Here is a 57,671-nt window from a genome sequence, read left to right on the forward strand (position 1 = left end):
CAAGGTACTCTTGCCTGCGCCTGAATGACCGATAATTCCGTATATTTCACCAGCCTGAATCTGGAGGTCGATATGTTCTAATGCCAGCAGCCCTGCTTCCCCTTTGCGAGGACTGGGATAGCGCTTGGACAACTCTTTAATGTGTATCATGCTCTAGCACATTCCTTTCTACTTTCGTGATAACTTACATCATGATCATCGTGATATATCAGTAAGAGAACATCATTATTCTTGGCGAAACTCTCCATCATAATGCCAAAAAGCCCCTCTCAGCAGATGCCAAGAGGGGCTTCATATCTATACCGTTCAACATAAATAGGCGGCACATATAAACCCTTCTCTCATCTGCCAGAATGCTGTTATGCATCCTGAAGGAATTAGCACCATAGACATCATGCAACTATTCGCCGTAGCGAAACTTACTGGGTTGCATGATCGGTTGCCGGGCTTCATCGGGCCTGTCCCTCCGCCTCTCTTGATGAGATCAGTCTTGATTCGTTCTTTGTACAGAAACGAGATCAAGTTGATTATGATTATCACATCGATCTTATGAAGTTATTGCCAAAGTATAAAGCAGTCTATCAGGCAAGTCAACAGCCAATAATTTACAACAAACACAGATCGAATCGAGGTATACGTTTATTTGAAATGATGGAGCTGTTCAAACACCGCCGTTAATACGTGACACACCATGAGATAGCCCTCACGCAGATCATCTACATTGTTCTTAATGTTCTCCAGCTTGATCTTCTCATTCAAGCTGCGATGCCGCTGCCACAGATCATCCTGCATCTCTGTGTTCATATGGTGAATCTCCGTATTACGGCGTTTGCGCAGACGCTGCAGGGCATCACTATGCTGCTCCTTCAATTCGATCAAACGATTCGTCAATTGCGGTGTGACACCCTTCGACCGCATCTGGCGCACTACGGTATAGAAAGAGAAGCGGCTCTTCACCTTATCAGTCTCTAGATTCAGCGCTTCATTAAGCAGCGTCCCCAGTTTATCCAGCACGGAAAAAACTCGTATGAAGCCGTCCTTGTAGAAATACACATGACGATAATAATCGTCCAACTCGGATTCATTCATCTCTTCTTGATACTGCTTCGTCACGCGCTCCGCGAATCGTTCTGACGCATAGACGCTCTGCTCCAGCTCATCAAGTGACGTCTTGAGACCAACGGTCCACACTTCATATTTGCACCAATCTTGCTTCGGATCCCCGTGCTTTACCATCTGAGAACGAACCATTTGTACATATTGATCCATGGCGTCCATCGCCTGCTTGATTTCACCATCGTCCACACGAGGCGGTTCGCCGAACAGTATTCGGAGCATGCTAAGCCCTCCATTCACCATTGATATGACATCGCCAATATCCCATGTAATGGTTTAGAATTCCTCAGATAAACAACTCTTAACCGTCATCATCCTCTTATACCTATAGATAACGACACTTTCAGCGCTTATCAGACAGGTGACAACAATGTAAGGCGAACGTAAGTCAGCGCAATGGCTAGCCTCAGCCTCGAGATGTACAATGAACTCAACAAGCAAGCGAACAGACGCTTACACATCATTTTTCAATAGGGGGAACATTCAGATGAATGCACAAGCAAAGAACACATTTACAGTATCAAATAATGACAAGCAGCATATGGAGCTCAAACCGAGCATTAGTTGGAATGTGCGATGGGTAGAGGCCGTTAAAGCTACAGCTTGCGTCTTGTTTCTAGGGACAAGCATCGATGAGCAGCAGCGCACTGTCATGAAAAGCGCATAATCATGCTGACAGCTCCTGCTGCTTCTGCTCTCTCAACTGCCATACTCTTACGCTCATATAGCACAGAACACTAAACATACCGCAAATGAACACTGTATGAAGCAAGCTCGAAAACAGCAGCAGATTCTCATCCATGATCGTGAACACGACGAGTGCCCCGGTCAATATTTGCCCTAAGCAGAGCACTAACGTCCAGATGCCGCATAATTGAATCTCGCGATTATTCTTATGATGATGGTAGGCAAAATGGGCCATTGTCGCGACTACAACAAACAGCAGCGCTGCTGCCACACGATGCATGAATGCGATCAGCGTCCCGCCCGTTAGATCGGGAATGAGCTCGCCATTGCAGAGCGGCCATCCGCTGCAACCACCTGCAGATTGGGTATGACGGACAAACGCGCCTACGTAGATGACGATATAAGTGTACAGCAATGTAAACCATACGCCATAACGAAACACATCCTTTACAAGCTGTTGGCCGTTGGATGGCTGCGGCTTCAATCCTATAGAATAGTTGCGCAATGACAGACTTAATAAGAATGAAGAGGCGAATGCAATTAGCGAGAAGCCGAAATGCAGGGCCATTACAGCTGCATTTTGTTGATAAACAACTGCAAGTGCGCCCATCATAGCCTGAACAACAGTGAAGATTAGCGTTAACCCCCCGTATATCCTGCTGTCTCGCAGGTCTCGAGCATATTTCCAGAGTAAGATAAACATCAATAGTACGAGCAAACCTACAACCCCGGTTACGAGGCGATGCGAATATTCAATCAAGGATTCGATCGTATAGGCGGGTATAAACTTTCCGTTGCATAACGGCCAATCCGTTCCACAGCCTCTACCAGAACCCGTTTTCGTTACTACCGCCCCATTGAGCACAACGATAAACATCCCAATGCATACGGTATAGGCAAGCCTCTTCATTTTAAGCAATAGGTTTGTATCCAAACGTTTCACCTGACCTATAATTCAGAATCTGCACACCAAGTACCAACTTGTTCCAGTCGACATCATTATACTAGAAAAGGCAATTCTGTGAACAACCAAATTGTGACAATTGTAACACCAATATCATCCAATCACATAAGTATTTTTGTGTGTTGCTTCAACCGTTCCAGATTGACGAAAAAAACCGCTCCCTGACGGGAACGGCTGCTAGCAGGTGAATTATTTCATTGCATTGCTGACGGCGATCGCTCGTTCCACAAACTGCTCGATCTCCGGACGAGTCTTGCGTAATTTATTAACGAAACGGATAACTTCTTTACCGCCCTTGAAGGCGACAAAGCTCGGGATACCGAGAATGTGATTGCGCTCTGCAACCGACAGAAGCGCTTCCGCATCAACCTCTATGAAGGTAACCTCTGGATTAGCGCTTTCGATGTCAGGCATGAATGGATCGATGAAATGACAATCCGGGCACCAAGTTGTTTTGAACACTGCTATCGTCAACGCAGGCTCGTGGATTATCGCTTCAAAGCGCTCTTCTGATTGTATCTTTTCCATATTGGAACCCTCCTAACTTTTGTTCACTTCAACATATACCATCACTTTTCCGCTGTCAAATTAACTTTAGGTTACAATCCGCTGAAATACGGGCATAATGGATAACATTTCAACAAATATGGGAAGGGATGCGGTTATTCCGTGACTTCAGCTAATTCTCCCCGTTGGGTCACGCTGCTTAAGCTTATTCAGCAGCTTACCAGGACTGCTTACAATACAGCGCGCCAGCAGATGAATACGTTGCTCGCTATGTGGAGATCGCCCAGATCGGGAATGCTGGAATGGAATCCCGCTCAAGCACAGCGTGTAGAGGAACGAGTTCGTCGAAGCATTGCGGAACAGGATGCGAATCGTCCTATTCAGAAAAAGGCTGATCCAAACAAGGGCAAGCCCCTAGTAAAAGAAGAACGTGAAATCGTGCGCCACATCGAGCGGTCAGTGCGCAATATGAACCGCAGCAATATTACCCGAACACATGCCTACGCGAGTATCTATCAAGCTTATCCCGAATTGCATTGGGCCATGCTTGCGCATATGGTATCCCGCAACGGCGGATGGAATATGACCGATCTGCAAGGCAATGTGCTGCCTGCCATCATGGATAGCGAGCGTCGATTATGGATGTATCGCACGCTGGAGCGGTGCAACGCGCTTATCTTTCAAGACGCCTATCCGCAGCTATTGCTGTATGCCGCCAGCAGGCGATTGGGGCGAAGCTTGTTTCATCTGCTGCCGATCTTCCACGTCTCCTCTTTCATGTCACCGTTCTGGGAGTCGTTCTGGATTCAACCGAACAGCCCTCTGCTTACGACTGCACTGATTATTAATGAGCAGCACGTTATTGAAGGCCGTGTTGTGCGCAGCGAGGAATATGTGAAGCATGTCATAGGACGAACAGACTTCTCGCTTCATGGAATCGTACAGATGAATCAAGTCGTATTTCCGGTCGGCACACCGAACATAGCCGCTCCTATGCCGCTGTATGGCTTGACATTGGAGAAATTCGACAGCATCAAAGAACGCATTTCTTTTGGCAAGCAATTGTACACCCTGCTGTTTGATGTACCTGAAGTGAATGCTGGGGCGCATCGCTTCATGCAAACCGTTCCGCACACGGCTTCACGCTCAGATTATTGGCCTCACCGCTTTACCAGTCGACGTCCATCGACTAGCAACTCTAGACATGAGCAGAAGGTAAATCACGATCTGCTCATCTACAGTCCTAAGCTTAATGACGCTTGGAAAGACGATCGACACGCACCGATCGAGCCAGGGGACTGGCTTCGAAGAGACGATGTGCTGCAGGAATTGTTTCTTCCGCCAACTCCAGCAGCGCGTGCCGCATATATGTCGGACTTGCACGAATTGATGTGGGATGAATTGATCGACATCGCCCAATTGGCGCAAGAATAAACCGTGATTGGCCACCCCTCCAGGGACATAGCCGATCACGGTTTATTTTTTGTTACCTATGATCCTATAAACAGCTCGCTATTCATCAGCTTCAGCGAATCTGAGATTAGCGGTCGTACTGTCATATGAGCCAAAATGTCTTCTTCAAGCCGCACTCCTGGCGCAATCTCGGTTAAGAGCAGCCTTCCCTCTAAGAGCTCGAATACCGCTCGTTCCGTCACATACAAGACTTCAACGCCTTTGCTAGCGGCGTATGCAGCCGGAAAGGTCAGATGCTCTACCTGTCCTACGAATTTACGGAGACGGCCTTCCGCGGCGATATGAAGCTTGCGCTCTCTTAGCTCGGTCTTTAAGCCGCCCGTTGTGAACGTTGAGCAGAATACGACCTTGCGGGCATTCTGACTAATGTTGATGAAGCCTCCGCAGCCCGTTAATTTCCCGCCGTATCGGCTTACATTCACATTGCCCGCTGCATCGGCCTCCGCCATTCCTAAGCAAGCCACATCGATCCCGCCGCCGTCAAAAAAGTCAAACTGAGAAGGCTGATCCAGTATCGCCTCGGCTCCTGCTGAAGCACCGAAGCTTAAGCCGCGAGCAGGTATTCCTCCGATCGGCCCCGATTCCAGCAACAGCGTCATATCGGATCTTCCCGCTTCAGATGCCGCGTGGCCTACCCCTTCCGGCAGGCCGATACCAAGGTTAACGACCTGATGCGGTCCGATCTCCGCCAAGGCACGGCGAGCGATAACTAGCCGTTCTGCTTCCACGATCTGCATGGAAGCGGCAGGCGCAGCTTCTCGATCTGCAAGCTCATGACCCGCGTAGGCTGCATTATAACGCTCAGCGAAGGTCATTGCATGCTCGTCTTCATCCGCTACGACGATAGCATCCACCAGTATTCCCGGCACTACCACGTGCCGCGGTGGAATAGACCCTGCAGGCACGATCCGCTGGACCTGCGCGATCACGATGCCGCCGCAGTTGCGGGCGGCTTGTGCCAACGCCAGCATCTCCAGTGTGACCGCCTCTCGCTCCATCGAGATATTGCCGCGCGTATCAGCCGTTGTACCGCGGATGAATGAACAATGAATCGGGAACGAGCGATAGAACAGGCGCTCTATCCCGCCGATGGTGACGACCTCGACCAAGTCCTCGGTCGTCCGTTCATTCAGCCTGCCGCCATCAAGACGTGGATCGACAAATGTCTGCAAGCCCACATGCGTCAGCGTTCCCGGCCTGCCGGCGGCAATATCGCGGTACAGGTGGTTAATGACACCCTGCGGCAGATTGTACGCTTCGATGCGATTCTCCATCGCAAGCGCCCCCATCTTGGGCGCGAGGCCCCAATGCCCGCCGATCACCCGCCGCACCATGCCTTCGTGCGCCAGATGATTCACGCCGCGCGTCGCGCCGTCGCCCTGCCCAGCGGCGTAGACGACGCTGAGCTCAGTCGGCGCTCCTTCCGCGAGGAAGCGCCGCTCCAGGGCGGCGGTCAGCGCCTCCGGATGGGCGCAGCCGACGAAGCCGCCGACAGCCAGCGTCGCACGGCTCGGCAGGAGACGCACGGCTTCGTCCGCTGTCATCACGCGGGCTGGCTGTCGCATTGGCAGTTGCTCACGCGGCATCAGATCGACAGCCCTCCGTTCACTTCCAGCACCGTGCCGTTCACATAGCTCGCCGATTCCGATGCCAAGAACAGATACGCCTCCGCCACATCTTCAGGCTGTCCCAGACGGCGCAGCGGCACCTTATCCACCATCGCGCTCACGATCTTCTCCGGCATCTTCGCCACCATCTCCGTCTTGATGAAGCCTGGCGCTACGGCGTTCACGCATACGCCCTTGAATCCAAGCTCACGCGCCCACGTCTTCGTCATCCCGATAACTCCGGCCTTGGCAGCCGCATAGTTCGTCTGCCCCAGATTTCCTTGTACACCGACGATTGAGCTGGTGTTGATGATCCTGCCGTAGCCCTTCGCCGTCATATGCGGCGCGGCATGCTTCGTGCAGTAATATACACCGCTAAGATTGACGTCAAGCACCTGCTTCCACTGCTCCGTCGTCATCTTGGACAGCATCGCGTCGCGCGTGATGCCCGCATTATTGATCAGAATATCGATAGCGCCAAACTGCGCGATCGTCGTCTCCATCAAACGCTGAACACTCGCTTCATCCGATACATCGGTCTGTATGAAACGTGCACGTCGCTGCTCTTCTTCTCCAAGTGAAGCAATCGCTCTAGCGCCCGCCTCCTCGTTGTAATCAGCCACAACGACAAATGCGCCATTTTCGATAAACAGCTTTACAGCAGCTAAACCAATTCCTGAGGCTCCGCCGGTAATAATCGCTGTCTTCCCCTGCAGCTTCATGTTAACCTCTCCCTTGCAGAAATGACTCAACGGCCTTCAGCAATTGAGCGCTGTCATCAATCAACGGAGAGTGTCCGCAATCCGTCAGCGTTATTCCTTCAGCACGTCCATTGAAATCTTCGAGTGTTTCCTTATACATCTCCTTACTGATGACCCAGTCTCGATCCCCGCGCAGAACTAACGTCGGAGCAACAATTCGATCCACCATGCCGGTGCCTTCACTTGCACCGTAATGCCCATGGCTAATATTGAACGCATTCAATGCTGTGTAAATGTCCATCAGATTGCGCTGCGTCAGGATATCATCCAGATACATCTCATATCTGGTCTCATCCGGCTGATTCTTATCATAGATGACCGAATTGTACAAAGAACGCATGAACTCCTTATTGCGTTGTACATTTGCAGCCTCTACCATCTGATTTCTTGCCACTGCGCGAATTCCTTCAGCAGTCGTGATCCGTTTGGTTAGATTCGGCATTCCGTCTTCGCCATCCTCATAGAATGGATAGCCGCGCGTGGACACAGACGCCAGCAAGATAAGCTCACTGACTCGTTCAGGATAACGCGAAGCCAGCTCCATTGCGATTCCGCCGCCGGTTGACCAACCCATCACAGCACAGGAGTCTAGATCGATCGCATCCATAAACATGCGTACATCTTCAGCATAGATGTCCAAGCTGGCAGCAGGAGTATTATAGGTTGATATCCCGAAACCTCTAAGATCGACAGCATAAATCTTATATTGCGGATCCATCTGCTCCAGCACCACATCCCAGTGTGCGGAAGAGTTCATATTGCCATGAATGAGTAATAGCTTCTTGTTGCCGCCTTCTCGTTCCCGGTAACCTAAACGTTCTCCATTAGGAAGCTCTACAGATTTCATTTCCATGGACATTGCATATCCCCCCATCTCAATGTTAATCCTCCCCATGCATACCCTATTCCAGCTGCTGCCAGTACGACGACTGCTTGAGGAAACATCATTCCTTGCTTGCTGATGAGTTCTAGATGAATGATCGGATCAAACTGCCCCATATGCCCGTATTGCTCCAAATATATTCCCTTATCCTCTGGAATCCCCAATGTACGAAGAACATATTGATGCGCCGATCGCTTCATATGAAGCAGCCCCATATAATCGATCTCGTCGACTTCGTATCCGCTGTTGTGAACAGCCTGTTCAACGACCTGCACGAATCTTGCCATCGACAGCCGATCCAACCTCTCCTTCATCCCTTCCGCATCCGTAACCCTGAACTTCGGTTCACCTGCGGCGATAAGCTCCGCATTCAGCGGCTGCTTTGTCCCGCCTGCGCGAATAATCACATCTTCGCTGAACGATCCGTCTGTCATCAGCGATGCCTCCAGCACTTCGGGGTACGCGTTGCCCACGCCCCTCCGCAATATCATGGCCCCGCCTCCGGCAGCTAGATTGACCATGAAGCGCGTTCCTGGATCACTCATGTCAATCAAGTCGCCATTGCGGTAGCCGCCTGCCAGCAGCACCGTGCGAATGCTGGAATCGCCCTGCATCATCGCCTTGGCTGTCTTCACAGCCGCGATCGCCGTGCAGCAGCGAAGCGCCATGTCGAAGCCATATGCTCGCTTCGCTCCGATCTCTTCCTGCAGCTTTAAGGCAGCTGTCCATACCGGATATTCCTTGTGTTCCTCACCGATATAGATGACCAGGTCAATCTCCATCGGATCAAGCGAGATTCGCTCTATCGCCTGTTTAGCCGCATATATCCCCATCGCGCAGGTGTCATCCCCTGGCCCTGGAATCGGCTTCCGCATAATCCCCAGCTTCGTTTCTACAATTTCCCGGGGAATACCAGCAGTTTCAGCAATTTCTGAGCTCGTCATATAGGTAGACGGTACATATAGCCCAACGGATACGAGTCGGATTGTTGGATCCAAAGCATGCATTTTTTCCGACGCGGCTGTACTATGCTCCATCTGTGCTTGCTTCTTCATGCTGTCTCTGCCCCCGATCCATCATCGTCCTCATATACACCACAGCCTCCTCAAGAGAGGACATGGTCAACTCTTCTTGCTCTTGCACATGCGTTACGCGAATACGCCAACCGCTTGAGCTCTCGCAAGGTGTACACCTAAGGACGAACGAGCATACCGCAGTCCGATCCTCTATCATGAAGCTTCCTCCTCTCCAGCAGCAGATGCACCAGATCGCTTCAGCTTCCACGCATGAAGCCATTTGCGGCACGTACCCACGAGTCCCGCTGGAAATACGAGCACGACCACGATATACAGAAGTCCAAAGAAGATAATCCACCGTTCAAATATAGGATGGAACTTCGCGAGCTCCGTCAGAAAATGATGGGCCCATTCGATAATCGCCGAACCTAGAATAGCCCCAAACAATGTACCCACACCGCCGATGATCGTCATCAGCAGCGCGTTAAGCGTCATATCCATCGAGAATACGGTTGTGTTCACGAAGCGCAGGGTCAATACATAGAAAGAACCCGCTACGCTGGCGGCCATCCCCGCAGCAATCGTTGCGATAACCTTGTAGTGCACGACTTCATAGCCTAGAGACTCCGCACGCTGTTCATTTTCACGAATCGCCTGCAGCACTCTGCCTAGTGGAGAGGTCGTAAATCGACGCAAGACCAGGTAGACGATGACCATGACAGCTAAGACTGACCAATATAATACAGCCCGATCTTTGAGCACATCTGGTATATGAAATGTAAATCCGTCATTGCCTTTCGTTAAGGAGCGCCATTTCTCGGCCGCTACGAGCAGAAGCCCAGCAAAGGCCATCGTCAGCATCGCATAAAAATGACTTTTTAACCGGAGCGAGAGCATTCCAACTATATAGCTTAACAGTGCCGCGAGAATGACCCCTACGACAATCGACAGAAGCAGAACAGGTATAGTAGCTCCGACACGATCCATAAACAAGCCGGTAGAATAAGCTCCAAGCCCAAAGAACATGGCATGACCAAAGGATACGATTCCGGTATAGCCAAGCAGCAGATCATAGCTCATCGCGAAGATGGCGAATATGAATATTTGCGTCATGAGAATAAATAAACTGCGTGAATCTGAAATAAAAGGTATAACAGCAAGTGCGGCGGTCAGCGCGATGCCAAGCCACATCTGCAGCCGGCTAGAGGCGTTATATGAAAGGACTGGGCTGGATCCGATTAGGCGTTTCTGGAGTCTCGCGTTGTTATTCTGACGAACAGAAGCGTTGGAATCAGCGCCATTAGGTCCAGAATTCAAGTTGCTCATGCGCCTCCTCCCTTCACCCTAAACAGCCCGGATGGTCTAACCAAGAGCACGACTACCATCAGCAGCATATTGGCAGCAAGCGATAGGTCCGGCACATAATAGGCCATCAGCGCGCCGGACAACCCGACAAGCATGGAAGCAAGCGCAGAGCCCTGAATACTGCCCATACCGCCGATCACGACGACAATGAATGAGAGAATGGCGAATTGCATGCCCATCTCGGCAAAGATAACCCCCGAATACGGAGCCAGCAATGCTCCACCGAGTGCAGCAAGTCCGGCGCCAAACATAAACACGAGAGTAAAGATAATACGAATATTAATACCGAGCGACTGCACCATCTCTGGATTCTGAACTCCAGCGCGCACGATGAGCCCGATCTTTGTTTTCTTTAAAATGAGCAGCAGACCAAGATACATAAGTGCGCCAACCACAATGATAAATAGACGATACTTAATTAAGATAACGCCGCCGATTTCCCAGCTTCCGTTCAATAACGGCGGCACATCCGACTTGAGCGGATTCGGACTGAATACAACCTTCAGCATCTCGCTTAGCACGAGCATGACTCCGAGCGTGACCAATATCTGCTGGACGTGATTGCCGTAGACCGGTCTAATGACAACACGCTCCATAACAAGACCGAGCAGCATACCGATAACAACCGCTCCTATTACAGCAATGATAAATGAGCCGCTCGCCGCATACAGCCATACACCGCTGTACGCCCCCCATGCGAACAAGCCGCCGTGAGCGAAATTCAGTACACTCATTAGGCCAAATATTAACGTCAACCCTGCCGCCAACAAGAATACGAGCATCCCCGTAGCCAGGCCGTTGACGATGAGGTTCAACAGTTGATTCACACCGGCTTCCTCCTTCGTTGCTCAGGCGTCAGGCAATGCCTAAGTATTTGCGGCGCAGGGCTTCATCCTGCTGCAGCGATTCCATCGTGCCGCTGCTGACGATAGTCCCTTCGTCCATCAGGTAGTACATATCACCAATAGCGCTTGCCATCATGAAATTCTGCTCGACGAGAAGCACCGTAGTTCGTCCCTTCATCTGCTTAATCGCGTCGATCAGCTTCTCGACCATAATCGGGGCAAGCCCCTTGCTCGGCTCGTCGATCAGCAGCAGCTCACTATTGTTCACATAAGCTCGCGTGATCGCCAGCATCTGCTTCTGGCCTCCGCTCAGCAGACCGCTCTTGCGGTCGCGGAACGTCGCTAGATCCGGAAACAGCTCCAGCATCCATTCTAATCTCGCTTCGGCCGCTGCGTCCTTATGCTTTAAGGCGATCCGCAGTGTCTCCGCTACCGTCAGATCCGCGAATATGCCCTGATCCTCCGGGACATAACCGATTCCACGGCGCGCAATCTTGTGAGTCAGCATCGCCTCCACGGATTCGCCCTTGAACCGGATCGTTCCGCGCGACGCCGGATTCAAGCCCATGATCGTTCGCAGCGTAGTCGTCTTGCCCGCGCCATTGCGACCGAGCAGCACCGTCGTCTGCCCCGCCTCCATCTGCATCGTCACCCCTTGAAGGATATGGTACTGTCCGATATGCGTCTCAACTGATTCCAATTGCAGCAGTGTCATCGTACAATCCTCCCAAGTACGCAGCCTGTACCGTATTGTTGTTCATAATGTCAGCAGGTGTTCCGTCAGCCAATAAGCGCCCATTAAACAAGACAGCGATGCTGTCGGACAAGTCGAGCACCATTTCCATCTTATGTTCGATTAAGACAATCGTCCGATCGCCTCTGTCCTTTAGACTGCGAATAACTTCCAATATGGCTGGCACTTCTTCCACCGATATGCCGGCAGTCGGCTCATCGAGCAGCAGCAGCTCGGGATTGAGCGCCATCAGCATGGCGATCTCCAGCTTGCGTTTCTCTCCATGCGCCAAGTGCTGAGCCGTCGCATACCGTTTATTCTCCAGCCGCACGAGCTGCAGCAGAGCCAATGCCTCTTCTTCCAGCCTGCTGTACTTGCGGAGCGAATCAAACAGTCGATAGCGAATGCCCTCTCGAGATTGAACCGCCAGTCGCACATTTTCCAGCACCGTTAAATTAGGAAATACATTCGTGATCTGAAAAGAACGGCCCATACCGAGTCGAGTTCGTTCAAAAGGAGGCAAGTTCGTGATGTCCTTCCCATTGAATCGAATGTTCCCAGCCGTAGGCCGCAGTTGGCCGCTGAGCAGATTGAAGAAGGTTGTCTTCCCTGCTCCGTTCGGACCGATAATCGATTTAAATGTATGCCGTTTTACCGATAGACTGACCTCGTGTACAGCCAGATGTCCGCCGAATGCGATGGACAAGCCATCTGTCGCGAGGATAGTTTCTTCCTGTGTGGAAGATGTCGGATGATCGGCAGTTCCCGCAAACCGATTCGCCATGCACACAGCACCTCTCCATCACGTAGTTTTGCGGTAAATCCAGCAGAGCGAGGGTTCGCCCTGCTGGAATCTCAAATTATCGCTTATTGCGAATAGGCGGAGAAGTCTCTTCCGGCTTAAGCTCGCGCATCAGCACTGGAACAGGATAATCTACGCCATCCTTCTTCTCCAGCTTAATCGCGTACAAGGATTGCAGTGCTTGATGGTCTTCAGGACGGAACGTCATCTTGCCTTTCGGCGTTTCGAAGGACATGCCTTCCATCGCGGCAATGACTTTATCTGTGTCGGATACGTCACCGTTCATTTTCTTGATCGTCTCCACAATCGCTATTGCTGCGGACATTCCACCTGGTGTAAACAGATCTGGCACTTCACCGTTGAAGCGCTTCTTGTGCTCATCCACAAGCCATGTGTTGATGTCATTGTCAGGCAAAGTGTGATAATAGACGGAGAAGCCTTCCATACCGATCAGAGCTTCCATTGTCTTCAAGGCAGGAATATCTGGAGCACCTGTCGATATCTTGATGCCTTGATCCTGTACCTTCATATCCTGCAGCTGTTTCCACGGAGAGTTGGCTCCCGCCCATACGACGAACAAGTAATCCGGCTTCGCGTTCACGATCTTCTGAATATTAGCTGTGAAGTCAGTTGCGGTCGCATCCGCATACTGCTCTTCTACGATCTCCGCGCCAAGCTTAAGCGCCGCTTCTTTGAATGCGGTGATACCGTCACGTCCAAACGCGCTGTCCGGAGCAAATGTCGCGATCTTCACGCCCTGCTTCGCGATCGCAGCGGCTCCTGCCACAGCATCCTGCGAGGAGTTGCGCCCAGTGCGGAATACGTATTTATTCCATTGGTCGCCAGTGATGCTGTCCGCAACCGCAGGCTCAACAATCATGACCTTCTTATATTCCTCAGCGAGCGGCAGCACAGCAAGCGTGTCGCCAGAGCTGGAAGAGCCTACAAGAAAGTCAACCTTGTCAGTCTCAAGCAGCTTCGTTGCTTTCTTAACCGCCACATCCGGCTTCGTCTCGGTGTCTTCAAATACGAATTCAATCTTATTTCCATTTACTTCACGAGTACCGTTCGTTGCATAATCGATGCCGAGTTCGAAGCCTCTGGAGGTTTGCTTGCCGTAGCTTTCAAGCGCTCCAGTCAAGGACGCGAGTACGCCGATCTTGATCGTCTTGCCTACGACTTGAGGCGCGGGCTCCTTATCTTTTGTTTCCTGCTTCACAGGCTGCTGTTCTTGCGGCTTCGTTCCACCGTTATTCGCTTCATTCTTTGTTCCGCCGCCTCCGGAGCATGCGGCAGTAAACATAAGCACCATCGTCAGTAAAGACATTGCGCACAATCTAGCCCAACCTTTTCCATGCTTCTTCATTATGGACACAAAAATAACCCCCCTACGACTCTTGATTCTCGTTCATCATAAGAGGGTATGGTTGCAAATGAGTTGCACGCTGACTCCCTCCATAGAATCAGCCTGATTCCTCATTGCAACGTCTATATAGTTCTCGAATCGCTGCCATCGGCTCGACACCGAGTTCCTCCTCCAACACGCTGACCGCGCGATGATACCATTTCAGCGCTTGATGACGGTTATTCAGATGCAGATTGCACTCCATTAACAAGCGATATGCTTCTTCCCAACAGCGATCCTTCACCAGCATGGCTTCAGCCCAGCGCATCGCCTTATCGTAAGCCCCCTGATTGGTGCAGATCTGCGCCAATCGCTCAGAACCGCGCATATATAATACCTGCAGCCGCTCACGTTCTTCGATGCACCAATCCTCGTAACGGCGATCGGGCATGTAATCTCCATGATATAAGGACAATGCTTGCTCCAGCAAAGCTAAGGACAAGTCTCGATCATCGGTTTCCAGCCCCTGCACAATAACCATCTCGAATTGAACCGCATCCAACTGCCAGCTGGCATGAGGATTCAAGCGGTAGGTTTGACCATCACGTATGACGAAATAAGGATCGCTTCTCACACGACGATGCGGTTCAAGTGCTGAATGAAGTGCATTGAGCGCTACCTTGAAGTCGCGGTTCGCCGCTTTCTCATCCGCATCCGGGAATAGATAGATTAGCAGCTCATCCTTGCTGATTGGAGCGCGACGCTTCGTCACGAGCAATTGAAACAGCTCCTTCGCCTTGCCTCGCTGCCAATCCTTCTCGACCAACGCTGTGGTGCCCAGCTTGACACGGAATGAACCTAATGTCTCGATATAGAGCGTATACCCGGGATGATGCTTAAGCTTATCCATATTCAACTCGGTCAGGATCGAAGCTGGATAACTTCCGCCGATTCCTAGTCTCACTGCTTCCAGCAGCAGCGGAATTAACTGCTGCGGATCTGCAGGTCCTAACAAAGTTCGTGAGCTGAACAGAAATGCATATCCATGCTGATCTGCATGGTGAAGAAATCGTTCCATGCAATCCGCAAAGCGACCGTCCTGCTCTTGGCGGTAAGCGGTCAGGGACAACCATAGCTCGCTAAGTGTCAGCCCCAGCGCATCTCCGCACGCTTCATATCGTCCCTTCGTCTCTATAAACACGCGTTCAGCCTCCAGCAGCCTATCACTCTCGTACAAGGCAATGCCCATGCTGAGGCGAATCAACGATGAAAGCCAGCCGTCATTGGCTTGCTCTGTATCCTGCAGCGCCGCTTGCCCGTAGCGCAGGGCTGTATCGCAGTTTCGATCCCGGCCATGCAGCAGGCAGAGCCCCATATTCGGCTCTGCCGTGCCGCGAGCTACTTCCAGCCGCTCCATAATCGACAACGCCGCATGATAACAATCAGTGGCAACCGTCGCATCATAAGCTCCGGACAGCTGCGCCGCATGACCCATGCGCATCCAGCCGCAAGATTCAACATAAGGAGCCTTGAGACGGATGCCGTGCATCATTCCCGCTTCTGCTGCCCGCTTCGCGCTAAGCGGCTCACCGCATAAGCTGTCGATCAGCGATTGCAGCAGATCCATGTCGCGGTGCGAGCGCGACAGCGTCTTGCTGTTATAGCTGTTGCCGCGGAACAAGCCGCCTGCTTCGGATTCCAGCTTCTGCGCCCGTTCCAGCAGATGGCGCGCCTCCTTGAGCCTTCCCGTGCGAAGCGCCAGACGCGCCTCCAGCAGCAGGTCCCGGCTGTCGCCATCCAGCTCCAGCGTACGCGCATACCATTGTCCTGCTTCCGCTCCTTGTCCGCGATTCAGCTTATTCTCCGCCATGAGCGCATACAGCCGCGCCAGGCGCAGACGATCACGATTGGGCTCATATCCGTATGCGCCATATGAGCGCATTCCCGCCGTATCCGGCTCGTAGGCAGTGGCAGATATCGCGATCGGCTCCGCTAGGGCAATCGCCCTCATCAGCAGCGGTTCGGCTTGACCAGGCTGAATCGTATCCAGATAGAACATGGCCTGCCCCTCCAGCGCTAAGCCATGCACCACGGCGTTTCCCGCGTCGCTTGCATAGCGCTCCGCCTTGCGGTAGCTCACCATCGCAGCTTCATAGTTGCAGCGATAGCGCAGAATGTCACCTTCGAGCACGTATAAGTAAGGCATCCGGATCTTTACCCGGTCAGGTATAGGTACAAGGCAGCTGAGCACAGCCTCAAGATGGCCGCCGCGCACTAGCTGAGAGCCCCCTGAGACCAATAGCTGCGCCATCTCCTCAGGGTCGTTCAACTCAGCAGCATGCCGAAGCGCCAGCTCCATGCGTCCTCTCGCTGCCAGCACATGCACGGCCTGGCGATGCAGAGACAAGCGCCAATCCGGTTGTCGGCGCAGTTGATCCTGCAGGAATTGACGAAATAAGGAATGATAGCGGAATTGCCTGTCATCTATCGCTGTCAGAAACCCGTTTTGACACAGCGCCAGCAGCAGAGCATGCGAGCCGTGGCGTCCGCAGACTGCGTCGCACCACTCGCCTGTCAATTCGTCAAAGATGCTCGTCTCCAGCATGAAGGTTCGCATCGCGGAAGGCTGCTTCTGAAACAGCTCTGCGGCTAGAAATTGAAACAGTCCTTCCAATGATTCGCGCGGAGCCTGCAGCACAGCATCAAGCGACTCCTTGGTTGTCGTTAGGCGCTGCCATATTAACTGAATCGCGATGATCCAGCCTTCCGTAAAACGATAGACAGCTTCCGCTTGAGCGATCGTCAGCGGGTATCCATAGTAATCCGCAAACAGCACCTCGATATCTTCCGCTGAAAATGCAAGTTCCGATCGTGACAGCTCCAGCACTTCACCTCGAACACGCATCGCGGTCAATACTTCCCAGGCTGGACGAGTACGGGATGAGATAACGACCCGCAGCTTATCGCAATCTGGCAAATAGCCGATTACATACTGCATCCAAGCCTCAATCCATTCGCTGTGCTCCACGGTATGATAGTCGTCCAGACATAGAATGATCGATTTCGATAGATTCATAGCTTCATTAAGAAACAGATCCGCTAACGCATATACATCATCCACGCTTCCGATTCGCGCTCCTCCTAATTCCAGCAGCAGCGTTTCTCCGAAAGCCGGATCCGATTCTCGAAGGGTAGAGGTTAAATGCATCAGAAACGGAAGCAGATCATGGTCTTGTGTAGAAATGCTGTACCACGCATAGTCGACAGCGGATTGCCGCACATAGGCCGATAACGCTGTTGTCTTCCCGAATCCAGGTCCCGATGCGATGATCGTAAGCGGCATATCCGGAATTCGATGCAGACGCTTCATCAGATCAGGACGATGCAGGAGATGCTTCTTAATGGGAGGAGGAATTAGTTTCATCTTCAATACCCGACTTCCCTTCATACGCAGCCTCCTATTTCCAATATTATCCTCTAATTGTAGCATAGGGACATTTGATTTGACAGCGTATCCAACGGATTAGCCAGAACCCGACACATCCTAAAATGCACGCTGAAAAGAGCAGTCCAGCCGTGATTGCCACGGTTCTAAACTGCTCCTCATGCTCAAGGCAGTCCAGGCAACTTACTCCTCCGCAAACAAGGGGAGCAGCGCCTTCTTATCTAATTTTCCAACGACTGTCTTAGGAAGTTCCACTACAGCCATGATTCGCTTCGGCACCTTGTACTTGGCAACATGCTCGCGGCAGTAAGCTTGCAGCGCTTCAGGATCGAGCATACGACCCGCTCGCAGTACAACTGCCGCCGCAACAATCTCTCCCCACTTCTGATCGGATACGCCAATTACCGCTGCCGCAACGATATCCGGATGCTGTTCCAAGCGATGCTCTATTTCCAGCGGATATACGTTTTCACCGCCCGTGATAATCATATCCTTCTTCCGTCCAACGATGTAGTAGTATCCTTCTTCATCTCGCTTAGCCAGATCGCCGGTTAGAAACCAGCCATCCTTCAGCACTTCCTCTGTAGCAGCTTCGTTGTTCCAATAGCGATCGAACAGATGCCGCCCTCGCAGCGCCAGTTCACCGACATCATTTGCTTGCTCTATATCACCGCTATCTCCAACGAGCTTTACGTCGTTGAACAGCATCGGCAAGCCCACTGAACCCTGCTTCCTAAGTGCGGCCTCAGGGGTAATAACGAAATTGTTCGGACCCGACTCTGTCGCGCCGTAGCCCTCCTTGAACGGCAATCCTCGTTCCGCAAATGCGGCATAAACCGCCATCTGACAAGGCGCGCCGCCGGATATAAAGGCGCGAATCGAATGAAATGCCGCTTCCTTAAATAAAGGACTTTGCACCAACAGATGGTACATCGTCGGTACGAGCAGCACGACCGTGCATCGTTCTTGTTCCAGCGAGTGAACCATTCGCTCAGCTTCAAAGGATTGGATGCAAACTACCGTACCGCCGCACATGAGGATGGGCAGCGTAAGCGCATTTAAGCCGCCGGTATGAAACATCGGCATGACCGTCAGTGTCACGTCAGCTTCAGTCAGCTGCCATGTTGCCACTGTGTTGACCGCGTTCCAATACACAGAGCGATCTGTTAGCACAACGCCTTTGGGTTTACCGGTCGTTCCTCCTGTATAGATCATGATCCAAGGCGCATCCGAATCATCTTCTCTTGCGCCCTCAGCCATTTCTGCAACGATAGCTGATGGGTGCTCTTCTTCCACTTCAAGGCTTTCTATTGCCAGCCACCGCCAAGGCTGGTCGCCTTCTCCCTGCAGGGTCTCCGCTAGATCTTCCGCGCCTGCATGGTAAAGAACGAGCGTTGGTGTACAGTCCTCCATAATGAGCTGGAGCTCTGCTGGATGAAGCCGCCAATTGAACGGCACCATGATCGCGCCTAGACGGCGGCAAGCAAAGAGCGCGACCAGCATAAGGCTGTCGTTGGGCGACAGAATGCCAACTCGATCACCGCTCCGCACCCCGCGCTGCGCGAGGAGCCGCACTGCTCGTTTCACGCGTTCCGCAAGCTCACGATACGTGCTAGACTTTCCAGTTGTGTCATCCTTCACGGCGACACGGTCTGCTGATAGCTTGCACCGGCGTTCGAACCAGCCGTCCGGTCGCAGCTTCAGCGGTGGCTGCGCAGCAATCACTGCTTGCCCCGAAGCCTCTTGGTTATGTGCGTTCGACGATAACTGCGACACCATGACCGCCTCCCACACATAATGCGGCTGCTCCATATCGCAGCTGCTGGCGCTTCAGCTCGTGCACGAGCGTCACAAGCACCCGTGTGCCGCTAGCTCCAATCGGATGTCCGAGCGCGATCGCTCCGCCGTTCACATTCACGCGGTCTGAAGTGATGCCCAGCTCCTTCATGCAAGCAAGCGCCTGTGACGCGAACGCTTCGTTTATTTCGAACAGATCGATATCGTCGATCGTCAGATTAGCCTTCGTGAGCGCCTTGCGAATAGCTGGAACGGGGCCAAGCCCCATCCATTCCGGCTCCAAGCCGACTGTCGCCCAGGCACGAACTTTGCCAAGCGCCTCTAAGCCAAGTCGTTCCGCTTCGTCCAGCGAAGTCAGCATAACGGCTGCAGCGCCGTCATTCATGCCGGAGGCGTTTCCAGCTGTTACAGTCCCGCCCGCTTCAAATGCCGGCTTGAGCCGCGCGAGTCCCTCCATTGTCGTGCCAGAACGAGGATGTTCGTCGCGATCGACCAAATGCACTCCCGAGCGGTCGCGAACCTCCACAGGCACGATCTCGTCAGCGAAGCGGCCGCTCGTAATAGCGGCTTCCGCTCGCTGCTGGCTAGCCGCTGCGAATGCATCCTGCTCTTCGCGGCTTATGCTGTACCGCTCGGCAAGCCGCTCAGCGGTGATGCCCATTGCTTGGCGCGATATAGCGCACGTTAAGCCATCATTGGCGATGGAGTCAAGCAGACTCGCCCCGCCATACTTCACTCCTCCGCGCATTGCAGGCAATACATGCGGGGCTTGGCTCATATTCTCCATCCCGCCTGCAAGCATCCATTCCGCTTCGCCGCTCTTTATCGCTTGGGCAGCCAACATAACTGTCTGCAAGCCGGAGCCGCAGACCAGATTCACCGACGATGCAGGCACACTTACGGGCAGACCTGCGGCGAGCGCAGCCTGACGCGCCGGGTTCATGCCGAGCCCCGCCTGCAGCACATGTCCCATCCACACATGGTCCACCTGTTCTGGTGAGATCGGTGCCCGCTGGCAGGCTTCCTTCATAACCGCCGCCCCCAGCTCCACAGCCGTCACTCGTCCGAATTGTCCCTGAAAGGCGCCGATCGGCGTCCGTACGGCACTCACAATCACTGCTTCTCTCATGTCGCCCACCTCTTGTTTATCGTGTGATCTCAACCCACTTGATTTGAGAACAGTTAACACGACATCGGTTGCAAATGAGTTGCAGTGCTCCTCCCATACCAAAAAGGAGTGCCGCAACTGTCACCAGTCCGCACTCCTCTTAACATTTCCTATTGTTATCTAGCAGCGATTCCTATCGGCTTCTTGCAGGTTGGGAAGAACGCTGCAGACGCATCAATGGGCGTAGCACCTTCTGCACCATCCGCGGATAGCTGCCCAGCTCGTCCTTGCGAATGACGCGGAACACAACAAGCCCAACGATAAAGGTGATCAGAACGACTATGCTCACGCAGCCCGCTGTCACCATGAACCCGAATTTCTGTCCGGCAGTAGCCATAACCGTAGAGGGTTGTCCAAGCTCAATCATCGAAGAGGTGATACCGACGAGATGCTCACCCACACGCTCAACCACGAAGCCAAGTCCGCCTGACAGCAATGTCGCGAGTATGAATCCAGGCCAACGCTTGCCCATCACATCGAATGGCACAACTTTCTTCATGACACGCAGATTGAGGTAAGTGATGACAAGGAACGTAATCATCGTAGCCGCAATAATACCGTAAATGCCAAAGATCTTTGCCAACACGAAGTTGAAGATAAGCTTGAGAATAATACCGAATGTAACACTAATCATCGCGATGTACGGCTTGCCCAAACCGATCAGAATTGAGCTCGACGTCATCATCGTAATCTGTAATATCGAACAGAATGTCAGCAACGCGATAATGCCAGCACCGTCTAACGAGCTGAATACTAAGCCGTTGATGGAAAATGCCGAAACACCTAGAGCAAGCACAATCGGCATGCCGCTTAATACTGAGATTCGCATGGCCAGCGATATCTGGCGCTGCAGATGGTTCATTTCCCGCTTCGCGTAGGCTGCCGATATGATTGGGATAATCGAGGTGCTTAACGCAATGGCCAGAATCGGAGGTATACCCGCGATAGACTGGGCGCGCTGACCTAACACACCGTACATATGCATAGCGGCAGTTTCACCTACAGACGGCGTCAGCAGGCTAACCGTGAAGGTCGAATCAATAAAGTTAACCAATGGCACTGCTAGCGAAGCCAATACGATCGGAATGGATAAGGTGAAGATCGATGCAAAGATCGTCTTTAACGGTACATGCGGTGTATTGGCACTGCGAGCGCGAACGCCTGATTCTCTGTCCAAGCGGCGAATCTTGCGAATGTAGTATACCATGACAACAAAGGCACCGATGCTTCCCAGCACGCCGCCGAACGAAGCTCCTGCCGCGATCCATGCTTGAGACGAACCGCTGTTAAGCAGCACGTACGCTAAACCAATAGCTGTAGCGACACGAAGAATCTGTTCGACGATCTGCGAGATGCCGCTCGCCTGCATCATGTTGCGCCCTTGGGTATAGCCGCGCATCATCGCGAGCATCGGGAACAACAGCAGCGCGGGAGCAAGCGCACGGATAGCTGGCACCGCTTCAGGCTGCTTCGCAAATTGTGCATACGCAGGGGCTAACACAATCAACAGCGTTGTTGTTACGATACCAGAAATGATACCGAACAGCAGCGCTGCTGAATAGATTCGCTCCGCCTCACGAGCCTGGTTGAGCGCATATCGTTCTGAAACCATTTTACTGAGCGTACTCGGAATACCTGCGGTAGCTACAGCTAATATCATTAAATATAAGTTTTGTGAGGTTATGAATGCCGCGTTACCAACGGTACCGAGCATATGCTCTAGAGGCACCCGTTGAAATAATCCTAATAATCTCGTCACAAAGGTCGCAGCCGCGATGATGAGCGTGCCTTTTATAAATGATTCTTTCGCCAAGCAATTCCCTTCTTTCTGTCAATGACGATGAAGGCAGACACGTTCATGCCATACCTTCATGTCAATTAGACGACAATAATCCATATTACGAACAACACGATCATCACGAGCTGTAATATGAATTTCATGACCAAACTTGTAAACAGACCTACAATAGCTCCGATCGACGCTTTAAATGAACGGTTCAAGTCAGCGCCCGACAATAGCTCGCCAATTAGCGCACCGACAAACGGTCCAATGAGAAGACCGAATGCCGGGATTACAAACGGGCCTATAATGACGCCGATTGTACTGCCGATGATCGAGCCCCTTGAACCGCCATATCGCTTGACCCCCCACGCACTGACCGCATAATCAGCTACAAATAACAGCACGATAATCAGGGTCTGAATGGTCCAGAACCAAAAGCCGAACGATTCGAAGGTGAAAAATAGGCCGTACACGAAAAACGCAGCATAAATCGCTAGAGCTCCAGGCAGCACCGGTAATAGGGCTCCCGCCATGCCGATAACAAACAATGCGATAATCAGTATCCAACCCAAGATATCCATTGCCATGATGAATCTCTCCTTTAGATAGGATTCGAGTTCATATTACAGCATGTAACGACGAATGACCTCCACGATACCATCTTCGTTGTTCGATGATACGACAGCATCCGCGGCGGCCTTCACTTCGTCTTGCGCGTTGCCCATCGCTACGCCTAAACCAGCTTCACGAATAACAGCTATGTCATTCAAGCTGTCGCCGACAGCTACAACCGACGACATCGAGATACCTAACATATCGCATACCACCCCTACACCTGAAGCCTTATTAATGCCAAGGGGGTTTATTTCGATATTATGCGGCGAGGAGTTGGTCAATTCCAATCCGCCTAACGCCTGAAGCTCTATTAGAATCTTTCCTCGAATATCGTCATCTTCAGTAGTAAATCCAAATTTAAGCCAGTCCTCCGTATCGATATCCGCATTCCAATTAGTTCGATTATACAACCCCTTAGTGGAATATGCCCAGAACCAGCAATCATATTTTTCAGATAATTCATGCATCTTGCGCACTTTGTCACGATCCAGCAAAAAGCGAGCGTGGAGCTCGTTCAGATTACTCCATATCTCGCCGCCGTTAACTGTAACGAACGGTCCCTCTAAGCCCAGCTCCTTCGCATAAGGCACCGCGTCAACATAATTTCGACCTGTTGATAAGATGACTGTTATTCCTGCTTGTCTTGCCTCATGAATCGCGAGCGCTGTTTCTTTGCTGATCCGATGATCGTCAGTAAGCAGCGTCCCATCCATATCGAGAGCCAATAATGCATATTTACCCAATGTCAGTTCACTCCAGTCCAGCGGTGTCGTTTGTATGCGTCTTTTGTCTCAAAAGGTCATATGCTAATGATACAAACGCCCTGCTGTCTATTTGCATAACGACATTGTATCACATCGTTATGCCGTGACCAACATGGCTTATCATAGGAACAGCACAGTAATGACCAATCGTTTCAAGGCAGCGTTCCATTTCATCGTCTTGATCGTGTTCTTCTTCATAGCATCCACACGCTCCCGTTCACTGAGAATTGTAAAGCCTTGCTTCACAAATAGACATCAATCATCGTAATACGAGCTAAGTTTATCGTATGGCAATAAAGTTTCCTAGATGCAACTTTTACCGTAAAAAAAGACTTTGCAGCATCTTATGCAGTTAGCCCCTCTATCGTGACTATCCGCTCTGATGTGCAAAGTCATAAGCAACAGCTATTATTGCTGGTCCGAGCCTGGTTTCGGTTCCAGTTCAGATCCTTGTTCAACTTGGATAACCGGCTTGCGCGGCGTCCCCGTCAAACCATATACTTCGTCATATGCATCGAAGATTTGACGAGCTATCGGGGCTGCACCGTAGGAGCCGTATCCGCCTTCCGGAACAACGACAGCCACTGCAAGCTTCGGCTTCTCCGCTGGTGCATATGCGATAAACACGGCATTCTCCAGTTTCTGTCCGCCCACGCTCTGCTCAGATGTTCCGGTCTTGCGATAGAAGTTGTACGGGAAGCCTTCAAAGCCTTGGACTCCAACCTTCAGCATTGCTTTCTCTACCACTTGCCAGTATTCTTCATCAAACTTCGTTTCGTTAAGAACTTCGCGTTCAAATTTCTTCACGACACGTCCGTTGCCATTCTCAATACGGCTGACTAGCTGCGGCTTCACACGTACACCGTGATTAGCCAAAGTAGCCGCATACTGCGCTAATTGAAGGGCCGTATACTTGCCCTGCTGACCGAAAGAAGCGTAAACCAATGCGGATTGCGCATTGTTGTTCTCCGCTTCAGCCATATAATCCTTTAAGCCGGCAGACTCACGAGGCAGACCGCTGCCCGTCTCGACTCCGAGACCGAATGCCTCCAGATACTCGTCCCAGATCTGCAAGCCGTCCTTGCCATCCTTCTTCGGCATGCTGTACAGCTTCTTGCCAATCATATCAACCATGAAGGCATTCGACGATTTCTCTAACGCTGTGGCCGGACCTAAGCGACCCCAGGCACGATTGCTTGCATTCCATACCTTTGTCTCATATCCGCTGCGCCCGAACTCTGCATATCCTCTATCCGAGTATGTCGTATAGGGGGTAAACAAGCCCTCCTGCAGGCCGATCAACACAGACAGCGGCTTCATCGTTGAGCCTAAGTATACGAGTGAACTTGCGCGCTTATTGCGGATCTCCGGATCCTCGAACGGTGCTGGAGCATCACGAATAGCGCCATTGTTCATATAGAAGCTATACTTATCATAATTCTCAGGGGTGATGGAACCATTCTTCCATACATTCGTGTCATAGTCCGGCATGCTGGCGATGCTGACCACATTGCCAGTATCCACTTCCATAGCAACGGCAAACCCAGTATTCGCATTTGGAGCAAACTCATTCTTATTCGTCGAATGGCGAAGCTTCTCTAGATGTTTCATAATTGCATCTTCTGTTCGAAGCTGTATTTCTTTATGTATCGTCAAATGAAGGTCGTTTCCGCGTTCAGGCTTCGTCACCTGCATAGGTCCGATGATGTTGCCTGCCACGTTAACAGGGAAGTCCTTCACGCCATTTAATCCGCGAAGCTCACTCTGATACATAAACTCGATGCCGTCCATACCTACATCCTCAAACTCCAAGTACTGTTCCTGCGTCGGCAACCGATCGTTCTCCTCCGAGATCCTCTGATAGAATGGAACATTATTGCGTACGCCCTTGAATTTCTTCAAGTAGCCGATCGTCTGCGCAGCTACCGTATCCTTATCATAGTTGCGCACACTGTCATCGATGATCTCAATACCCTTGAATTCCGGCTTGTGCTCAAGGAAGTAAGCCACTTCCTCTTGCGTCAGTCCTGTCTTGATCAGCCTCGGCACCCAGACAAAGTCTACTTTACCTGATAGATCCATAAGATCATTATAGATCTTCTCTGCTGAAATCGGCTTAGCGTTCGGATTCCCCTTCTCTTCGAACACCGCTGCTAATCGTATCGATAGATCCATTGCTTCCTCACGGTTCTTCTCCTGCGCCTTCGTCAACTTCTTCATCGGATCGCCATACGTCTTCTCCACATTAAAGTAAAGCGATTGCGTTGCAGTCGAGTAAGCAAGCTTCTGACCGGAAGCATCGTATATCGTCCCCCGAAGCGGTGAGATCGGAGCATTTCTCGACTTCAGCTGATCTAACTCCTGCTTATAATTAGGTCCCTGCACAAACTGTACAATCGCTAGCTGCACAATAATAATCGTGAATAATAGAAATGTAACAAAGAAAAATAAATTCATACGCACGGCCATCCGGCGTTTATTTTGAATCTCACGTTTCTGCGGATCATCTTTATGTGGATGATTCAATCGTGCATCACCCTTTCACTCATTCCATATTATTCTATATTTTAGCACATATTGTGCAGAACAACTAAGAAATATTGATGATATTTCATCATTTACATCCTTCAACACATGCAAAAGAGCCTGCTAAGCGTCGTCAACATTGACAACACTTAACAAGCTCTATATCGCATGCTTATTCTTCAACAGTTGGCTTCGCCGCAGGCTTGCGCGGCGTACCGGTTAAACCGTAAACCTCATCGTAGGCGTCAAACATAGCTCGTGCGATCGGCGCCGCACTATAGGAGCCATAGCCTCCTTCTGGTACAACGACCGCAACCGCAAGCTTTGGTTTATCAGCCGGAGCATAAGCGATGAACACACCATTCTCCAGCATCTTGCCCGCTACTTGTTGCTGAGAAGTACCTGTCTTCCGATAGAAATCATACGGGAAGCCTTCGAAGCCATGAACATTAACATTGCTCATGCCTTTCTCAACCATTTCCCAATTCTCTTCATCAATTTTTACTTCATTCAGTACCTCTGGCTCGAATTCCTTCACGACCTTGCCGTCACCATCCGTGATCTTGCTGACGAACTGCGGCTTCATTCGCTTGCCGTGGCTAGCCAGTGTAGCCGCATACTGCGCCAGCTGCAGCGTCGTATATTTACCCTGCTGTCCGAACGACGCATACGCCAACGCGGATTGAGCGTTGTTGTTTTCAGCCTCTGACATATAATCCTTCAAGCCGGCAGATTCATATGGCAATCCGCTGCCTGTCTTAACACCGAGACCGAACATTTCCATATACTTATCCCATGTTTCCAGTCCGTTTATATTCGTGCTGGAATACAGCGGTTTACCGATCATATCGACCATGAAGGCATTAGATGACACTTCCAATGCGCGAGCGGCATCCATGTAGCCGAATGATTTATGGTTCGAGTTCCACACCTTTGTCTCGTAGCCTTTGCGACCAAACTCAGCATAACCTTGGTCATAGTACGTGTCGTTTAGGTCGAACAGATTCTCCTGCAGGCCGATCAGAACAGAGAGCGGCTTCATCGTTGAACCGAGATACACGAGCGAGGTCGGATGCTTCGCCCGCTCCTTATCATCATTATAAGGCGCGTATACCTCGCGAATCGTTCCGTTGCCCATATAGAACTTATACTTGTCATAGTCATCGCTGCTAATCTGACCGTTGCGCCATACATTCGGATCATAGTCTGGGTAGCTGGCCATCGATATAATATTGCCCGTGTCTACTTCCATAGCGACAGCGTAGCCCGTAGTTGCATTCTCGGCGCGTTCCAGCGAATTCGACGAAGTACGAATCTTCTTCAGCGTATCTTCAATCGCCTTTTCCGTCTCCAATTGAACATGTCGGTCAATCGTAAGGTGCAGATTATTCCCGCGCTCCGGCTTCGTCACTTCCATTTCTCCAATGACCCTGCCCGCGACGTTAACCGGGAACTTCTTCAAGCCGTTCTTCCCGCGCAGTTCTTCTTGGTACATATACTCCAGACCGTCCACACCTACATCCTCATAATCAAGGTATTGCAGTTCATCTGGACGATCATTACGATTCACATAAATATCCTTATAATAATCATATGATTCACGAACGCCTTTGAATTTCTTGAGGTAACCAGTAAGCTGTACGGCTACGCCTTCCTTATCATAATTGCGCACACTGTCTTCTAGAATTTCCAACCCTGGGAATTCAGGCTTATGCTCTAGGAAATAAGCAACTTCTTCTTTCGTCAGATTTGTTTTAATTAATCGCGGGACGAAAGGATAATTCATCTTACCTGCGAGGTCCATGCTCTTCAAGATCTCTTCTTTAGTCGGCTGTACCTCATTCTTGTCGCCGAGTTCCTTGAATATTTGCTCAAGCTTTGCAGCCAAGGCCTCTGCTTCGGCTATGTTTTCTTCCTTGGTATAATTCTTCTCAATATTAAAGTATAAGGACTGAGTTGCAGTCGAGTACGCGATTGGTTCACCCGATGCATCAAATATGGTGCCTCTAAGCGGAGGAATAGCTGTTGTCTTGTAACCGAGCTGTGTCTCCTTTTCTTTCAATCCTGGACCTTCAACGAACTGCAGTATCGCCAGCTGAACAATCAGCACGGAGAACGCAGCAAAAGTGATAAAGAAAAAAATATTTAATCGAAATGAAAATTGACGGCGATTCGTCAACTCGCGCTTCTGCGCATCGTCCGAGTTTGGATGACCCAACTCCATCATCCTCCTAGCTGTAATTTCTCCGGACAAGTTGTCCATTTGTATAGTTTATCACATTCGACAGAGGCACTCAAAGGCTAGAAGCTTATATCAAATATTGTCATTATTTCAGATCGGGCACATGCGACGCGTCGAAATTCGGCGGATTGAACCAATCTCCTGTACTTGCCCAGGTTGTGTCGAGCGGAATCCATTCATCTGGTCCTATTTTCACTATGTTCCAGGCATGCGGTCCGTACCCGCCATTGCCAACGTATCCTGTTCCTGTCACTACCTTCACTTCCAAGCCCACTGAGCGACCCATCATAGCATATAAGCGCGCATAATCGATACATACCCCAGTCCGCGATTGAAAGGTATCCTGCGGTGTCTGTTCCTTCCATTCCCCTGTTTCGATATATGTGTTTGCTTTATCCCAATCGTATCTCACCCTGCTGCCTACCCAGTCATACAGCTTGCGCGCCTTCTCTTCATCCGTCTTCGCATCTTTAGTCACTGCCAACGCAGCTTGTTCAATATCAGCAGGTACTAGGTGGTCAATCACTTCATACTTGCGCTGCATCAGCTCACTAAGCTGCTTCTCAACGGAGGCTGTGAAGATCGGCACTTGCTCCGTGACCCATTCGCCCATGAGCGGCTCTACTAATTGTGCGACAGCATATTGATAGACATTCGAGGCTTGCACCTCTTGACTGATCTTGCCGTCTGGCTGCAACGTAACGAATATAAACAGCAGCGCCACTACGATGACAACTCGCACGATGCCTGTGACCAGGCCGATCAAGCCCCCTACTAGGCGGCTGAATACTTGTCTAAACCGCTTGCTTACAGCTTCACCTGATATGGTGTTAATATCGCGAGCGCCGGTTATGCCTGTCCACATATAGATATAGCTTGCTATCCAACCGATCAAGATACGAATAGGCACATAGCTTACCAGCATCAGTGTTGCGAATCGCATCAACGACATATCACGCAAACTGGTGATGAACGTATAGTACATATTCTCCCACCACGCGAGCTCGCGATTCGGAATCGTGATATCAAGCTTATGAAGCCAGTCGGCAAGCGAAGGAGACAGCCCCAGTGCGACTTGAGAGGCAATATACAGGGAAAGAATCGTCAAGCCTGCCTCGGCTACAATAAACAAGAGGTGGCGCATCGACCCCGAAGCGCCTCTGCCCACCCCTTGCCACAAGCTGTACAGTACGATCAACGCCAACACAATCGTTACGATGTTCCACTGCACATACGTTGTCAACGAATCTATCATTTACTCTTAGCCTCGTTAACAAACTGCTTAATCGTATCGTCCATTTCCCACTCGCCTAACGACACCCCGTGGAAAGAAATGTTTACCTTCGTGCTGTTTTTGGAACCCTTCACCTCAAGATTAGGCGATTTAATCGTATACGAACCGTCAGACTCCTCTTCGAACGTCGCTTTCTTAGCCTCGCTAATCATGGCGTCCATCGCTTGACCCTTCAACTGTTGTACGGTTTCATCTTTAACAGTAGTAACGGCTTGGTCAATATCCGACCACGTAATTCCGCTGTACACCGCTACCACTGCCACGATAATGATGACAAACGCCCACTTGACCATAGTCTTCACAAAGCTGACAATGATGAACAACACGATGAGTGCGATCAGGAAGACGAGCCAATTCTGCTTAATAAACTCAAACAAAACATCCATATCCATTATTTTCATCACCCTTTCCAAATTGTATTATACAGCATTGACGGATCAGTAGTAAGATCATACATCTTCCCTAAACAGGTCATAAGTTTGTCCGTTATGACGTACAAGTAATAACATAGCAACTAGCGGAGGTGGAGTCATTTGCGTTCGGTCGTGTGGCTGTATTTATTTTTGTTTGTCGCATTTTTCGATTTGCATGCCCAATATCCTATCCTGACCCCATATGCAGTCTCATTGGGCGCTGCTCCTTCATTTATTGGACTGATGATGGGCATGTACTCCTTCACTCATCTGCCTGGAAATTTGTTGGCCGGCTATGGCGTGGATCGCTTCGGCAGCCGCATCTTCATCGTCTTCAGCTTGATCGGAGCTGGTATTCTACTCGTTCTGCAGGCCCATGTATCCGATCCGTGGGAGCTGTTAATCGTCCGTTCCATCAGCGGCTTCGTGCTGGCATTCCTATCCCCAGCCTGTCTAGCGCTGCTTGCCCGCTTCGCGCAAAATCAAGTACAGCAAAGCAAGCTGATGGCAGGCAATGGACTTGTCCATACGCTCGCATCCGTCGTCTCACCGGCAGCAGGTGCATTTCTTGTCGCCAAGCTGGGGTTCGCAGCTTCCTTTCAGGCACTCGGGATCGGGCTCATTGCAACCGGCATTCTGTCTACATTCTTCATACGTTCTCCCCAACATACCGTACAGCTGCTGGAAAGCGAGCAGCAGAATTCTATATCTGCGGATGTACAAGCAGATAAGCCGCAACGAGTGCCTTGGACGTTCTATATTCTACCGCTTGCTATCTCTTGTTCGCAAGGTATCCTATTCTTCGAGCTGCCGTTCGTAGGCAATGCCCTGCAATCAATCATGCATTCCGGCATCCTGTTCACCGCCGTCAGCTTAGGCGCCTTATGCACATTGAGCATGCTGTTCCTTAATTATTATCCTGCTAAGACCCGCACTTGGTCAGGCTCAATAGCGCTAGCTCTGCTGTTCTTCATTCTATCGGTCAAATGGCCGATTCCGATGCTCGTCATTCTCTTTGGCATCGGCATGACGAAAGGAATCGTGCTTCCCGCTATGTCCGCCTACCTGCTGCAGCTTAGCGGCGGTGTAAGATTTGGACGCATTTTCTCTTATCTATCGATCGCATCCTCGATTGGTTCCTTTTTGGGACCATTGATTGCGGGTCAACTGCGCGGTATCATATCGCCGTTCTTTATCGCGTTCATTGTGCTTATGGGTGCGGTTATGCTAGTACCGATGAACAAACCGCTCATTACGGCTCCACCCAAGAAACAAACGTTCCATAGAACTACAGGGTAACTCCAAACGGCATATGCCTATATTTTAGACGCACTGGGTGTTCGCACAGTGCACGATCACCCTAAAGACATAGTATACATTGTGGCTTCTGACTTGACATCAGAAAGAGGGGTGAATCGAATGTCACATTGCGTAGAACCTTGTGGCGGTCTAGTTAGTCCTGCCTTTGGCGCTGGATGCGGCCCTTTTGGGTCCGGGAATTGCCTTGGAGTAGTTCTCGTACTATTTATTCTATTGGTTATTATCCTGCGTGTATGTATTTTCTAGTACTGTGTCTCGCTCTCTCCTCATGCGGCTTGCTTCGGCAGCAAGCCGTTCGTTTCTAACCACCGATGGACAACCCTTCGCTGCTGTAGTTGTTGAACGAGAACATAATATTCCTCCCGATTGTGGTACACTAAATGAACGATATGTCTATACAAATGACCGCATAAGAGGAGGATGCCACATGGAACTCGCAATTATTGTTGAAGGTAAAAATGACAAAAGCCGCTTACGCCGCCTACTCACAGATGATGTCATGCTGTTATGCACATATGGCACCTTGAATACGAATCGAATGGAAGCTTTGCGCAAGCAAGCCGGTGATCGGCCAGTTTATTTATTTATGGATAATGATGCTTCTGGCAAGAAAATTCGCGGTGTGCTGCGCGAAGTGTTTCCAGATGCGGAGCATATATATACGAGGCGCGGATATGCCGGTGTTGAAGGAACTCCAGAAGAATATCTCATCCAGCAGATGGAAAAAGCGGGGCTGGAGGAGTACATTCTGTACCCGGATCCAGCCCCGTTTATGGGGTAGTTATTTTACTAGCGACATGACGTCCTTGGCGATAATTTCTGCAGTGATGTCTAGATCATTCGCATTGTAGAACTTCCGTATCTTGCCTTCTTGGTCAACCAGGATAACCAGATTCGAGTGTGAGAAATTGCCGTCCTTATCCTTAATAACGATGGATTGAAACTGCTTCATCAGCTCTGCAGTACCCGCTTCATCACCGCGAAGGAAGTACCAGCCGCTCAAGTCCGCCTTGTTCTTATTCGTTGCCCAATCCATCAGTACCTCACGCGAATCCCGCTCTGGATCGAAGGTGATGGACATCAGGTTAGCATCGGTCCCGAATACTCCCTTGTCCTTCAACAGATCCTGCACTTCGTTCAGCATATAAGTCGTCGGCGGACATACATCCGGACAGCTTGCGAAGAAGAAATATACAAGTCTAACCTTTCCATTCGTACCGGACATGCTGACCGTTTTCCCGTCTACATTTTCAAGTGTAAAGTCTGGAGCTTGACCTTCAATCGGCAGCTGTTCACCCTTAGGCCAGTATAACCAGGCTGCCGCAATAGCAAATATAAGTACGAGTGCAAATAAGAAGATTTGAAGTGAATAACGCTTCATCGTTTGAGCCATCGCCAAGCTCCCCCAGTTCCGTTAGTCGCAATTAGATACTTCCAACCGTGTCCACGATCAACATAATCATATGCAGCATAAGGGCGTTAACCGATAGAACAAAGCTTTTCTTCGCCCACTTTTCGTCATCCTTGGCCTTAAAGCCAGTTAGATTGACATAGAGCCATACCGCATTTATAAGCGTACCTAATACTACATAAATGATTCCCGTGTAACCAAAATGGTAGAATAGCCAAGGCAATGGCAACATCAGCAGCACGTAAGGGATCATCTGCCACTTGGTACGTTCAATACCTTTCACTACTGGAAGAAGCGGATAACCCGCAGCTCGATATTCCTCTACACGGCGAATGCCGAGCGCCCAGAAATGAGGCGGCTGCCACAGGAACAGAAGCGCAAACATGAGGATTGCTCCTATGTCAAACGTATTCGTAACCGCGACGTAGCCAATTACAGGCGGCATTGCGCCAGATATCGCTCCAACCGAAGTGCTCCAGGTCGAAGTACGCTTTAACCATAACGTATAAATTACCGCATAAATGAACATACCAATGATTCCGAATAACATGGCCAGCTTATTTACGAATAAAAATAACGTTGCCAATCCTGCAACTCCGAGTACGATGGCATACCACAAAACGAAGTTTGGCTTCAGCCTGCCTGTCGGCAGCGCGCGATTGCGGGTACGCTCCATCTTCATATCGAAGTCACGATCAAAGTAATTATTGAATACGCAGGAAGATGCCATGACAAGCGCAGTGCCCAAGAGTGTCCACATGAGCGTAAGCCAAGGGATATCCCACTTCGCCGCTACCCAGAAGCCAGCAAGTGCCGCCATTAAATTAGAACGGATTATCCCCGGTTTAATTAATAGATATAACTCTTTCCATATACCAGCTCGCATCGGCTCAGGCGAGAGCACGACTGGTTCGGAAGAAGCGTTATAAGTCATTATTTTTTCCACGCGCGATCCTCCTTGTTGATTCCAACCAAGCAGATATTAATATATCATGCTGTAATTTTTATCATAGCAAAAATGCCCATACCAGACAATGTATCAACAAATCGTTCATCAATTTGACAACAGATTGATCGGTATTTTTTACAAGCCCCGATTCTTTTGTATAAACTCCCATATATGAAGCTTGTCGCGTCCGCCAATAATACAATCTGTGACCTCATCCCATTCACTCTGTCCCTCAAGCCGCAATTGCTTCATCTGAGCGTACTGCTCTGGCGTCGTATGATAGTACTGTTCAACAAATACGTTCGGTTGGTCTGAGCCTTCATAGAGGATGCAGTCTCGTTGATTCTTTAATAATTGATCCATTAATTGCATATATTGTTCCCGCTTATCCGGGTTGATTCGATATTCTACAAATATAATACGTTCCACTTATATCCTCCTTTTCCCATAAATTCTATTGTGCAACAACATGCAACACAATACAATACCGTTTATTAACCGAATTAGTAACTTATAGAATCATGTCTTTCCGAAGCTCAGACAATTATGATACATTGAGCATATAAGAAATAAGCCGCCCCGCGCGCAGGGCAGCTTATCATGTTACGGAATAAGCATGTAATGCCAAGTCAATGATGTTGATTGGTTATTGGCTTCTTCCGCCCAACGATTGTTCAGCCATCTGGACCAGACGCTTCGTCATATATCCACCGATGGAGCCAGTATCGCGGGAAGTGTAGTTGCCGTAGTAACCATCTTGCGGGATTGGGATACCCAATTCACTCGCAATTTCATACTTCATTTGTTGCAATGCAGCAGTTGCCTGAGGAACGACCAAGTTGTTTGTTCGAGATTGATTCGACATAATAAAAATCTCCTTTCACAATGGCATGTTCTTATGATGCAAGCTTGCAAGCTTATTGTAACCGCTAGAGCAAATGTTATTCTGGACAGCATCAATATTTCGAAAATGGTGCCGCGTTCAGCAGCGTAAATGAGTTCTTTCAAATGATGTCTGATGTCGTTCAAAATGTTGAATAGGAGTGACAGCTATGAATAAAGGTCTCGCTCTCTGGTTTGCATGCTCATCCATTGCCCTCCTGATGGCTACAGCAATAGCCATCACTAGCAGCGCATGGCTCGCAATCCTGTTCGGAGTGTTATCTATTCTCAATATGGGACTTGGATTTGTCGTGAAGGCTAGATTGCGGCGGCGTGAGGGATCAACGCCTTCCTCTTAGATGCAAGCGGGGCTGTCCCTCATTTATGAGGACAAGCCTCTTTTTTGCGCGCCGTGGCCGCGGGGATGGCTGAGACGTCGGTTTTCTGCATCTCAGCCATCGCGGAAGCTTATTTTGGAGCTGAGATGCTTTTTTTCGACGTCTCAGCCCTCGCGAGTGCTTATTTTGGAGCTGAGATGCATTATTTCGACGCCTCAGCCATATTTTTCGGCTGCCAAGGCCGCGGGGGCGGCTAAGACGTCGGTTTTCTGCATCTCAGCTCTCGCGAGTGCTTATTTTGGAGCTGAGATGCATTTTTTCGACGTCTCAGCCATATTTTTCGGCCGCCGAGGCCGCGTGGACGGCTGAGACGTCGGTTTTCTGCATCTCAGCCCTCACGGAAGCTCATTTTGGAGCTGAGATGCACTTTTTCGACGTCTCAGCCATATTTTCGGCGTGTCGAGGCCGCGGGGGCGGCTAAGACGTCGGTTTTCTGCATCTCAGCTCTCGCGAGTGCTTATTTTGGAGCTGAGATGCATTTTTTCGACGTCTCAGCCATATTTTCGGCTTGCCGAGGCCGGTGGGACGGCTAAGACGTCGGTTTTCTGCATCTCAGCCCTCGCGGAAGCTTATTTTGGAGCTGAGATGCATTTTTTCGACGTCTCAGCCATATTTTCGGCTTGCCGAGGCCGGTGGGACGGCTAAGACGTCGGTTTTCTGCATCTCAGCTCTCGCGGAAGCATATTTTGGTGCTGAGATGCACTTTTTCGACGTCTCAGCCATATTTTCGGCTCGCCAAGGCCAGTAGGAAAGCTGAGACGCAAAGAAGGGGTTGCCTCATAAGTCATGAAAAAAATGACTTTTGAGACAACCCCTTTATTCTCACTTACAGCTTAGCTTATTATCTCGGCATTACATAGCCCATGCGACGCTTAACCTCATCCAGCGTCTTCTCCGCCGCTTCACGCGCGCGTTCAGCACCTTGCTTCAGCACATCATGAAGCTCGCCGGATTGGCGAACTTCACGGTAGCGCTGCTGCAGCGGCTCGATGAACGTTGCTACCTGTTCAGCCAAGTCCTTCTTGAACGGACCATACATTAGGCCCTCATACTTCGCTTCAATCTCAGCAATGCTAAGCCCTGCAGTATGGGAGTAGATGCTCATCAAGTTGCTGATCTCCGGCTTGTTCACCGGATCGTATTTCACAATCGCTTCTGAATCCGTCTTCGCGCGGCTGATCTTCTTGCGAATGACAGCCGGATCGTCAAGCAGCGCGATAAAGCTGCCTGGATTCGGACTGGACTTGCTCATCTTCTTCGACGCATCGTCAAGGGACATGATTCGCGCGCCAACCTTAGGAAAATACGGTTCCGGAATTCGAAACGTATCGCCGAAACGAGAGTTGAAGCGATTCGCCAGATCGCGCGTAAGCTCCAGATGCTGCTTCTGGTCGTCGCCCACCGGCACGAGATCCGATTGGTACAGCAGAATATCCGCCGCCATCAGCGTAGGGTAGACGAACAATCCCGTACCAATTGATTCTTTGCCTTCCGATTTGTCCTTGAACTGTGTCATACGCTCCAGCTCACCCATATAGCTGATCGTCGTTAACAACCATCCCAGCTCGGCATGCTGCGGCACATGGGATTGCATGAAAATGTTTGCTTTATTCGGATCAATTCCTGCAGCCAAGTACAGCGCAGCTACCATTTCTGATTGCTCATGCAGCGCTGCAGGCTCTTGCGGTGCCGTGATCGCATGCAGATCCACAACCATGAAGAAGCATTCATGTTCATGCTGCAGCTTGACGAAATTTTGCATCGCCCCAATGTAGTTTCCGATAGTCAGCTGACCACTTGGCTGAATTCCTGATAATACGCGTTTCATAGTATCGATCTCCTTATATCTGAATTGACGTTTCATTTTCATGTAAAATAAACAACAAAAAAGGCCTTTCATCTCCCCGTAAGGGACGAAAGACCGTGGTACCACCCTAATTCATTCGAATATGCCTGCAGGCCATCCGAACCTCTACTCCATAACGCTGAGCTGCGGCTTAGCATAATACGATCCTTTCCGCGGTAAACGATCGGTTGCTCCAAGCACTCTAAGGTCCATTCGGCTTATGCCGCGGCACCGGTTCACACCATCCACCGGCTCTCTGTTGACGCGCGCGTAAACTTACTTGTCCTCGTCATCGTGTTCTTACCATATATTATCCACTAGAATAATCAATCTAAACCTGTTTGTCAATGAGCATTCCAGTAGTAAGCAGGGTATGACTTTATAGAGTGATTTGTTATGATGATTCTCAGACAGGTACTTCGCACATGCTGCGGACTACAGGATAAAGGAGAGATTACTGATGCATCACATTACGATAGGGCAATGGAACGGATATGAAACACTCATTCTACATAGTGATGAGCTGGAAGCAACATTTCTACCCGGTCTAGGCGCTAACGTCATCCGCTTATGGGATAAGGTCGCAGCTAGAGATGTACTTCGTACCCCACAGGAGAGCGAACTCGACTACTATATGACGAAGCCGTACCATTTCGGTGCACCTATGCTTATGCCTCCAGGCCGCATTCGCCGCGGACGCTTCTCCTACGCTGGTGTCGACTACCAATTCGATCAGAACACAGCTAACGACAACCACATTCACGGTCTTCACCGCACGCAAGCTTGGACCGTTACGGAACAGAGCAGCAGCGAAGACAACTGCTCCGTAACTGCTGTATTCCGTTCCGTGGACGACCCAAATTGGATTCGTCAATATCCGACCCCGCTTGAATTCAGCATGAAGCTCATATTGGTCGGCGGCAAGCTGACGCAGAAGCTGTCGATCACGAATGTCGGCGAACAGGCTGCGCCATTCGGATTCGGGACGCATACTTGGTTCCTTATTGACCAGGAGCCAGAGCGCTGGACGCTTAAAGTGCCTGTCAGCGGCGTATATGAGCTGGATTCAGAGCTTATCATGACAGGACGCACACTGCCTCTCGGCGATTTTGCAGCGCTAAACGACGGATTGAACGTTATGGGAACGAATTTCGATACCGTATTCAGCATCGGCGAGCATCGTCCTGAAGCTTGGCTGACTCGCGATGACGGATATGGAATTCGCTATTCCTGCAACGAGCCTTACTTCAAGCATTGGGTGCTGTACACACGCGGCGAAGCCGATGAGATTGTGTGCATCGAGCCTTATACTTGGCTTCCAGACGCGCCTAATCTCCCTTTTGATCAGGAAACGACGGGATTGATTGACCTGCAGCCGCAGACGCCAGTTGAGCTTGTGCTCGATCTGGATATTACTCGTGCCTAGAGTCCTACAACTTCATAACTCATAATCAGATGCCAGGCGTTCATGCGCCTGGCATTATTTACATGAAAGCCTTTTTATCTTCCTCGCATAATTCTATCTATTCGTCCCATACTAATTCCACAAGGAGGTGATCAGCATGGCGCAACAAGGAAGCCGCTCCAACAATCTAGTAGTACCACAAGCTACAGCAGCTTTGACTCAAATGAAAGTCGAAATCGCTAGTGAGCTTGGTATCCCGCTTTCCCAAGACGGTTACTACGGTAACTATACATCCCGTGATATGGGTTCCATCGGTGGATACATCACGAAGCGTCTTGTTCAGATGGCTGAGCAGCAATTGGCAGGCCGTTCCACTCGCTAGGTTATTGAAGATTAGTCTATTCATACTTACTGAAATAACGGTGAGAAGGCTTTCAGCTGCAAAGTTGGAAGCCTTAATTGCGTTTCAAATCTAACATATCGTGCCTGATCAACCGATAATAATGATAAATAACAATTATCGTACTTATCACCTTTTTGTATATATTTGCATAGACCACTATGTGGCCCAATGCTATAATATATCAATATTGTGAAAAATTTTACTGACGATGATCAAAGGGGCGAGGTAATGACTTGGTTTAATTCGCTGAATTTCAGACAGAAGTTATTGATCGGGTTTTATGGCATTGTAGGAGTGTTTACACTCTCCACTATTGTTCTTCTTATTACAGGCGCCAATTTACTGTTTGGTGTCATCACCTTATTGGTACTGATCGGCATCAGCTATCCTGTTATTAAATTTTTAGAACGATCATTAAGTGACCCTATAAAAGAAATATCCTACGCTGCAATCAAGGTAGCCAAAGGTGATTTCTCTGCTAAAGTGCCAGTCCAAACCAACGACGCGTTGGGTGATCTTGCCGAGTCGTTCAACCGTATGCTGGAGACGCTTCGCGATATCCTGAAACAGACCTCTGAGCTTTCCAGTCATGTATCAGAAGCCGGACGTGAGATGCAGCTGAAGAGCCAGGATATGAAGCTGGTTATGGAACAGGTTGCCGCTTCATCCAATGAGCTGGCGATTGGCGCATCCGAGATCTCCGAAGATGTCGGCGAGATGTCGGATTCTGTTCGTCAGATTGAGCAGAAGATCGTAGCATATGCCCAATCCACCAAGGAGATGAATACACACTCCACGACGACCATTGAACTGATCGATAAAGGCCGCAGTGCCGTCGACACTCAAACAGTAGGCATGCAACGCAATATCGAAGCAACAGAACAATTAGCCAAGACAATTGATCAATTAGCACGTCAAACTGAAGGCATCTCCAAGATGACACGCACGATCTCTGAGATCGCGGAGCAGACGAATCTGTTGTCACTTAACGCCTCCATAGAAGCAGCACGTGCAGGTGAACATGGACTCGGCTTTGCCGTCGTCGCTCAAGAAGTTCGCAAGCTTGCTGAAGAATCCTCTGCTTCTACGAAAGAGGTATTTGCCCTCGTTAAAGGCATCGAGCAAGGCATCAAGGAAGCTGCTGTGAATATGAAAGCGAACGAAGAAATCGTTCACATGCAGACCGAGATGATTAAAGAAACACAGACCGTTTTTCAAGATATTGTATCGAGTACCCAATACATAGCAGAGGCAATCTCTGCATTTGCTCGTGAGAGTGATTTCATGCTTGAGGGAGCGCAGACCATTTCCACTGCTATTGAAAGTATTTCTGCCATCACTCAGGAGTCCGCTGCAGGTACGGAGCAGGTATCCGCATCTATGAATGAGCAGATCCACTCAGTTCAAGCTATGGCCGATTCTACTGCCCAGATGCAGCAGAAAGTAAGTCAATTGCAGCGAACTATCCATGTATTTAAAATGTAGCAAGTAAAAGTATAGCGCAGTGCCGTTGAAAGCATTACAAGAGGTTGCCCTAAAAGTCATTTTCCTTATGACTTTTGGGACAACCCTTTTTTGTGCAATAAAAACAAAGGGCTTTCCCATGTACTTATGGGAAAGCCCCTTCCGCTTCACAATTCGATTAGTTGGCTTTGCTGCACTCCTGCATAACAGCCACACTTCTTGCGCGTCTATTCCATATAAAGAATCCGACTGCCGCTATTAAGGAACAGACTGCACCAAACAAATACATAGTCTTGTCACCATAATTTTCTTGAAGCAGCCCGCCTAACGAACCTCCAATTAGTCCGCCTAGACCGATAAAGATCATGTTAAGCAGCGCTTGGCCGGTAGCCAACATCTGCTTAGGCAGTGCACGCGTAACATAATCAATGGATAAGATCCATACTGCCGCGAACGTAAAGGCATGAGATGCTTGTAGTACAACAATAACACTCGGAACAGTCACATATGCATACAGCAGCCAGCGGATAGCATACAACAGCGATGCCGTCGCTAATAACGACAGCAGCTTCTTCTGCTGAACAAATCTGGCGATCAAGATGAAGCCTATAACCTCGCCTGCTCCGGCTGCTGCCCACGCGTATGATATTTGTGCTGCTGATGCGTTCAGGTCCTGCAGATGGAGCGACAACATGCCGTCATTCATCCGATGAGGAATGCCAAGCAGCAATATAAGTCCGAAGAAAAATAGCAGCGCCGGGCTTGCCAATGTCTTGCGCATCATGGCCATATCCATCTTGGATCCGGCTTTTGCCTGTGGTTCTTCCACAGCCGGTTCTCGCAGCAGAACAAAGATAATAAACACGCCAATCCAGATCGGTGCAAACATAATGAGCAATGAATCCAATCCGCCCCATGCTTCAAAACGCTGTCCTATAATCAGGAGCGCCACCATAAACCCGATCGAGCCAAATACACGTAAAGAACTATACGATACATTTAATGATCTCGCGCCCTTTATCAATAACGTATCCAACAAGGAAACGGCAGGCTGCATAAAAATATAGAATGCCAACAAACTAACAGCAATTACAGCGCGCTGATCGGTCATAAATAAAAACACGGAACTAAGTCCTACCCCTATCCAAAGCACAAGCAGCAGCGGTTTGGTAGCTTTTAATTTATCGCTGATGACGCCGACTAGCGGCTGTAAGAACATGGCCAGAAAGGGTCCCAGCATAATCAAAGTTCCCGTCTCTGCCGGGCTAAAGCCGCGTTTTTGTAAATACAGGGATAGATATGGAATCAATATCGCATTTGTTGCATAAAACATCATCTGCACAGATCTTAACAGCAATTTCAAACTAGGTACTCACCTTTCTAAATGCACCATAATGCCTACTATTATTTTGTCATTTCTAAAAACTGCTGAACGTCCTGCAGAGTAACATCGATAGCGCTCTGCCAGAAGTCTGGCTTCGTCAAGTCAACTCCTAAGTGCTTCTGCGCCAAATCCTCTACCGTCATGCTGCCTGTGTCGCGCAGCAGCGCGTCGTACTTCTCAGCAAAGGCCTCGCCTTCTTGAAGCGCACGAGCGTACAGTCCCGTACTGAACAGGTAACCGAACGTGTACGGGTAGTTATAGAATGGTACGCCTGTCAGATAGAAGTGCAGCTTCGACGCCCAGAAGTGCGGATGATAGGAAGCTAATGAGTCGTTAAATGCTTCCTTCTGAGCTTCCACCATAAGCGTGCATATCTCATCTGCCGATAATAGACCCTGCTTGCGCTTCTCGTAGAAACGAGTCTCAAATAAGAAACGCGCATGGATGTTCATGTAGAACGTAACCGACCGCTTGATCTTCTCCTCCAGCAGCGTAAGCTTCTCCTGTTCATCCTGCGCTTGCTTCACCGCAGAATCTGCTAAGATCATCTCTGCAAAGGTTGAGGCGGTTTCAGCAACGTTCATCGCATACTGTTGGGCCATTCCTGGCAACCCATCCATCACATGCTGATGATAGCCGTGACCCAGCTCATGGGCGAGTGTGGATACATTCGATGGTGTTCCTGCATAGGTCATAAAGATCCGAGTCTGATGGCTCACTGGAAGCGAGGTACAGAAGCCTCCGGGACGTTTGCCTGCGCGGTCTTCCGCTTCGATCCAGTTGTTCTCGAAAGCATGAACTGCAAAGTCGGACATCCTCTGACTGAACTTGCCGAACTGCTCCACTATGGTTGCTGCACCTTCATCATACGACATAACGGATTCCTTACTCGATAGAGGCGCTTCCACGTCACACCAAGTAAGCTTGTCGACACCGAGCAGCTTCGCCTTGCGTTCAAAATAAGCGACAAATGCAGGCTTATTCTGCACGATCGTATTCCACATCGCATCAAGTGTGGCTTGAGACATGCGATTGATCTGTAACGGTTCCTTCAGCACATGATCCCAGCCGCGATGCTCATACAATTTCAAGCGGAAGCCTGCAATATGATTCAGTGTATCCGCGCAGAAATCCGCCTTTTCTGCCCAAGCGTTCTCCCATAATTGGAACATGTGCTCACGAACGCTTCGGTCGGGATGAGACAGTCTGTTATGGGCTTGACCTGCGGACAATTGCAGCGCCTTTCCGTTATCTTCTGTATCGATACGGATATGCTTAACGATCGTATTGTAATGCTCTGCCCAACCGTGGTAGCCGTCTGAAGATAGATCCCCGATCAGCGCTTCCTGCTCAGGAGGCAGCTTCTCACGCGCCCATTGGCGACGTTCATTCAATCCGAATGCAATAGCAGCCATATCGGATTGAGCTGTATACTGCTCCCACAGATCATCTGTCATAGCGCTTAATTTTTCATTGAATAACGTATTGATCGTTTCATATTGCGCACGCAGCGCTGTCATTCGACCAGTCAGCTGCACTGCTTTCTTGTCATTAACGTTCTGAGCAGTCAAACAGCTCGTATATGCGAATGCTTGGCGAAGGCGCATAGTAACGTCCTCAAGCTCCTTCGTCATCACAACAAGCTGGCCAATCCCAGCTTCATCAGCAGGTACAGGCAGTGACTTCAACTCTGTATTCAATCGCTGTAGATCATTCTGCAGAGTATGTAAGTAAGTTTGCAGCGCTTCGGATTCCGAACCGCCTGGAAAGATGACATCTAAATCCCAAGTTAATTGCAGGGGTTGCTTCATTTGTAACACACCTCTCACATCTTGATTTGATTGTCATTACTCTCATCTGATCGAGCTTAATTGGGTCGAACGTGATTTGTCATTTCCGTTCTGACCGTGTATAACTATAACTAAACTATATCTCATCATACACTGGCTACGCAGGAGGTTCAATCATGAAACCACTACCAATATCCGCGGACACAGCAGTTAAACTTTCCAAAGCGCTGGGTGTCCCGGTCGAACATTTAATGCATATGCCGCAGCATATCTTACTTAAAAAATTAGCTGAATTAGCTGAACAAGATAAACCCCAATTGGAGGGGTCAGGCGATTCGGAGGCAAAGCAATGATTCCGTTTGAAAATACGATACCTTATGACGAAATGATGGGGGACTTATTTGTTGAAGCCTGTCCCTTCTGCTCGAAGAAACATGTTCTGCTGCCGATTAAGCCGGCGGAGCTGCCGCTAATACGTGATGGAAAGAAACGGTTGCTCGTATTTCCATGCTGCCATCATAGAGTTACGATTATTAATGCCGATCAAGACTATCTGCTTGCAGATCGCAACATGCGTGAGCTAGGAATCAGATAAAGTAAGCTTTACCTTATTCTCGTTAAACAACTGATCTGGAACTTCGAGCTGTTGAGCCTTCATCTCTTCACGCATGATCATCCATTGTTCACGAGCGGCGCGTATTATCGCTGCATCCATAATCCGATGATCATGGATGATGTGCGCGAAGTTCTTAGCCGCTTCCGAGAACTCACCTAAGCGGCGATGCAGGTCTCCTATGATGAAGATGAGCCGCGCGTCGTTAAGATCTTGAGACTCCCGTTCATATACGGATAAATAGGCGTTCAGCGCGAAGCGCAAGTATTTCTGCTCTTGAGCTTCCTCCCCTTGATAACGGTACAGCCAAGCGATATGATGCAGCAGTCCGGCAATCACGCGATCGCTTTCTTTAATCGTCTGCGCAGTAACCAGGGCCAGCTGATACGTCTCCAATGCAACCTTCCAGCTTCGTTCCCCGGCATAGGAACGAGGCTGCCATTGCGAAGACACACGCTTTTTAAATTCTTCGTGCTGCAATTCGCTCCATTGCTTAAGTGCATGTTCCGTTGTTCCGCAGCCGCAATGCTCGCATACTTGAACGACATAGAAATCTGGATTCAGGCTAGGGTCTGCATAGTGCGGACAGAAGTCAGAATCATTCCTGATTATTTTCTTAAAACGCGGACGAATACGCGAAGTCTGAAATTCCCGTTCACAGGCAGGACAGGTAGCTGTAAGATCGTATAATGGTTCTACTTGACTATTATTAGTTTGCATATGCCGACCTCCTCATATTAAGTACAAGTTCAATTGTGTAATGGAGTATGCTTACCAATTCAGTAGTTTAAGATTGATTGACAAAGTGATGTGCCGGTCCTGACAAGCGGTTCATAACTATTTCACGCAGCTCGGGCGGCATATCAATGTCGACAAGCGCAGCTTCCATGCAGCTTAACCAAGCGCGTGCGCGTTCAATTGTGATCGGAAACGGCAGATGGCGCGCTCTCATCATCGGATGTCCGTTCTGCTCTGTGTACAGCATCGGTCCCCCGAAGAATTGCGTTAAAAATAAAAACTGCTTCTCCAAAACAGGCGTTATATCTTCAGGAAATAACGGGGCCAACAGCGGTTCTTGCTGGACTCTAGGATAGAATGCCTCTACCATGCGTCGAACGGTTTGCTCCCCGCCAATCATGTCATATAAGGTTTCGTTATACTTATTCATAACGCTCTCCTATCTATCGGTAATATTACACATGGACATTATAGCACACAAAAAAGGCGCTAAACTCTGTTCAGCGCCGAACTTGGAATATTATGTTTCCCAATCCTCTGGTGGACCCATTAATGACTCTCGAATAACGTAAACGAAAGCGCAAACTAAGAGACCTGCTATTATGCTCATCCGAATCACCCCTAATTATCGGATATCCGTTCCTCTTTCTCTGTAACTATCATATCATAAGGATTCACGCTGTGACACGAAAACATGCAAACGGTTTCTTTACATTTTGATTACAGTTGAGAATGAGTTGTGATAGGGATCTCCCCGCTCGTCTCTCATAGTGAGAATGTTCCACATCTCCCGCTCATATGATGGTGTTGGACCCCTTGTCCAACGCTTTGCAGTTGTCTCCCAGTAGGCTGGGCGAACAATCAAGGAGGGAGATTACTATGAACTGGTGGCAACGGCTTAATCTCATATTGCTTGCATCCATTTTCACTATCAGCCTGCTCCTAATGCTCATCTATCCGCAGTCACTGCTAACAGCGGCTGAAAGAGGATTATCTATATGGTGGGACGTGCTATTTCCATCCCTTCTGCCATTCTTCATCATTTCTGAAATGCTGCTCGGTTTTGGTATTGTTCATTTTATAGGAACACTGCTTGATCCTATTATGCGCCCACTGTTTCGCGTTCCCGGTGTGGGAGGCTTCGTCATGGCGATGGGGTATGCATCCGGCTATCCAGTCGGCGCAAAGCTTACGACGCGCCTGCGGTCTCAGGGCTTAATAACGCGTGAAGAAGGGGAACGCCTCGTTGCCTTTACGACGACGTCCGATCCCATATTTCTAATCGGCGCGGTATCTGTCGGTTTCTTCGGCCATGCCAGCCTTGCGCTGACTCTGATTGCCGCGCACTATGGAGCTGGTCTGCTCCTAGGTATACTCATGCGCTTCTACGCGCCGCATGCTGCGCCCACTCCATTGCAGAAAGAACATACACAACCGAAACGAGCTGCCATGAGGCACATATTCATGCATGCGTTCAGCGCTATGCACCACGCGAGAATCAACGATGGCCGCTCGATTGGCACCATGCTTCGCCAGGCAGTAGAATCATCCTTGAAGCTGATGATTGTCGTTGGCGGTCTTGTCGTATTCTTCTCTGTCGTGATGGAGCTGCTCACCGCCTCTTCCGTTATGCTTATATGGGATTCCTTCCTCAGTGCGGCACTCAGTATGATCGGCCTTCCGAATACACTCGCTCAAGCCTTCTCCAGCGGCTTATTCGAGGTTACGCTCGGTGCGAAGAGCGCAGGTGCGGCAACCCAAGCCGGCACCCACCTGCAGCTCGTCGCAGCAGCATGGGTGCTCTCTTGGGCTGGTCTATCGGTTCACGCTCAGATTGCCAGTATTCTGAACCAAACGGACTTGCGCTATACACCGTTTGTCATTTCGCGCTTGATTCACAGTTTTCTAGCTGCAATCGCAGCTTATTGGCTGTACCCTTGGTTGAAATCAGATACGGCCAATAGCCCGACATGGACACCAGCAACACTAATGCAGGAATGGAATGGTTGGTCGGACACGATTCCTGTAATTTCATGGGGAATGGCGGTATTCATTGGCATAACGTCGATAATGGTGGTATTAGGGGTATTCATTCACCTTTTGCGCTCAAATCGATAGGAGATAACGATTGTTTTCCAGTAGCGGAACGATTAATATGAATATGTCACGACTTGCCAATAAAGGAGCCGCTATCTTGAAATACGCCTTATTGTCGCGCGGTGATGAACTGTCGAATCGGTTAGCCGATCGATTTCATCAGCTCGCATCCGACCATCAACTAACGCATGATTCCATTTACCCTGAGATTGTCGTTTCCATCGGTGGCGATGGGACGATGCTGCAGGCCTTTCATCGTTATATCAACCAACTCGATTCCCTTGCATTTGTAGGTATACACACAGGACATTTAGGTTTCTATGCCGATTGGCAAGCTGATGAGATCCAGACACTCGTCGAGCTTATGGCCGATCAGGCTTCACTGGAAGCTATCTCACCTCGCAAGGTTAAATACCCATTGATCGAGCTGACGATCAAGCGTGAAGACGGTGGAGTTCAGCAATATATTGCACTTAATGAATTCACGCTCAAAAGTGTCGACGGCACCGTAGTCGCTCAGATTGACATTAACAATCAACGGTTTGAGATGTTTAGAGGAGATGGCATCTGTATCTCCACCCCGTCGGGAAGTACAGCTTATAACAAGAGCTTAGGCGGAGCCATGGTGCATCCTTCCATTGAGTCTATACAGATGGCAGAGATCGCATCGATCAACAATCGGGTATTCCGTACGCTTGGATCTTCTATTGTTCTGCCGAAGCATCATCATATCGATATTTATTCACGCAAGCGTCAGCGTCTGTTATTAACGATCGATCATGTGAACGTACCGCTGGACAACCTAAGCTCCGTTCGCTGTCGAGTCGCAGATCAGAAGGTGACTTTTGTCCGTTATCGTCCATATCCATTCTGGAATCGCGTCCGAGAAGCCTTTATCGGCCAAGACGACTCTCGTTAAATACTTGTAGCAGGCTATCCCTCTATTGTTTTCCACCGTAGGGATAGCCTTTTGTCTGTTTATTAGGCAACAAAAAAAGGTTGTCTCAACCTTCACTGGAAGGAATGTTGAGACAACCTGATAATTAATTTAGCCTATGAATTCTTGAACCCATTCGCCGTTGTAGTAAGCTACGCCAATCTTCGTGTAGCTGCTATTCAAAATATTTTGACGATGACCTGCGCTATTCATCCATGCGTCCATTACTTCCTGCGGTGAACGCTGACCCTTAGCAATGTTCTCACCTGCTGTTCTGTACGTAATTCCATTTGCTTGCATCATATCAAATGGAGAACCATACGTAGGCGATTGATGATCAAAGTAGTTATTGTCATACATGTCTTTGGCTTTAAGCATCGCTACATCAGACAGCTTGCTATCGACTGTCAAAGGAGACAAGCCTGCCGCTGCACGCTCTTGGTTAACAAGCTCTGCAACTTGTGCGGCATACTCTGAGAGATTAGCTTGGTTCTGATCGTCGTTAGCCTGTGAGTTCTCGTCCTGACCTTGGTTCTGATCTTGGTTCTGACCTTGACCATTATTCGGATCTTGGATCTGACCTTGGTTCTGATCTTGACCATTATTCGGATCCTGGATCTGACCTTGGTTCTGATCTTGGTTCTGACCTTGATCACAGTTCGGGTCTTGAATCTGACCTTGATCAAAAATCGGGTTATGACCTTGTCCTGGTGTATGAATGATTGGTTTCCATGTTGCTAACCATTGTTGCAATGCCGCATTCCAATTGGACGAGTTAAAGCTATATTGAACCTTAACTGCATCACAGTTTGTTGCTTGTGCTGGCGCTGCTGCAGCGGATCCTGCAGCCAAAAATGGGCTGCAAGCTAGTACGCCTGCTACTGCCAATGTGAACATGTGTTTCTTCATCATCAATTCTCTCCCTTTGTAGCCTACGAGGTTAGCTGTCGGGTTCGAGTGAAAGAGTCTCCTCGATCGCATACACGATTTCACCCCCATATGTGGTTCCCCCGCGCTCTTATGAGCTTCGGCTTTGTTTTTGAATTTCTTACAGAATTGTAACATGTTTGGTAGCAGCAATCATTTCAAATTTATTGTAATTTAATACATATTATTACATCAGACCCATATCGCAGGAATACAAAAAGACCAACCGCATATATAAACGGTTGGCCTGTCTTACTCTTATTATGAGCGTACACTTTCTGTAGCTCGTTGCATTTCACTGTCACGCCCGCTTCCGGTCTGCGGTTTACCGCCTGATTGCTGTCCGCCTTGTTTGCTGGTCTTGAAGCGGTTGCGCTGCTGACGGTTCGACTTATTGCGGTCTCCACGATCACCGCGTTCAGCACGGTCATTACGTTCCGCACGATCCGGCTTCTCGTTTCGTTCTGATCGTGGTCCACGGTCCTGCTCCCCGCGAGCTTGTCTATCCTGCCGAACCGGACGCCCGTTTCGCTCCTGCTTATCGCTGCGCTCTGTGCGGAATTGACGCTCTATACGTCTATAACGTTCCGCACGCGAGATCGGCTCGTCTGAGCCCGCTTCTGAAGCATCCTGCTTATCGTCAGCCTCTGCAAGGCGCGGTGATAACGATATGCCCTGCTGCATATCTGCGCCGTCAGTCACGTCCTCGGCTGCAGCAGCGCCTTCCATCTCCGCATCTGACTCCCAAGATTCTATCGTGCGTCCACGTCCGTCCTTAGAAGGCTTTTTCTCCAAGATGAAATAAGCACAGCCGAAATTGCAATATTCATTAATATAGTCCATGATCCCAAACATCGTTGTATCCTTCGTGCTCTTGGGATGATTATCCTTGAAGAAGCCCTTCAATCGCAATTGATTGTATCCCCAGTCTCCAACAATATAATCGTACCGATCCAGCACTTCACTATAACGGTCACGAAACATTTCCGGATTCCATGCGGTCCGATGCTCTTTCACGATCTCATACGTTTTACCACCAATATGAATCACTGTCCTATTTCCTCCTTCCCGTCTCTTCCGCCCCCAACGGACCATCCTATTCCGCCCATTCACAGCTTAGCATGTTTACATCTAACTGATTGCAGTTAGTCTAAACTTGAGCAGTCTTGTTCTCATGTGCTGATTTCACCTGTTCATGAGCATGATACGAGCTGCGTACCAATGGACCCGATTCCACATGGCTAAATCCACGCTTGAGTCCTTCTTCCTTCAGGATCTCGAATTGTTCCGGGGTATAGTAATGTTCCACGTTTAAATGCTTGGACGTAGGCTGCAAGTACTGTCCGATTGTCAATATATCAACATCGACCGCGCGCAAATCGTCCATCGTTTTTAATATTTCATCCCATTCCTCGCCAACGCCCAGCATAATGCTTGACTTCGTAGGAATGTTAGGCTGCATAAGCTTAGCTTGACGCAGCAGTTCTAATGTACGTTCATACTTCGCCTTAGCCCGCACTCGGTCTGACAGGCGCTCTACCGTCTCGACATTATGGTTCAAGATGTCTGGTTTAGCATCCATGACAACCTTAAGTGCGTCCCAATTGCCCATGAAGTCAGGAATCAGTACTTCTACGGAGCAAAACGGCATACGACGGCGAATCGCTGCAATCGATCCAGCAAAGATAGAAGCTCCGCCATCCTTCAAATCATCTCGTGCAACAGAGGTTACGACACAATGACGCAATCCCATGCGTTCAGCAGCTTCCGCTACACGTTCTGGTTCCTGCAAATCGAGTTCAGTCGGCATTCCAGTGTTAACTGCGCAAAAACGGCACGCCCGCGTGCAAATGTCTCCCAAAATCATAAATGTCGCTGTGCGATTAGCCCAGCATTCATATATATTCGGACAACGCGCTTCTTCACAGACTGTATGAAGCGTTTTAGCGCGCATCATATCCTTTATCTCGGAGTAGTTCTCATCTGTAGTCAGTTTAATGCGAATCCAGTCGGGTTTTTGCAATTTCGTTTTCATTAGTGGGCAACCTACCTTCTTATATCACTTAACCTCGACCCTTGCTGATATCGTCTTCGTCTCTTGCACAATATTACTTGGATACACAGCAAGAGCCCTCACCAAGTAACTTAAACTATGATTGAGCTTAGCATATTTTAATTATTCAATCAATTTATTGTCCAATTTTTACCCACTTTTCAATAGACATAATGCCGTTATATGGAGACAGAATCTTTCGAAATCATCGAATTGCGATCCGTTTGATTACTTTGGATAAGTTCGTTATATCCGTACATCCTAAGCATAACTATTCTGTCACTTGTGAAGGAAGGTAAGAACATGAGACGATTCGTGATCCTCTTGACAATAAGCAGTGTCATTTGGGGAACCACCAACCTTTCCGCAACTAATGCGTATGCAGATCCAGCCCCCGCAACATCCGAGTCGACTGAGCATAAACCGCCAGAAGCGGCATCAGGCGATAATCCATATAAACAGCGGAGATATATTTATGATAAGCTAAGCGCTCTGACAGGCATCCCCTGGTATCGGCTCGCTGCTGTGGACCAATATGAGCGCACCTTGACGAAGGCCAATCCGAAGAAGCGCGAGCATCCTGATCGTGTAATCGGCGTGTACGTTGAGCAGCCCACATGGACTGGAATGCTCAACCCTGACCCAGAAGATCAGAATCCAAAGTCCATCTCGATGTTCCACGGATTAGGCAAGGATGGCTCAGGCGATGCTCTTGCTGATCGCAACAATGATATTGATCTTCTATACAGCGTTTCAGCATTTATCGGATCGTATGGAATTCATGAGGATGACTTCGCTGTTGGCTTGTGGAATTATTACAAGAATAGTCGCGCGGTTCAGCGAGTGCTGCAGTTCTCACGATTATATGAGCATTTTGATCAAATACAATTGCAAGGGAGTGCATTCCCGCTTCCTGTCAATGCTACTTACTCTTACCGGAGCACCTGGGGGATGGGTCGACATTACGGCGGATTCCGCATTCACGAAGGAACTGACATCTTTGCACCGTACGGCGTGCCTGTCAGAAGCACCTGCTACGGCATCGTTGAGGTGAAGGGCTGGAACCGATATGGAGGTTGGCGAATAGGCATTCGAGATATAAACAATCTGTACCATTATTACGCACATCTATCGGGGTACAACAAAACGCTGAACCAAGGCGATATCGTCTCCCCTGGACAAGTTATCGGATGGGTAGGCAGCTCGGGATATGGTAAGCCTGGAACCTCCGGCAAGTTTCCTCCTCATCTTCATTTCGGTGTATATCGCGATCGTGGATTAGTGGAATATGCATTCGATCCCTACCCGTTGCTGAAGAAATGGGAAAATGAGGAGAAGCGCAATTTGCGTGCGGCACAGCATAAAAAGTCCAATTAATCCCCAACAGATAATAGCGGAGAGGTACAAACGTTCAAATCGTTTATACCTCTCCGCTACATTACTGTCTGATCATAACTTAAGGACTATGCTCCTGTTCACTCTCTCCGACTGGATTAGATTCACCCGTCGTACCCTCAGGCTTAATGACAGGCGTTTCTCCTTGAGGAGCAACACTTACCCCAGGATTATTTTGCGTTGTCCCCTTGTCTTTCGATAATGGAGGCAGTGATATCGCAGGCGCCTGATCGCGGTTCGTTCCCACTGGATTGCCCGCTCCATCGTAGTAGTACATAGGTACATCGCCTACAACAAGCAGGTACGAGATCGGAATCTCGGTTTCGACTATTTCAGGCTGAGAGTCAAACGGGATGACGATAGCGACTTCCTCCACCACTTTCACATAGACTTCCACCAACACCATATTAATAGCAACGTCACGTGCTCTCGTACTCAGTTCAACCTTAACTGCTCCCTGAGGTTCCATCTTTATCGGAATCCGCGGACCAAAAGAAGCGATAATCGCGCTTCCCAATACCTGCCCCAGCGGGATATGATCCTTGAATTCTTCCATTGCATGTAGCGCATCTTGTACGACGGTAACGGTCTCAGACGTAATTCGCATATGCTCATTCGAATTGAGAATAAAGCTGGATACTTTTCCTTGATTATCTTTATTCCATTGAATTAACTGATCCATCGACCTGCCATTCGTAATCTGTTCGCTGATCGCTTTATTAATCGCTTGTGTTGCCATCTGCTTCATTCTAATCTTGGCTAAGTGCATAAGCGGTTCGCGAAGATGCCTATCTACATATATAAACATCTGCACCGACAACAATATAAAGATCAGCAGCGTAATCAGCCACAGCCTTCGCTTGCGCTTACGCTTAGGCACTTGCTGCTTCCAGCCAGCAAAATTGCGGCTTTCAAGCGCTGAACCCGCGCCTGAGACGATCGGCCGCGCAGCAGATGATGAATGCCACTTCACCCGCTTCACGCGGGGCGCGCGTCTCCACGCAGGCAGACGAATGCTGCTGCCACTTCCCCAACGACGCGGCCTTCTTACACCCGTAAAGGCTTGCATAAGCCGTCTGAGCAAGGAATCATTTCCCCATCGCACACGCTCACCTCCTTTACTATTCCCATCAATCTCAATCAGCCTGTACTTTGTATATGTATGCGCAAGTGGACAGGAACAGTATGGTCTGCCTACAACTTGAGCTTAATCATCGCTAAACGATCTTATAAAATGAAACGGGGCTGTCCCAAAAGTCATTTTTCTCATGTCTTTTGGGACAACCCTTCTTTGCTTCTACACCAGTAAGAGACCGCATATCTAGTCGATGAGACAGGATATGCGGTCTTTTTATCCGATAGCACATACGGTGACAGTAAGGCCGTATGACCCGGGCTTGAACGGACACAGGGGCCGCTATTTCATGATTTCGGGGTATTTTTTGAGAGCTTGCGGACACAGATGACGCTATTTGCTTCAAAACTAGCACTAAACTGCTTATTTGGGTCAAATAACGGCTCTACTGTCCGCTAGTATGGCGAATTAGTGGTGTTTGCTGCAAATAGCGGCTCGTGTGTCCGCGCGAGGCCTGTATTGCAAAAAAATTACATTCCAGGCATCACAACCGCATTAGTGAGCCAAAAAACAAGGGGCTTTCCCATTTTGAGACAGCCCCGTTCAATCATACGTGCAATATATTAACGGAATCCAAGCATGTCAGCGAAAGCTTGCTCCAGTCCCGATGTTCCGTCCTTCTGCCGGAAAGACTCCACCGTTCCTTCATTGACAATACGCCCTTCTTTTAAAAAGACAACTCGGTCTGCTACCGCGTTCGCAATCTGAAGCTGATGTGTTGAGAATATGATGGCATGGCCTTCACTCTTGGCGGCACGTACCAGATCAACAAAGGAATTCATCCAATACGGGTCCAAGCCGTTTGTCGGCTCATCCAGAACGAGCAGCGAAGGCTTGGAAAGCAAGGCTTGAGCAAACAGCAGACGCTGTCTCATTCCTTTGGAGAAAGAAGACACCGGCTTGGACTTAACCTCGCTTAGACCAACCACCTGCAGCACTTCTTGCACTCGTTCCGCAGGTACTTTCCTTAAGCTTGCCCAGAAGCTCAGCGTCTCTCTTGCGCTTAAGCCTTGGCCAAATAGATACTCATCCGGCATGTACCCGATCTGCTCCGCGTAAGACTTGCGATTCCCTTTCCAACGCAGTCCGTTTACGGCAATCTCTCCTTGCGTCGGCTGAAGAATACCAGTAATCATGCGCAAAATGGTACTCTTCCCCGCTCCATTGCCCCCGCACAACGCTATGATCTCTCCTTCGTTAATACACAGGTTCACATCGTGAATGATAGGCGTTTTTCGAATCTGCTTGCTGACATGTTCAAGCTTAAGCACGGCTTCAGCCACGAGCACGACCCCTTTCCCAGAAGAAATAGGCGGTGCCTACTGCAATTGCAACCCATATGAAGCTGATCACGATAAAGTAGAACGTGCCGTCAGGAACGTAGATCCATTGTACCCATTTGTAATATTCAGGACCCAATATCGAACCGCCGCCTAATTTTACAACGACAAATATGCGAACCAGCTCCGCTGGATTCAAGAACGTAAGCGCAATGAGAACAGGCTTAATCCATAGATAAGGTATGATTCCTAGGATAGCGATTAGCAGTGTCGGCCACCCGATGACGGTGAAGAACCAGACTGCTACGCCAATCGTCAGCGCTTGCCAGCGATTAGCCGCCAATGTTCCAATTCCTAATGCAATTGCAAGATACAGTACGACCAAGCCTGTCGAGAATACAGCAAACTGTACGAATGTGGCCGTGTCAAAGCCGTTGCCAAAGAGAACCCCCACCATGCCTGTTAAGCCGTAGCCAAATGCGATAATCGTCAACAGTACGACAAGCAGGCCCGCATATTTGCCGAGGATGAACGACAACGTGCTGATCGGATAGGTTGACAGCAGCTGCCAGCTTCCTTCCTCCTTCTCTGCTGTTAACGAGAATGAGCCAATCAGCAGTGTCATCAATGGCAATAGGTATAGGATGAAGTTAAGCATCGTGCCTGTTATATTCGTATATCCCTCTATCGTTTGCTGTGCGTTGATGAATAGTAAGGATAGGCTGAATAGGCTGAAGAGCGCCATGAACGAGTACGACCATGGATTGCGGAATCCTATTTTTATTTCACGATTCGCCACATATAAAGCATCCATCTTATTTCTTGTCCTTATCGTCGTCGTGCTTATCTTCGCCGTGCATATCGCCTTTCATTTCGGATTTATCGTGCTCATCTTTCTCATGACCAGATTCCTTGCCTTTGTGGTGCATCATCATGTCCTTATTGCGTTCCCAGCTGTGAGAGTTAAGCTCCTCTGCCTTCATCAATTTGCCGACCTTATGCTCTTCCACATAAGCTTGTGCAGACGCCTCATCCTTGAAAGAATAGATACCATATGCCATTGGTGTTTTAAAGGATGCGTCGTATACATACGAAGCATTTGCGAATGGTACCCAATCCTTGCTGTTATAATCACGAACATACTCAGCGCCGATGGCCGCATCTCCGTGCTCCTGCGTCCATTTATGCATACAGCCGATATCATCGAACTTCATGGTCTTGCCATCAGTCGTTGTAAGCTGTACAGCGAAGGCATCATCCTTCACCTGCATACTGCATACGGTACACTTGTCGGTCTCTTCATGAATAGCTGCTGCTGCATATTTTTCTTTTCCACAACCATTCATGACCCCGATTATGATTAGAACCATAGCTAGTATAAACATTTTCTTCTTCATTAACGTTTCCTCCTCGATATGAACATGATCATCATTGAACCTAATAGCAGACATAGACTAATGGAAGCCAGCATCGTATCGCTGCTCGATCTTCCACTTGCAGGATCATCGGCTTGTCCTATTGGATTGGCAGGCTTCATTAGCGGCGCCTCATCCCTAGTCCAATTATCCTGATCTGCTGCAAACATACTCTCTAAAAATTGCATGCCCGGTGATTGAAAGAACAATTGATAGGCAGGTTGGTCTGCGGTTAATCGGCTGAAGAATGGATTAATCGCATATGCTGTGTTGCTATACCCGTCGCCATCGGTGTCAATGCCGCTGAATGCGTCCCAGTAGTTGCCAGACAGCTCATTCTGATCGCTGTCCATCGCTTCCGCATCAATCACATTCGTAACAAATTGATTGGCATACAGGCGGTTGTCAGTAGATGAAATAAGCTGGATCCCGACAAAGTTCTTGTGCACTTCATTACTGGATAACTCGTTCATCTTCGACTGTTCCATGTAGATACCGATTCGATTGCCTTCCAAGCGATTGTCATGGATCTTACTGTCCTTCACGTCATACAGCAATATCCCCTGTGACATGACGTTTTCGTTCTGCTTATAAAACGTATTACCCGAAAGTTCAGCTTCTTGAGCGATCATCACCATAGCGCCGGTAATATTATAGGAACCCTCATTGTCGTTAATATGCGTGCGATCCGTATACATACAATGAATACCGTAGCGCGAGTATTCGATGATATTGCCGCTCACAACCGTATCGTTACTTCTTTCCAGATAGATGCCATCATTTAAGCGAGAGATCTGATTATTCGAAATGACATTGTGATGTGAATTGTACAGATCGATTCCATTGCGCTTATCCGACATCTTCACTCGCGTGCCCTTCTTGGCGTTTACCCACTTCATTCGTGTGTCCGTAATTTCGTTACGATCCGCATCACGCAGCATGATTCCGTACCCGCTCGTCTCGATATTCAGTTCCTGCAGCAGCACCTCATTGGCCGTGAGCAGCAGTGCTGGAATCTCTCGATCCGCCTTCTGAGTTATGCTCAGTCCACGAATGGAAGCACGGTCTGCCGTTATAGTTACCGCGGGCTTGTCAGTCTCGTTCTGCAGTAGAACTTCTCCCTCCGCCACCAGGAAGATCGGCTTATCGATCGTTAATGTACCTTCGTATACCCCCGCTGGAATAACAACCGTCTCACCCTGCTTAGCAGCATCAACCAGCATCTGCACCTCACTGGCATTCCTGCTGTTCACATCGTCTTCAGCTCCTGCAAGTGAGCTATTCCATAGCCAAATGGCTGTTGATACGATGATGACACTCAAGCACATAATCATATGAAGGAACAAACGGGCAGCACTCTGATGTCGATTCTGCCGCTTGAGTCCAGTTGTGCTGATGTACCTCACCCCCCTTGGTACAAGATCTACCATCATCTCCATTATAGTCCTGTTGCTAGATATCCCGTATGACTCTTTCGAGCTAGGTCGAGTTCTTCTGTGTGACAGCTTTATGACATTTGTCACACTTCACCTCGCAGCACAAAGAGGGACAGGTATCCAAGCACCTGTCCCTCTGTTCTTCATTTCTAAATTCACCTAATACTATTCAAAGCTTTCTAATGTGAATAAATGCGAATGATCTGCTCAGCAGCCTGTTCCAGCAGCAATTCTGCCGCTTC

57 protein-coding genes, 2 riboswitches and 1 other annotated feature (2 of these 60 running past the window's edge) are annotated in these 57,671 nt (G+C 49.3%); of the genes, 14 read left to right on the forward strand and 43 right to left on the reverse strand.

Annotation, left to right across the window (positions count from 1 at the left end; genetic code table 11):
* Both ACXX53_RS12490 and ACXX53_RS12495 read right to left on the reverse strand, forming a co-directional pair.
* A protein-coding gene (locus ACXX53_RS12490) for a methionine ABC transporter ATP-binding protein (RefSeq protein WP_458568978.1) crosses the window boundary here: on the reverse strand, positions 1-150 show its 5' portion. It extends 879 nt beyond the left edge of the window; only the first 150 of its 1,029 coding nucleotides appear in the window; its start codon is at positions 148-150; its stop codon lies off the left edge, out of view.
* Positions 151-338: 188 nt separating this feature from the next.
* Positions 339-485: riboswitch (SAM riboswitch) on the reverse strand.
* Positions 486-639: 154 nt separating this feature from the next.
* Entirely contained in the window at positions 640-1,338 is a 699-nt protein-coding gene (locus ACXX53_RS12495) for a Cthe_2314 family HEPN domain-containing protein (RefSeq protein WP_458568979.1), read from the reverse strand.
* Positions 1,339-1,603: 265 nt separating this feature from the next.
* Here ACXX53_RS12495 and ACXX53_RS12500 point away from each other — a divergent pair, with 265 nt between their 5' ends.
* On the forward strand, positions 1,604-1,783 hold the full coding sequence (locus ACXX53_RS12500) for a hypothetical protein (protein WP_458568980.1): 180 nt from the start codon (positions 1,604-1,606) through the stop codon (positions 1,781-1,783).
* On the opposite strand, the gene ACXX53_RS12505 is transcribed toward ACXX53_RS12500, so the two are convergent.
* Positions 1,784-2,713, reverse strand: a complete 930-nt coding sequence (locus ACXX53_RS12505; protein WP_458569063.1) for a COX15/CtaA family protein — start codon at positions 2,711-2,713, stop codon at positions 1,784-1,786.
* 243 nt (positions 2,714-2,956) lie between these two features.
* The gene (locus ACXX53_RS12510) at positions 2,957-3,295 is read right to left on the reverse strand and encodes a thioredoxin family protein (RefSeq protein ID WP_458568981.1); all 339 of its coding nucleotides are present in this window, start codon (positions 3,293-3,295) and stop codon (positions 2,957-2,959) included.
* A gap of 141 nt (positions 3,296-3,436) precedes the next feature.
* Between ACXX53_RS12510 and ACXX53_RS12515 the strand changes: the two genes are divergently transcribed.
* Positions 3,437-4,708, forward strand: a complete 1,272-nt coding sequence (locus ACXX53_RS12515) for a DUF2515 family protein (protein WP_458568982.1) — start codon at positions 3,437-3,439, stop codon at positions 4,706-4,708.
* Positions 4,709-4,764: 56 nt separating this feature from the next.
* Here ACXX53_RS12515 and ACXX53_RS12520 read toward each other — a convergent pair whose 3' ends face one another.
* From ACXX53_RS12520 to ACXX53_RS12620, 21 genes are all read right to left on the reverse strand, one after another.
* A complete protein-coding gene (locus tag ACXX53_RS12520) occupies positions 4,765-6,333 on the reverse strand; it encodes an acyl CoA:acetate/3-ketoacid CoA transferase (protein WP_458568983.1) in 1,569 nt (522 codons plus the stop codon).
* The gene (fabG, locus tag ACXX53_RS12525) at positions 6,333-7,076 is read right to left on the reverse strand and encodes a 3-oxoacyl-ACP reductase FabG (RefSeq protein ID WP_458568984.1); all 744 of its coding nucleotides are present in this window, start codon (positions 7,074-7,076) and stop codon (positions 6,333-6,335) included. Before fabG ends, ACXX53_RS12520 begins: the two co-directional genes overlap by 1 nt.
* A gap of 1 nt (position 7,077) precedes the next feature.
* Complete coding sequence (gene phaZ / locus ACXX53_RS12530) at positions 7,078-7,974, reverse strand: intracellular short-chain-length polyhydroxyalkanoate depolymerase (protein WP_458568985.1); 897 nt, start codon at positions 7,972-7,974, stop codon at positions 7,078-7,080.
* Entirely contained in the window at positions 7,959-9,053 is a 1,095-nt protein-coding gene (locus tag ACXX53_RS12535) for a 3-oxoacyl-ACP synthase (RefSeq protein WP_458568986.1), read from the reverse strand. Before ACXX53_RS12535 ends, phaZ begins: the two co-directional genes overlap by 16 nt.
* On the reverse strand, positions 9,025-9,231 hold the full coding sequence (locus ACXX53_RS12540; protein ID WP_458568987.1) for a hypothetical protein: 207 nt from the start codon (positions 9,229-9,231) through the stop codon (positions 9,025-9,027). Before ACXX53_RS12540 ends, ACXX53_RS12535 begins: the two co-directional genes overlap by 29 nt.
* Positions 9,228-10,205, reverse strand: coding sequence for a branched-chain amino acid ABC transporter permease (locus ACXX53_RS12545; RefSeq protein WP_458569064.1), 978 nt, complete (start codon positions 10,203-10,205; stop codon positions 9,228-9,230). Before ACXX53_RS12545 ends, ACXX53_RS12540 begins: the two co-directional genes overlap by 4 nt.
* A 131-nt stretch (positions 10,206-10,336) precedes the next feature.
* A complete protein-coding gene (locus tag ACXX53_RS12550) occupies positions 10,337-11,206 on the reverse strand; it encodes a branched-chain amino acid ABC transporter permease (RefSeq protein WP_458568988.1) in 870 nt (289 codons plus the stop codon).
* 28 nt (positions 11,207-11,234) lie between these two features.
* The gene (locus ACXX53_RS12555) at positions 11,235-11,939 is read right to left on the reverse strand and encodes an ABC transporter ATP-binding protein (RefSeq protein ID WP_458568989.1); all 705 of its coding nucleotides are present in this window, start codon (positions 11,937-11,939) and stop codon (positions 11,235-11,237) included.
* A complete protein-coding gene (locus ACXX53_RS12560; protein WP_458568990.1) occupies positions 11,911-12,741 on the reverse strand; it encodes an ABC transporter ATP-binding protein in 831 nt (276 codons plus the stop codon). Before ACXX53_RS12560 ends, ACXX53_RS12555 begins: the two co-directional genes overlap by 29 nt.
* 76 nt (positions 12,742-12,817) lie before the next feature.
* Positions 12,818-14,125, reverse strand: coding sequence for a substrate-binding domain-containing protein (locus ACXX53_RS12565; RefSeq protein ID WP_458569065.1), 1,308 nt, complete (start codon positions 14,123-14,125; stop codon positions 12,818-12,820).
* A gap of 97 nt (positions 14,126-14,222) precedes the next feature.
* Entirely contained in the window at positions 14,223-17,552 is a 3,330-nt protein-coding gene (locus ACXX53_RS12570) for a BTAD domain-containing putative transcriptional regulator (RefSeq protein WP_458568991.1), read from the reverse strand.
* Between the two features lie 180 nt (positions 17,553-17,732).
* Positions 17,733-19,325 (reverse strand): class I adenylate-forming enzyme family protein, encoded by a 1,593-nt coding sequence (locus ACXX53_RS12575; RefSeq protein ID WP_458568992.1) that lies wholly within the window; start codon positions 19,323-19,325, stop codon positions 17,733-17,735.
* Positions 19,297-20,475, reverse strand: coding sequence for an acetyl-CoA C-acetyltransferase (locus ACXX53_RS12580; protein ID WP_458568993.1), 1,179 nt, complete (start codon positions 20,473-20,475; stop codon positions 19,297-19,299). Before ACXX53_RS12580 ends, ACXX53_RS12575 begins: the two co-directional genes overlap by 29 nt.
* A 172-nt stretch (positions 20,476-20,647) precedes the next feature.
* A complete protein-coding gene (locus tag ACXX53_RS12585; RefSeq protein ID WP_458568994.1) occupies positions 20,648-22,327 on the reverse strand; it encodes a putative polysaccharide biosynthesis protein in 1,680 nt (559 codons plus the stop codon).
* A gap of 65 nt (positions 22,328-22,392) precedes the next feature.
* Positions 22,393-22,878 (reverse strand): DUF456 domain-containing protein, encoded by a 486-nt coding sequence (locus ACXX53_RS12590; RefSeq protein ID WP_458569066.1) that lies wholly within the window; start codon positions 22,876-22,878, stop codon positions 22,393-22,395.
* A gap of 42 nt (positions 22,879-22,920) precedes the next feature.
* Positions 22,921-23,655 carry a Cof-type HAD-IIB family hydrolase gene (locus ACXX53_RS12595; protein WP_458568995.1) on the reverse strand — a complete coding sequence of 245 codons (735 nt, stop codon included), beginning with the start codon at positions 23,653-23,655 and terminating at the stop codon, positions 22,921-22,923.
* A gap of 141 nt (positions 23,656-23,796) precedes the next feature.
* On the reverse strand, positions 23,797-23,922 hold the full coding sequence (locus tag ACXX53_RS12600) for a hypothetical protein (RefSeq protein WP_458568996.1): 126 nt from the start codon (positions 23,920-23,922) through the stop codon (positions 23,797-23,799).
* A gap of 162 nt (positions 23,923-24,084) precedes the next feature.
* Positions 24,085-26,202: a peptidoglycan D,D-transpeptidase FtsI family protein gene (locus ACXX53_RS12605; protein ID WP_458568997.1), complete on the reverse strand. Its 2,118-nt coding sequence runs from the start codon at positions 26,200-26,202 to the stop codon at positions 24,085-24,087.
* A 172-nt stretch (positions 26,203-26,374) separates the two neighbouring features.
* Positions 26,375-28,420 carry a peptidoglycan D,D-transpeptidase FtsI family protein gene (locus ACXX53_RS12610; protein WP_458568998.1) on the reverse strand — a complete coding sequence of 682 codons (2,046 nt, stop codon included), beginning with the start codon at positions 28,418-28,420 and terminating at the stop codon, positions 26,375-26,377.
* A 109-nt stretch (positions 28,421-28,529) separates the two neighbouring features.
* Positions 28,530-29,699, reverse strand: a complete 1,170-nt coding sequence (locus ACXX53_RS12615; RefSeq protein ID WP_458568999.1) for a transglutaminase domain-containing protein — start codon at positions 29,697-29,699, stop codon at positions 28,530-28,532.
* Positions 29,696-30,130 carry an ATPase gene (locus ACXX53_RS12620; protein ID WP_458569000.1) on the reverse strand — a complete coding sequence of 145 codons (435 nt, stop codon included), beginning with the start codon at positions 30,128-30,130 and terminating at the stop codon, positions 29,696-29,698. Before ACXX53_RS12620 ends, ACXX53_RS12615 begins: the two co-directional genes overlap by 4 nt.
* A gap of 141 nt (positions 30,131-30,271) precedes the next feature.
* On the opposite strand from ACXX53_RS12620, the gene ACXX53_RS12625 reads away from it, so the two are divergent.
* Positions 30,272-31,450 carry an MFS transporter gene (locus ACXX53_RS12625; protein WP_458569001.1) on the forward strand — a complete coding sequence of 393 codons (1,179 nt, stop codon included), beginning with the start codon at positions 30,272-30,274 and terminating at the stop codon, positions 31,448-31,450.
* Between the two features lie 448 nt (positions 31,451-31,898).
* Complete coding sequence (locus tag ACXX53_RS12630; protein ID WP_458569002.1) at positions 31,899-32,252, forward strand: toprim domain-containing protein; 354 nt, start codon at positions 31,899-31,901, stop codon at positions 32,250-32,252.
* Here the strand turns inward: ACXX53_RS12630 and ACXX53_RS12635 are convergent, their stop codons facing one another.
* From ACXX53_RS12635 to ACXX53_RS12650, 4 genes are all read right to left on the reverse strand, one after another.
* Complete coding sequence (locus ACXX53_RS12635) at positions 32,253-32,864, reverse strand: SCO family protein (RefSeq protein WP_458569003.1); 612 nt, start codon at positions 32,862-32,864, stop codon at positions 32,253-32,255.
* A 31-nt stretch (positions 32,865-32,895) separates the two neighbouring features.
* Positions 32,896-33,828, reverse strand: coding sequence for a heme o synthase (cyoE, locus tag ACXX53_RS12640; RefSeq protein ID WP_458569004.1), 933 nt, complete (start codon positions 33,826-33,828; stop codon positions 32,896-32,898).
* A gap of 138 nt (positions 33,829-33,966) precedes the next feature.
* Positions 33,967-34,260, reverse strand: coding sequence for a hypothetical protein (locus ACXX53_RS12645; RefSeq protein ID WP_458569005.1), 294 nt, complete (start codon positions 34,258-34,260; stop codon positions 33,967-33,969).
* 217 nt (positions 34,261-34,477) lie between these two features.
* Positions 34,478-34,696 (reverse strand): small, acid-soluble spore protein, alpha/beta type, encoded by a 219-nt coding sequence (locus ACXX53_RS12650; RefSeq protein WP_458569006.1) that lies wholly within the window; start codon positions 34,694-34,696, stop codon positions 34,478-34,480.
* 187 nt (positions 34,697-34,883) lie between these two features.
* Here ACXX53_RS12650 and ACXX53_RS12655 point away from each other — a divergent pair, with 187 nt between their 5' ends.
* Positions 34,884-35,072 carry a hypothetical protein gene (locus ACXX53_RS12655; RefSeq protein ID WP_458569007.1) on the forward strand — a complete coding sequence of 63 codons (189 nt, stop codon included), beginning with the start codon at positions 34,884-34,886 and terminating at the stop codon, positions 35,070-35,072.
* Positions 35,073-35,137: 65 nt separating this feature from the next.
* On the forward strand, positions 35,138-35,308 hold the full coding sequence (locus ACXX53_RS12660) for a hypothetical protein (protein WP_458569008.1): 171 nt from the start codon (positions 35,138-35,140) through the stop codon (positions 35,306-35,308).
* A 644-nt stretch (positions 35,309-35,952) separates the two neighbouring features.
* Here ACXX53_RS12660 and trpS read toward each other — a convergent pair.
* Positions 35,953-36,939 carry a tryptophan--tRNA ligase gene (trpS, locus tag ACXX53_RS12665; RefSeq protein WP_458569009.1) on the reverse strand — a complete coding sequence of 329 codons (987 nt, stop codon included), beginning with the start codon at positions 36,937-36,939 and terminating at the stop codon, positions 35,953-35,955.
* Between the two features lie 78 nt (positions 36,940-37,017).
* Positions 37,018-37,259, reverse strand: a binding site (T-box leader).
* 158 nt (positions 37,260-37,417) lie between these two features.
* Here trpS and ACXX53_RS12670 point away from each other — a divergent pair.
* The 3 genes from ACXX53_RS12670 to ACXX53_RS12680 all read left to right on the forward strand — a co-directional run bounded on the left by ACXX53_RS12670 (position 37,418) and on the right by ACXX53_RS12680 (position 40,250).
* The gene (locus tag ACXX53_RS12670) at positions 37,418-38,383 is read left to right on the forward strand and encodes an aldose epimerase family protein (protein WP_458569010.1); all 966 of its coding nucleotides are present in this window, start codon (positions 37,418-37,420) and stop codon (positions 38,381-38,383) included.
* 136 nt (positions 38,384-38,519) lie between these two features.
* Positions 38,520-38,744, forward strand: a complete 225-nt coding sequence (locus ACXX53_RS12675; RefSeq protein WP_458569011.1) for a small, acid-soluble spore protein, alpha/beta type — start codon at positions 38,520-38,522, stop codon at positions 38,742-38,744.
* A gap of 249 nt (positions 38,745-38,993) precedes the next feature.
* On the forward strand, positions 38,994-40,250 hold the full coding sequence (locus ACXX53_RS12680; protein WP_458569012.1) for a methyl-accepting chemotaxis protein: 1,257 nt from the start codon (positions 38,994-38,996) through the stop codon (positions 40,248-40,250).
* 157 nt (positions 40,251-40,407) lie between these two features.
* On the opposite strand, the gene ACXX53_RS12685 is transcribed toward ACXX53_RS12680, so the two are convergent.
* A complete protein-coding gene (locus ACXX53_RS12685) occupies positions 40,408-41,565 on the reverse strand; it encodes an MFS transporter (RefSeq protein WP_458569067.1) in 1,158 nt (385 codons plus the stop codon).
* 68 nt (positions 41,566-41,633) lie between these two features.
* Positions 41,634-43,424: a M3 family oligoendopeptidase gene (locus ACXX53_RS12690; protein WP_458569013.1), complete on the reverse strand. Its 1,791-nt coding sequence runs from the start codon at positions 43,422-43,424 to the stop codon at positions 41,634-41,636.
* Between the two features lie 155 nt (positions 43,425-43,579).
* Here ACXX53_RS12690 and ACXX53_RS12695 point away from each other — a divergent pair, with 155 nt between their 5' ends.
* Positions 43,580-43,756 carry a YycC family protein gene (locus tag ACXX53_RS12695; protein WP_458569014.1) on the forward strand — a complete coding sequence of 59 codons (177 nt, stop codon included), beginning with the start codon at positions 43,580-43,582 and terminating at the stop codon, positions 43,754-43,756.
* Positions 43,753-43,998 (forward strand): hypothetical protein, encoded by a 246-nt coding sequence (locus ACXX53_RS12700; protein ID WP_458569015.1) that lies wholly within the window; start codon positions 43,753-43,755, stop codon positions 43,996-43,998. The genes ACXX53_RS12695 and ACXX53_RS12700 overlap by 4 nt, the downstream gene beginning before the upstream one ends.
* Here the strand turns inward: ACXX53_RS12700 and ACXX53_RS12705 are convergent.
* A complete protein-coding gene (locus ACXX53_RS12705) occupies positions 43,984-44,736 on the reverse strand; it encodes a DUF2225 domain-containing protein (protein ID WP_458569016.1) in 753 nt (250 codons plus the stop codon). The two genes, ACXX53_RS12700 and ACXX53_RS12705, sit on opposite strands and share 15 nt — an antisense overlap.
* A 67-nt stretch (positions 44,737-44,803) precedes the next feature.
* Positions 44,804-45,184, reverse strand: a complete 381-nt coding sequence (locus ACXX53_RS12710) for a globin domain-containing protein (protein WP_458569017.1) — start codon at positions 45,182-45,184, stop codon at positions 44,804-44,806.
* A gap of 449 nt (positions 45,185-45,633) precedes the next feature.
* On the opposite strand from ACXX53_RS12710, the gene ylbJ reads away from it, so the two are divergent.
* Entirely contained in the window at positions 45,634-46,872 is a 1,239-nt protein-coding gene (gene ylbJ / locus ACXX53_RS12715; protein WP_458569018.1) for a sporulation integral membrane protein YlbJ, read from the forward strand.
* A 76-nt stretch (positions 46,873-46,948) separates the two neighbouring features.
* Positions 46,949-47,770, forward strand: a complete 822-nt coding sequence (locus tag ACXX53_RS12720; protein ID WP_458569068.1) for an NAD kinase — start codon at positions 46,949-46,951, stop codon at positions 47,768-47,770.
* A gap of 129 nt (positions 47,771-47,899) precedes the next feature.
* Here the strand turns inward: ACXX53_RS12720 and ACXX53_RS12725 are convergent, their stop codons facing one another.
* The 3 genes from ACXX53_RS12725 to lipA form a co-directional block, all read right to left on the reverse strand.
* Entirely contained in the window at positions 47,900-48,697 is a 798-nt protein-coding gene (locus tag ACXX53_RS12725) for a CAP domain-containing protein (RefSeq protein ID WP_458569019.1), read from the reverse strand.
* 5 nt (positions 48,698-48,702) lie between these two features.
* Positions 48,703-48,831, reverse strand: a riboswitch (cyclic di-AMP (ydaO/yuaA leader).
* A 145-nt stretch (positions 48,832-48,976) separates the two neighbouring features.
* On the reverse strand, positions 48,977-49,765 hold the full coding sequence (locus ACXX53_RS12730) for a YutD-like domain-containing protein (protein ID WP_458569020.1): 789 nt from the start codon (positions 49,763-49,765) through the stop codon (positions 48,977-48,979).
* A gap of 100 nt (positions 49,766-49,865) precedes the next feature.
* Entirely contained in the window at positions 49,866-50,750 is an 885-nt protein-coding gene (lipA, locus tag ACXX53_RS12735) for a lipoyl synthase (RefSeq protein WP_458569021.1), read from the reverse strand.
* Between the two features lie 321 nt (positions 50,751-51,071).
* Between lipA and ACXX53_RS12740 the strand changes: the two genes are divergently transcribed.
* A complete protein-coding gene (locus ACXX53_RS12740; RefSeq protein ID WP_458569022.1) occupies positions 51,072-52,145 on the forward strand; it encodes a M23 family metallopeptidase in 1,074 nt (357 codons plus the stop codon).
* 79 nt (positions 52,146-52,224) lie between these two features.
* On the opposite strand, the gene yunB is transcribed toward ACXX53_RS12740, so the two are convergent.
* The 6 genes from yunB to ACXX53_RS12770 all read right to left on the reverse strand — a co-directional run.
* Complete coding sequence (gene yunB, locus ACXX53_RS12745) at positions 52,225-53,268, reverse strand: sporulation protein YunB (protein ID WP_458569023.1); 1,044 nt, start codon at positions 53,266-53,268, stop codon at positions 52,225-52,227.
* A gap of 593 nt (positions 53,269-53,861) precedes the next feature.
* Positions 53,862-54,581, reverse strand: a complete 720-nt coding sequence (locus ACXX53_RS12750) for an ABC transporter ATP-binding protein (protein WP_458569024.1) — start codon at positions 54,579-54,581, stop codon at positions 53,862-53,864.
* A complete protein-coding gene (locus ACXX53_RS12755; RefSeq protein WP_458569025.1) occupies positions 54,574-55,392 on the reverse strand; it encodes an ABC transporter permease in 819 nt (272 codons plus the stop codon). Before ACXX53_RS12755 ends, ACXX53_RS12750 begins: the two co-directional genes overlap by 8 nt.
* 1 nt (position 55,393) lies before the next feature.
* Positions 55,394-55,975 (reverse strand): nitrous oxide reductase accessory protein NosL, encoded by a 582-nt coding sequence (locus ACXX53_RS12760; RefSeq protein ID WP_458569026.1) that lies wholly within the window; start codon positions 55,973-55,975, stop codon positions 55,394-55,396.
* Positions 55,975-57,432 carry a right-handed parallel beta-helix repeat-containing protein gene (locus ACXX53_RS12765; protein WP_458569027.1) on the reverse strand — a complete coding sequence of 486 codons (1,458 nt, stop codon included), beginning with the start codon at positions 57,430-57,432 and terminating at the stop codon, positions 55,975-55,977. The genes ACXX53_RS12760 and ACXX53_RS12765 overlap by 1 nt, the downstream gene beginning before the upstream one ends.
* A 176-nt stretch (positions 57,433-57,608) precedes the next feature.
* Positions 57,609-57,671 carry the final stretch of a glycerate kinase family protein gene (locus ACXX53_RS12770; RefSeq protein ID WP_458569028.1) on the reverse strand. Its footprint extends 1,065 nt past the window's final position, so the window shows 63 of its 1,128 coding nt (coding positions 1,066-1,128); its start codon lies beyond the right edge, outside the window — the gene reads right to left on this strand; it ends in the stop codon at positions 57,609-57,611.

Source organism: Paenibacillus marinisediminis (genome assembly GCF_054343325.1).

Excerpts from the sequence above, each read along its gene's own strand:
- ACXX53_RS12495 (WP_458568979.1), bottom strand. The coding sequence starts at position 1,338 with ATGCTCCGAATACTGTTCGGCGAACCGCCTCGTGTGGACGATGGTGAA.
- ACXX53_RS12500 (WP_458568980.1), top strand. The coding sequence starts at position 1,604 with ATGAATGCACAAGCAAAGAACACATTTACAGTATCAAATAATGACAAG.
- ACXX53_RS12505 (WP_458569063.1), bottom strand. The coding sequence starts at position 2,713 with ATGAAGAGGCTTGCCTATACCGTATGCATTGGGATGTTTATCGTTGTG.
- ACXX53_RS12510 (WP_458568981.1), bottom strand. The coding sequence starts at position 3,295 with ATGGAAAAGATACAATCAGAAGAGCGCTTTGAAGCGATAATCCACGAG.
- ACXX53_RS12520 (WP_458568983.1), bottom strand. The coding sequence starts at position 6,333 with ATGCCGCGTGAGCAACTGCCAATGCGACAGCCAGCCCGCGTGATGACA.
- fabG (WP_458568984.1), bottom strand. The coding sequence starts at position 7,076 with ATGAAGCTGCAGGGGAAGACAGCGATTATTACCGGCGGAGCCTCAGGA.
- phaZ (WP_458568985.1), bottom strand. The coding sequence starts at position 7,974 with ATGTCCATGGAAATGAAATCTGTAGAGCTTCCTAATGGAGAACGTTTA.
- ACXX53_RS12535 (WP_458568986.1), bottom strand. The coding sequence starts at position 9,053 with ATGAAGAAGCAAGCACAGATGGAGCATAGTACAGCCGCGTCGGAAAAA.
- ACXX53_RS12540 (WP_458568987.1), bottom strand. The coding sequence starts at position 9,231 with ATGATAGAGGATCGGACTGCGGTATGCTCGTTCGTCCTTAGGTGTACA.
- ACXX53_RS12545 (WP_458569064.1), bottom strand. The coding sequence starts at position 10,205 with ATGTGGCTTGGCATCGCGCTGACCGCCGCACTTGCTGTTATACCTTTT.
- ACXX53_RS12555 (WP_458568989.1), bottom strand. The coding sequence starts at position 11,939 with ATGACACTGCTGCAATTGGAATCAGTTGAGACGCATATCGGACAGTAC.
- ACXX53_RS12560 (WP_458568990.1), bottom strand. The coding sequence starts at position 12,741 with ATGGCGAATCGGTTTGCGGGAACTGCCGATCATCCGACATCTTCCACA.
- ACXX53_RS12565 (WP_458569065.1), bottom strand. The coding sequence starts at position 14,125 with ATGAAGAAGCATGGAAAAGGTTGGGCTAGATTGTGCGCAATGTCTTTA.
- ACXX53_RS12570 (WP_458568991.1), bottom strand. The coding sequence starts at position 17,552 with ATGAAGGGAAGTCGGGTATTGAAGATGAAACTAATTCCTCCTCCCATT.
- ACXX53_RS12580 (WP_458568993.1), bottom strand. The coding sequence starts at position 20,475 with ATGAGAGAAGCAGTGATTGTGAGTGCCGTACGGACGCCGATCGGCGCC.
- ACXX53_RS12590 (WP_458569066.1), bottom strand. The coding sequence starts at position 22,878 with ATGGATATCTTGGGTTGGATACTGATTATCGCATTGTTTGTTATCGGC.
- ACXX53_RS12615 (WP_458568999.1), bottom strand. The coding sequence starts at position 29,699 with ATGATAGATTCGTTGACAACGTATGTGCAGTGGAACATCGTAACGATT.
- ACXX53_RS12620 (WP_458569000.1), bottom strand. The coding sequence starts at position 30,130 with ATGGATATGGATGTTTTGTTTGAGTTTATTAAGCAGAATTGGCTCGTC.
- ACXX53_RS12630 (WP_458569002.1), top strand. The coding sequence starts at position 31,899 with ATGGAACTCGCAATTATTGTTGAAGGTAAAAATGACAAAAGCCGCTTA.
- ACXX53_RS12635 (WP_458569003.1), bottom strand. The coding sequence starts at position 32,864 with ATGGCTCAAACGATGAAGCGTTATTCACTTCAAATCTTCTTATTTGCA.
- ACXX53_RS12650 (WP_458569006.1), bottom strand. The coding sequence starts at position 34,696 with ATGTCGAATCAATCTCGAACAAACAACTTGGTCGTTCCTCAGGCAACT.
- ACXX53_RS12655 (WP_458569007.1), top strand. The coding sequence starts at position 34,884 with ATGAATAAAGGTCTCGCTCTCTGGTTTGCATGCTCATCCATTGCCCTC.
- ACXX53_RS12660 (WP_458569008.1), top strand. The coding sequence starts at position 35,138 with ATGGCTGAGACGTCGGTTTTCTGCATCTCAGCCATCGCGGAAGCTTAT.
- trpS (WP_458569009.1), bottom strand. The coding sequence starts at position 36,939 with ATGAAACGCGTATTATCAGGAATTCAGCCAAGTGGTCAGCTGACTATC.
- ACXX53_RS12670 (WP_458569010.1), top strand. The coding sequence starts at position 37,418 with ATGCATCACATTACGATAGGGCAATGGAACGGATATGAAACACTCATT.
- ACXX53_RS12675 (WP_458569011.1), top strand. The coding sequence starts at position 38,520 with ATGGCGCAACAAGGAAGCCGCTCCAACAATCTAGTAGTACCACAAGCT.
- ACXX53_RS12680 (WP_458569012.1), top strand. The coding sequence starts at position 38,994 with ATGACTTGGTTTAATTCGCTGAATTTCAGACAGAAGTTATTGATCGGG.
- ACXX53_RS12685 (WP_458569067.1), bottom strand. The coding sequence starts at position 41,565 with ATGATGTTTTATGCAACAAATGCGATATTGATTCCATATCTATCCCTG.
- ACXX53_RS12690 (WP_458569013.1), bottom strand. The coding sequence starts at position 43,424 with ATGAAGCAACCCCTGCAATTAACTTGGGATTTAGATGTCATCTTTCCA.
- ACXX53_RS12695 (WP_458569014.1), top strand. The coding sequence starts at position 43,580 with ATGAAACCACTACCAATATCCGCGGACACAGCAGTTAAACTTTCCAAA.
- ACXX53_RS12700 (WP_458569015.1), top strand. The coding sequence starts at position 43,753 with ATGATTCCGTTTGAAAATACGATACCTTATGACGAAATGATGGGGGAC.
- ACXX53_RS12705 (WP_458569016.1), bottom strand. The coding sequence starts at position 44,736 with ATGCAAACTAATAATAGTCAAGTAGAACCATTATACGATCTTACAGCT.
- ACXX53_RS12710 (WP_458569017.1), bottom strand. The coding sequence starts at position 45,184 with ATGAATAAGTATAACGAAACCTTATATGACATGATTGGCGGGGAGCAA.
- ylbJ (WP_458569018.1), top strand. The coding sequence starts at position 45,634 with ATGAACTGGTGGCAACGGCTTAATCTCATATTGCTTGCATCCATTTTC.
- ACXX53_RS12725 (WP_458569019.1), bottom strand. The coding sequence starts at position 48,697 with ATGAAGAAACACATGTTCACATTGGCAGTAGCAGGCGTACTAGCTTGC.
- lipA (WP_458569021.1), bottom strand. The coding sequence starts at position 50,750 with ATGAAAACGAAATTGCAAAAACCCGACTGGATTCGCATTAAACTGACT.
- ACXX53_RS12740 (WP_458569022.1), top strand. The coding sequence starts at position 51,072 with ATGAGACGATTCGTGATCCTCTTGACAATAAGCAGTGTCATTTGGGGA.
- ACXX53_RS12755 (WP_458569025.1), bottom strand. The coding sequence starts at position 55,392 with ATGGATGCTTTATATGTGGCGAATCGTGAAATAAAAATAGGATTCCGC.
- ACXX53_RS12760 (WP_458569026.1), bottom strand. The coding sequence starts at position 55,975 with ATGAAGAAGAAAATGTTTATACTAGCTATGGTTCTAATCATAATCGGG.
- ACXX53_RS12765 (WP_458569027.1), bottom strand. The coding sequence starts at position 57,432 with ATGGAGATGATGGTAGATCTTGTACCAAGGGGGGTGAGGTACATCAGC.